Here is a 45,434-nt window from a genome sequence, read left to right on the forward strand (position 1 = left end):
CCCCCCCCAATCAACACACAACACAAACACAAAACCCTAAAAATGGCTTTTTTGAAATTTTCCAGCATGACGCTTCTCCCTTTATTAAAAAACTTAGACTTTATTATAATCAAATTACAATCAGATCTAATGGTTTTTCAAAACCTGCTGGCAATAGCGCTCTAAGATCCTGCAAGCGCTCAAAGAGTCTAACCGGCCGTCTTTAATAGCGAGCCGCTTGTTTTTCCTACCCAAATGCTCTAAATTTTCATAGGCTTCTATGCTGGATCTGTCTTCATTAATAAAAACGATTTCGCCCTTAAAATCCACAAGCTTGATAAAATGCTCAATGCGCACATTCGTGTCCGCATAGCTTTCATTGGGCTTGCCCACCACTAGCACTTGAATGTTTTTTTCCCTCAACAAATCGCTCAAATCCCTAGAGGCCTGATTCCTGTTGCGGCGTAAAATCGCTTCTAAGGGTAAAATAACGCCGTTTAAAAGCATGGCTATGCCAATGCGTTTTAACCCCACATCGCATGCCAAAATCACGCTAACACCACGATATGATTGATACGTTTAATCTTACCCAACAGTTCGTATTCTAAAAGCTTATCCCCAAATTTGAGATACGCTTCTTCATAGCTAGGGTTTTTCGCGCAATATTCTAAAAATTCATCTTTCATTTCAGGCATTTCTTTTAAATGGTAGTCTTTTAAAAGGGTGTTTATAAAATTTTGAATATTAAATATCCCTTGAGCCTGCCCTTTTTCTAAAAGCTCATTAGTGCCATCGCTCTCATTCAAGCGCTGGGGTAAAACAAATAAGGGCTTTTGGTATTTTTGGGCTAATCTCGCGCTGCTCATAGAGCCGCTTTTTAAATCCGCTTGGGGGATAATCACCGCATCGCTTAAAGCGATCACCAGGCGGTTTCTGGCTAAAAAAGAGCCTTTAATAGGCATAAAATCCTTTTCATATTCGCTTAAAATCAAGCCGTTTTGCGCGATTTCTTGGATCACTTTATGGTTGTTCGTGGGATAAATAAAATCCAAACTGCAAGGCGAAAGCATGATCGTTTTTGGTAAGGCGTTTTCTTGAGCGATAATATCCACGCCTAACGCTCCTCCGCTCACAATAACCGCGCCATTTTTAGCAAGCTCTCTGGCTAGAGTGATGGTGTGCTGCTTGCTATAAGGGGTGGGTCTTCTTGTGCCGATAATAGCCACTTTTAAAGGCGCATCTAAAAGCTTTATATCGCCCACACAATAGAGCTTTTTAGGGGGGTCTTTGAGAATGTCAAAGGCTTTAGGGATATTCTCTAGCGCGCTGTATGGGAAATTGCTTTTCATTCGTTGATTAACTATTTAGGCAGTATGATCTCCACTTCAATCGTTTCCACGCTTTGATTGCTGTCAAGAGTTTTGAAATGGATGTCTGAAGATTTAGTGTATTTTTGAATAACGGCAATGATTTCTTTACGCATCTCTTCCATGTAGGGTAAATTTAAAGTGCGCTCTTTGGCTAAAATCAATTTCAATCGATCTGTCGCGGTAGTCGCGCTCCCTTTGTTTTTAAAAAAATCAAACAAACTCATGAAAATATCCCTTTTAACGCGCTAAAAAAGCCTCTTTTAGCCTTAAACTCCATGTATTCCACTTCTTCGCCTAAAATCCTTCTGGTGATGCGTTGGTAAGCCTTCGCACTCTCGCAATCCGTGCGAATCACCGGCTCGCCCTTATTGGTCGCTGAAATAATATGGTGATCTTCTGGAATGATCCCAATTAAAGGCAGGCATAAAATCTTAAGCACTTCTTCTATGGAAATCATCTCGCCATTGGCCACTAATTCAGGTTTTAAGCGATTGATTATCAAATGCTTATGCACTTCTTCGCCCCTTTTGGCCCGATTGGACTTTGCGTCAATAATGCCAACCACTCTGTCGCTATCTCTTAAGGAACTCACTTCAGGCGTTACCACCACTAACGCCATGTCCGCATGCAAAATCGCATGCTCAAAACCGCTTTCAATCCCAGCCGGAGAGTCAATCAAAATATAGTCAAAATCCGCCCTTAAAGCGTTGATTAAAATCGCTACTTTTTCCCTATCTAAAATATTTTTATCCTTGCTTTGTGAAGCCGCTAAAAAAGAAAGGTTTTTAGTCTTTTTATCCGTGATCAAAGCCTGCGAAAGGTTGCAATTTTTTTCCATCACATCCACCACATCATAAACAATGCGATTTTCTAAGCCTAAAATCATATCCAAGTTCCTAAGGCCTATGTCAAAATCAACCGCTACGACTTTTTTACCGCTCTCAGCCAAGCCGATCGCTAAATTAGCCGTGGTGGTGCTTTTGCCCACGCCCCCCTTACCTGAAGTGATAGTAACTACTATTGCCATACGATTCCTTTTAATTTAATGATTTATTTTTTATGATTGAATGGGGCGCGTAAAATTTCCCCAATTTGTTCTATTTTAGTTCCTTTAAGGGCTTTCCTCTCTGTGTTTAATCTGGGGTAATTCAAGCTCTTTTCTAGTAAAAAATCTTTAGCGAATGAGCCGTTTTGAATCTTTTTTAAGATTTTTTGCATGCGTTTTTCTAACAGATTTCCCATAGGCTCTCTATTTTTAATCGCCCCGAATTCAGCGGTGTTAGAAATGTGTTTCCTTAAGCCCTCCACCCCCTTATAATGCAATAAATCCGCCACCAATTTCACTTCATGCACGCATTCAAAATAGGCTAATTCTTCAGGGTATCCTGCCTTAATTAAAGTTTCAAACCCCATTCTCACAATCGCTTCTAACCCCCCGCACAAAACCGCTTGCTCGCCAAATAAATCGCTCTCGCATTCTTCTTTAAAGCTCGTTTCTAAAACCCCCATTCTCCCTCCGCCCATCGCTTTGGCATAGCTTAAAGCCACCGCTTTAGCGTTATTTTTTGAGTTTTCTTGCTCTATGGCGATCAAATGGTATAAGCCCCTATTTTTAAGGTATTCTTCTCTTAAAGCGCTCCCAGGCCCTTTTGGCGCGACTAAAATCGCACCCACGCCTTTTGGAAGAACAACCTGATTGAAATGCACGCTAAAACCATGGGCAAAGCCCACAATTTGCCCCTCTTTTAAAAAAGGGATCACTTCTTTTTCCAACATTTCCTTATGCAATTCGTCCGGAAGTAACGCCATGATCACATCAGAATTTTGGACTAGCTCCTTGACTTCTAGCACCTCAAAGCCCTCTGCCTTTGCTTTTGAAGCGCTCAAACTCCCTTGATACAAGCCAATACGCGCTTTTACTTTAGAGTCCCTCAAATTGAGCGCTTGGGCTTCTCCTTGCGCGCCATAGCCAATAATGCCCACTTGTAAGGATTGGATAACGCCTAAATCAATGTCTTTATCATAATAAATGGGTAATGCCACAATCAAATCTCCTAGCGTGTTTAAGCAAGTATTTATTTTACCATAATGGGAGCGATAATGTTTAAAAACATGCAGAATATTAAGAAATGGTGTGCTCGGAGGGATTCAAACCCCCGACCTACAGGACCGCAACCTGTTGCTCTATTCAGCTGAGCTACGAGCACTTTTAAAGAAGTGAAACGACGATTATAGCAAGAAAAGCTAATTTTTCACTTAAACGATGCGTTTTTTCTATTATAATTTAAGGCATGCAAAAAGATTACCAAAAACTCATCGCTTATTTATGCGATTTTTTAGAAAAAGAAGCGCAAAAACGGGGCTTTAAAAAAGTCGTTTACGGGCTGAGTGGGGGGCTAGATAGCGCGGTCGTTGGGGTGCTGTGTCAAAAAGTTTTTAAAGAAAACGCTCATGCCCTTTTAATGCCCTCTTCAGTTTCTATGCCAGAAAATAAAACAGACGCCCTAAATTTGTGCGAAACATTTTCTATCCCTTATACAGAATATTCTATCGCTCCCTATGACGCTATCTTTGGCTCTCATTTTAAAGACGCAAGCCTTACTAGAAAGGGGAATTTTTGCGCAAGATTGCGCATGGCTTTTTTATACGACTATTCTTTAAAAAGCGATTCTTTAGTCATTGGCACGAGCAATAAAAGCGAAAGAATGCTAGGCTATGGCACTTTATTTGGGGATTTGGCGTGCGCGATTAACCCGATTGGGGAATTATTCAAAACCGAAGTTTATGAACTCGCTCGCCATTTAAATATCCCTAAAAAGATTTTAAATAAGCCCCCTAGCGCGGATTTATTTGTGGGGCAAAGCGATGAAAAAGATTTGGGCTATCCTTATAGCGTGATCGATCCTTTATTGAAGGATATTGAAGCGTTGTTCAAAAACAAGCCCATTGATGCAGAAACGCTCGCTCATCTGGGCTATGATCGCGCTCTAATCAAAAACATCATAAGCCGTATCCAAAAAAACGCTTTTAAATTAGAATTACCCACCATTGCCAAACAATTTAACCCCAAATGAAAAGCGATAAACCCTTTTTAGAACGCTATTTTTATGACCCCACTTTTTTGCAAAAGGGGTTGATTTTCGCGCTTTATCCTTTTTCTTTAATCTATCAAGGCATCGCCACCCTTAAACGAAAAATGGCTAAAAAGCATGATTTTAAAATCCCCCTTATCAGCGTAGGCAATTTGATCGCTGGGGGAAGCGGTAAAACGCCCTTTATTTTAGAAACCGCTCCAAGATACCAAGAAGTGGCGGTTGTCTCTAGGGGGTATAAACGGGATTCTAAAGGCTTAGTGGTGGTGAGCGTTAAAGGAAACATTTTAGTTTCTCAACAAACAGCGGGCGATGAATCCTATCTTTTAGCCTTAAATTTAAAACAAGCGAGCGTGATTGTGAGCGAAAAAAGAGAGCTAGGCGTTTTAAAAGCCCTTGAATTGGGGGCAAAGATCGTGTTTTTAGACGATGGTTTTAGGTTTAATTTCAACCAATTCAATTTGCTTTTAAAGCCTAAAATCCCCCCCTACTACCCTTTTTGTTTGCCCAGCGGGTTGTATAGAGAAAGCATCAAAAGCTATAAAGAAGCCCATTTAGTCATTACAGAAGATAAGGATTATCAAAGAATCACCTCTATTTCTCGCCCCACCAAACGCATGCTTTTAGTAACGGCTATCGCTAATCCTAGCAGGCTTGATGCGTTTTTACCCAAAGAAGTAATTAAAAAATTGTATTTTAGAGACCATGCCCTTTTTGATTTGGAGCTTTTAGAAAAAGAGTTTCATCAAAATAACGCCACTTCCTTATTGGTTACTCCAAAAGATCTCGTCAAATTACAAGATTGCAATTTGCCCTTAAGCGTATTGGATTTAAAACTAGAAATTGATCCTAAAATTTTAGAGCGGATTGATCATTATATCCTTTCTTATCCTTGTAATACAAAAGAACGTCTATAAATTCCTTTTCTTTAGAGATAAAGCCTTTCAAACGCCCCTCTAACTCATAATGGTTTTTTTCATAAAAAGCGATCGCTTTGAAATTGTTTTCCATCACTTCTAAGTGCAAAGAATTTAATTGGAACTCTTCAAAAGCGATGCGTTCTAAGGCTTTTAAAATAATCTCTCCCCCATTTTTCAAAAAAGGGTTTTTATAAATCCCCAAATACCCATGCTTATGAAAAAAATTGATTTTAGTGATAGAGCCAACCCCTAAATAAACGCCCTCTTCTTTAAACAAAAAATAGCGGTGGTTGGGCGAGTTTTTTAAATCTTCTATGAATTGCAAATGCGTTTTTAAAGAAATGAAAGCGCTATACATCCATAAGGCCGTGTTTGGGTGGTTACGAAATTCTAAAACCAACAACTTTTCTTCATCGTTTAAATGGGTGAAATCAATCGCTTGGGTATTTCCATAAGAATAATTTTTTTTCAAATTTCTAAAAACTCCCTTAATGCGCCCTCTAGCTCACTCCCAAAGGCCAGGTTTTTTGCCCAGGCTTGATTTTTTTGAATTTGTAATTTTTCAAAATCTTTAGCTAAAGTTTTTAAACTCGTTTGTTTGAAGATGCCTGAATTTTCAAATTCTTGGCTTTGAATGATTTGATTAGAGGCAATGGGAATGATAAGAGAGGGCGTTTGAGAAAGGGCTAATTCATAGAGGGTTTGGCCTGCAGCGCTAATAGCGCAAGCGCAAAATTTCATCAAAGAACTGAACTCCAAAGGGTTTAAATGGCTGTAATAATGCGTGTTTTTTGGAGGATTTTTAGGAGCATAAGGTGAAATGATATGCAAATGCATGCTTTTATTTTCTAAAATTTTGACTATCTCTTTGAGTATTTTTTGCTCGCTCCCCCCTAGAGTGACTAGCATTTCTTTATTTTCTGTATTGATGGGGCGCTCATAGACAAAGCGAACATCAACAGGGTAAAAACCCACCCCCAAATAATACTGATAATCTTTTGATAAATAATGGTAGTGTTTTAAAGCGTTCAGCGTGAAATTTAGGATCTTGGTGTTTTTAGGGTAAAACCCCTTAGCATGCTCTTTATCTTCTATGGCCATAAGGCTTTTAGCTTTTTCTTTTAAAAGATAAAAATCCTTTGAATTTAAACGATAGCTGTCCGTAATCAAAAAATCATCATTGCCAATGCTATCTAAAAAAGCGCTTATATTATTTTGCTTGTGTGAATAAAGACCCGCTTTAACCCCTAATTTTTCTATAAAAGAAAGGATTTTTTCACAACGCCTCACATGCCCTAAACCGCTTGTTAAAAAACAATCGCACAGAATTTTTACTGGCATGCGTTTTTCAAACGGCTGTATTTGAGCTTGGCTAATTCTAAATCTTCTAAAGTGTCAATATCTTGGACTTCTAAGGGCGATAATTCTAAAGCGATAGAATTTTGACCAAAAATAGGCCGCATTTCTTTGAAGGCTTGAGCTTTCCCCATATACAGCAATCCTGCGTCATGATAGAGCGTTTTTAAATCTTGCGTGCGCGTGTTTAAATGCTCTTTAAAAGCCATTTGAACGCCGTTTTCAAGGCTAAAAGAACGATAGGGCGAAGCGCTAAAGGGAGAGCATGTGAAAACATAATCCGTATTTTCTTTTAAAATCTCAAAAGCATTTTTTAAATGCTTTTCTTGTAAAAGCGCTGAAGTGCCATACAAGCAACACGCAACATCTTCATCTTTTAATTCTAATTCTTTCATGTGATAGGCCATCACCTCTAAAGTCGTGGCTCTATCGTCCGCTAAAACTTTAGGGCGCAAATTCAAAAAACTCGCCCCATAATTTTTAGCTAAATGAACATACTCCATGCTATCGCTAGAGATAAACACCTTTTCAAAAAGCTTGGAATTTAGCGCCGCTTCAATAGGGTAAGCGAGCATGGGTTTATTGAAAAAATCAATAATATTTTTATTCTTAATCCTTTTACTGGAACTTCTGGCTAAAACAATAGCGATCGCTCTCATGCTAGGCTTTGCTCTTTTCAATAAGGCATTTGGGTTTCCATCGCATCAGCAGCGAATTTCTTCTTATTGGAATCGCTCAAATGCCCTAAATTCGTGTATTCAATCTTAGCGTCAGCCAAAAACTTGGATTGGATGGTGTTATTCCTTTCAATATCATAAGGGCGGATCACCCCACTCACCTTAAGGATTTGCTTTTCCCCATCCACTAGTACTTCCTTATTCCCATAGATGAAATAATTCCCGTTTTCTAGCACTTTAATGATTCGAGCGCTCAACACAATCTCTAAATCTTCACTCTTTTTTTGCGAGCCACCGCCTTTAAAATTCGTGTTATTGCTGGATTTGGTGAAATTGTAATTATTTTTATCGTCTAAATACTGCGCTTCCTGTTTCTTTCTTGCATCTAGCCCGTTATAAGTGAGTCTTGGAGGCGTGGAATTACCCCCTGAAGCGCTTTTATAATCTTTAGAGCTGGAATAATTCGCGCTCGCTTTTTCAGAAACAATGATTGTGATCAAATCGTTAGGCTTCATCGCCCTCCTGTCCGCAAATAAGGGGCGCTCGCCCTGCCCAAACAAACTCCCCAACTTGTTCAATTCAGGGATAAATTCTTTAGAGGGGGTTTCTTCTACATAATTGGGAGGGTTAAAATCAATTTTTGGCTCATTGGCTGATGCTATGCTGAATGCAACGCTAAACGCAACAGCCCCTAAATAAAGCGCTTTTTTCATCCACTAGCCTTACTTGAGTTATTTTAAGCTTTGAATTATACTCTCTTATAAGGAATAAATGCTTAATTTTGAGTAAGTTGTTGTAAAATTTAGATCTTTATAATGAAACTTAACTTGCAGGAGATACAATTGAGAACCTTGTTAAAAATGTTAGTTGGCGCAAGCTTGCTAACACACGCCTTAGTAGCTAAAGAAGAAAGCGCAGCGCCTTCTTGGACAAAAAATTTGTATATGGGAGTCAATTACCAAACAGGGTCTATCAATTTAATGACTAATATCCATGAAGTTAGAGAAGTGACTAACTATCAAACCGGTTACACCAATATTATGACTAGCGTTAATAGCGTTAAAAAGCTCACCAACATGGGATCTAATGGGATTGGATTAGTCATGGGCTATAACCACTTTTTTCATCCGGATAAAATCTTGGGCTTGCGCTATTTTGCTTTTTTAGATTGGCAAGGCTATGGCATGAGATACCCTAAAGGCTATTATGGCGGCAATAACATGATCACTTATGGCGTGGGCGTGGATGCGGTGTGGAATTTCTTCCAAGGGAGTTTCTATCAAGATGACATTAGCGTGGATATTGGCGTTTTTGGGGGGATTGCGATTGCGGGGAATAGCTGGTATATTGGCAATAAAGGGCAGGAATTGTTAGGCATCACTAACAGCAGTGCGGTTGATAACACCTCTTTTCAATTCCTCTTTAACTTTGGTCTCAAGGCTTTATTTGTAGATGAACATGAATTTGAAATCGGGTTTAAATTCCCCACCATTAATAACAAATACTACACCACTGACGCGCTCAAGGTTCAAATGCGTAGGGTCTTTGCCTTTTATGTGGGGTATAATTACCACTTCTAAAAGGGCTTTTAAAACCCAACGCAACTTTCTAACATCTTTTGATAGTAACTCTTGGCTTTGAGGATAATCTCTGTGTCATCGGTTTTTAAAAGCACTTCGTAATTGTTTTCAAAAGCGTTTTTGCTCCAATTCGCTGAGCCTAAAAACACGATCTTATCATCAATGATCGCTACTTTTTGGTGCATGATGCCGTAATAATTCCCGTTTTTAGCCTTAAGCCCTTTTAATAAGCACACTTTCGTGTTAGGGTATTTGTCCAAATAGCCAATAGTGGATTGCTTGTTATTGTGATTGCTTTCATAATCATAAATGATTTGCACCTTAATCCCCCTACTCGCTACGCTTTTAATCGCTCTTGCAATATCTCTGTGCGTGAAACTATAGATAGCGATTTTCACGCTCTCTCTGGCGTTACTGATGCCAGAAACTAAAGAATTGAGAGCGTCTCTTTGCTCATAAGGCAAGACAAATAAGCTGTTTTTAGCTTGCAAAACCCCTAAACAGCCCACTAACACACCCACGCCAACGATTTTTTTAAATTTGTTTAACATCAAATGATCCTTATTTTAAATTACACTCATGATAAAAACAACCAACCAAGTGGATTTTTGATTATAATAAAAGATTTAAAAAAAGCGATAAAAATGGATAGGCTTAAAGAAGCGTTTCTTATCAAATAAGGAGTCCCTAAAATGAAAATGATTCTATTCAACCAAAACCCCATGATCACAAAGTTGCTTGAGAGTGTTTCTAAGAAATTAGAATTGTCTGTGGAAAATTTTAACCACTATCAAGAGTTATCCGCACGCCTTAAAGAAGATCTAGAATGGGTTTTGATAGCCGATGATGAATGTTTGGAAAAACTAGACCAAGTGGATTGGCTAGAATTAAAAGAAACCATCTCTCAAAGTAAAAACAGCGTGTGCATGTATAAAAAAGGCAATGAAGCGCAACCTTTCTTGGAAGGCTTTGAGATGAAAATCCAAAAACCTTTTTTACCCACTGAAATGTTGAAAATCCTTCAAAAAAAGCTTGGTTCTAACGCAAGCGAGCTAGAGCCTAGCCAAAATTTAGACCCCACTCAAGAAGTTTTAGAAACCAATTGGGACGAATTAGAAAATTTAGGCGATTTAGAAGCCCTAGCCAAAGAAGAGCCTAACAATGAAGAGCAATTGCTCCCCACTTTAAACGATCAAGAAGAAAAAGAAGAGGTTAAAGAAACTCCAAAAGAAGAAGAAAAACCTAAAGAAGAAACGCAAGAGGGTGAAACCCCAAAAAGTGAAGAAGTTTCTAAAGAGTTGGAAACGCAAGAAGAAGTTAAAGAAGAAACGCAAGAAGAGTCAATCAAAGAACAAGAGCCAATCAAAGAACAAGAGCCAATCAAAGAACAAGAGCCAATCAAAGAACAAGAACCAATCAAAGAACAAGAACCAATCAAAGAACAAGAGCCAATCAAAGAAGAAACGCAAGAAATTAAAGAGGAAAAACAAGAAAAAACACAAGATTCCCCAAGCGTGCAAGAATTAGAGGCCATGCAAGAATTAGTCAAAGAAATCCAAGAAAACTCTAACGGCCAAGAGAATAAAGAAGAAACCCAAGAAAAAACAGAAACACCGCAAGAAACACCGCAAGATGTAGAAATCCCACAAGAAAAAACCCAAGAAAAAACAGAAACACCGCAAGAAACACCGCAAGATGTAGAAACCCCACAAGAAAAAACCCAAGAAAAAACAGAAACACCGCAAGATGTAGAAACACCACAAGCACAAGAAAAAGAAACCCAAGAAGACCATTACGAAAACATTGAAGACATTCCTGAGCCGGTGATGGCTAAGGCGATGGGGGAAGAATTGCCTTTTTTGAATGAAGCCATTGCAAAAACTCCCAATAATGAGAACGACACAGAAACCCCTAAAGAGAGCGTTATAAAAACCTCACAAGAAAAAGAAGAAAGCACAGAAACCCCCAAAGAAAGCGATAAAACTTCTAGCCCCCTAGAATTGCACTTGAATTTGCAAGATTTATTAAAAAGTCTCAATCAAGAGTCCTTAAAAAGCCTTTTAGAAAACAAGATCTTAAGCATTAAAATCACTTTAGAGGATAAAAAACCTAATGCATAATGATTTTAATTTACTCATCCTTTCAGGCCCTAGCGGAGCGGGTAAAAGCACCCTTACCAAGTATTTGCAAGAAAAAATCCCAAAAACCCATTTTTCCCTTTCCACCACCACACGAAAACCCAGAGAGGGCGAAGTTGATGGCTTGCATTACAATTTTGTCAGCGAAGAAGAATTCAAACAAGGCATAGAAAAAGGGCAGTTTTTAGAATGGGCGATCGTGCATAACCACTATTATGGCACTTCTAAAATCCCTGTAGAAAAAGCCTTAAAAGAGGGCAAAATCGTCATTTTTGATATTGATGTGCAAGGGCATGAGATCCTTAAAAAGCATTACCCTAACGCATGCTCTGTGTTTATTAGCACCAAAAACCAAGAGATTTTAAAAGAGCGCTTGCTTTTAAGGGGGACGGATTCTAAAGAAACGATAGAAAAGCGCTTGATCAACGCTTATAAAGAAATGCAGTGCTTGGAAAGCTTTGATTATCTTATCATCAATGAAGATTTAGAAAAATCCAAAGAGATCATCTTAAGCATCGCAAAAACTTTAGTCCATCGCTTAAAAGCGTTTAATTTTGAAAAAATATGCAAGGCCTGGAAAAACGAATCCTTATAAAACCTATCAATTATTTTTTAAAAAAGCTATAATTCAAGAAAAAACCAACCAATAGTTTAAGGAGTAGAATATGGGCGGATTCACAAGTGTATGGCATTGGGTCATTGTTTTATTAGTGATTGTGTTGTTATTTGGGGCTAAAAAGATCCCAGAGTTGGCTAAGGGTTTAGGCAGTGGGATTAAGAATTTCAAAAAAGCCGTGAAAGACGATGAAGAAGAGGCTAAAAACGAGCCAAAAACCCTAGACGCTCAGGCAACGCAAACCAAAGTGCATGAAACTAGCGAGATCAAAAGCAAACAAGAAAGTTGAACATGCACACTCTCATTAAGGGCGTTTTAGAAGAGATTTTAAAAGAAGAAGTCATTATTGAATACCCTAAAGACAGAGAGCATGGGCATTACGCTACACCCATTGCTTTCAATCTCGCCAAAGTTTTTAAAAAATCGCCCTTAGTTATCGCTGAAGAGTTAGCCCTTAAAATCAGCACACATGAAAAAACTCAAGGGCTTTTTGACAGCGTAGTGGCTTGTAAGGGCTATATCAATTTCACGCTCTCTTTAGATCTTTTAGAGCGTTTCACCCAAAAGGCTTTAGAATTAAAAGAACGATTTGGCTCTCAAGTTAAAAACAAACATTCTCAAAAAATCTTTTTAGAATTTGTGAGCGCTAACCCCACAGGGCCTTTACACATAGGGCATGCTAGAGGGGCGGTGTTTGGCGATAGTTTGGCTAAAATCGCTCGCTTTTTAGGGCATGAAGTTTTGTGCGAATATTATGTCAATGACATGGGATCTCAAATCCGCTTGTTAGGGCTTTCGGTATGGCTCGCTTACAGAGAGCATGTTTTAAAAGAAAGCGTAACTTATCCGGAAGTCTTTTACAAAGGCGAATACATCATAGAAATCGCTAAAAAAGCGGACAACGATTTAGAGCCAAGCCTTTTTAAAGAAAACGAAGAAACTATCATTGAAGTTTTAAGCGGCTATGCTAAGGATCTAATGCTTTTAGAAATTAAGGATAATTTAGACGCTTTAGACATTCATTTTGATTCCTATGCGAGCGAAAAAGAAATTTTTAAACATAAAGATGCGGTGTTTGAACGATTAGAAAAAGCGAACGCCCTTTATGAAAAGGATTCTAAAATCTGGCTCAAATCTTCACTCTACCAAGATGAAAGCGATCGAGTGCTCATTAAAGAAGATAAGAGCTACACTTATTTAGCCGGCGATATTGCCTATCATGATGAAAAATTCAAGCAAAATTACACCCAATATATCAACATTTGGGGGGCGGACCACCACGGCTATATCGCTAGAGTGAAAGCCAGCCTTGAGTTTTTGGGCTATGATTCCAATAAGCTTGAAGTCTTGCTCGCTCAAATGGTGCGCTTGCTTAAAGATAACGAGCCTTACAAAATGAGTAAAAGAGCGGGTAATTTCATTTTGATTAAAGATGTGGTTGATGATGTGGGCAGAGACGCTTTAAGGTTTATTTTTTTGAGCAAACGGCTTGACACCCATTTAGAGTTTGATGTCAATACTTTAAAAAAGCAAGACAGCTCAAACCCTATTTACTATATCCATTACGCTAATTCGCGCATCCACACCATGCTAGAAAAATCGCCCTTTTCTAAAGAAGAAATTTTACAAACCCCTTTAACCCATTTGAACGCTGAAGAAAAATACCTGCTTTTTAGCGCTTTAAGCTTGCCTAAAGCAATTGAATCTTCTTTTGAAGAATACGGCTTGCAAAAAATGTGCGAATACGCAAAAACCCTCGCCTCAGAATTCCACCGCTTCTATAACGCTGGCAAGATTTTAGACACCCCTAAAGCTAAAGAGCTTTTAAAAATTTGTTTAATGGTGAGCTTGAGCTTAAGCAACGCTTTCAAACTTTTAGGCATAGAGATAAAAACCAAAATTTCCGCTAAAGATTAAGCTAATATTTAATTTTTTGTTATAACATTCCCCTTATTTTTTGAAACTAAGGAGAATATTATGCTTAATCGTATTATAGAACACATGAACGCTCACCATGTTGAAGACATGAAAGGTTTATTGAAAAAATTTGGGCAAGTCCATCACGCTGAAAATGTCGCCTTTAAAAGCGTGGATCCTCAAGGCATTGTGATTGGTTATAACCACAATCAAACCTTAAGGATTGAATTTAATCACGAAGTTAAAGACCCCAAAGACTACAAAAATGCGATCATTGAATTGTGCCAAAGCGTGGAAAAAACCCATGATTTAAAAGGCGTGGAAGAAGAAGTTAAAGCCTTTAAAGAAGGCTTTGATTCTGTTTGTTTAGCGACCTTACACCCTAGTGGGCATGTGGTATGCTCTTATGCGCCTTTAATGACAGATGGCAAACAATACTACATTTATGTGAGCGAAGTGGCTGAACATTTTGCCGGCCTTAAAAACAACCCCCACAATGTGGAAGTGATGTTTTTAGAAGACGAGAGCAAGGCTAAATCGGCTATTTTGAGAAAACGCTTGCGCTATAAAACCAACGCTCGTTTTATTGAAAGAGGGGCGGAGTTTGACAAAGCGTTTGATTCTTTCATTGAAAAAACCGGTGGTGCTGGGGGCATTAAAACCATTCGCACCATGCAAGATTTCCATTTAATCGCATTGGATTTCAAAGAAGGGCGTTTTGTGAAAGGCTTTGGTCAAGCTTATGACATTTCAGGCGACAAAATCGCTTATGTTGGGGGTAAAGGCAACCCACACAATTTCGCTCACAAGAAATAGACTTCCTCACTCATAAGGGGCAAACGCCCCAAAAGACCGCTTTTTAAAAAGGTTACGGCAAATCAAGCTTCTTTATTGGTTGTAATGCTAAAAGCCTTTTTATGGGCTAACACCACACAAAAAGCATCAAAAGCAAAAAAATGACAAAATTTTTCCAAAATGACAAAAAAACGCTTTCATGCTATTTAGTGATGCTCTTTTTAAGCCTAGCCCATAGTTAAATCTCTGTTTCATCAATTGATCACCACCGCAAAGAAGCCTTATTCTAGTAGAAGCCTTATTCTAGTAGAAGCCTTATTCTAGTAGAAGCCTTATTCTAGTAGAAGCCTTATTCTAGTAGAAGCCTTATTCTAGTAGAAGCCTTGTTTTTATGAAGCGCTTTTGAAACAAGCTCTGTAATGCTAATAACCAACTCTTTTTTGCTCAATCGTGGGAACTCTTTAAGAATACGGGTATTGATAAAGAACGCTCCTTCAATTTATTCTCATCTCGCTTCCATTATGCGCTATCAATTAACAAGTTTCAATATAATATAAGATCTTGTTTTTTATAACTTTGTTAAGGATTAAAATGCGCGTGTTTGTTTGCTTTTTAGGGGTTTTTGTGTCTAACGGCTTGGCTCGTTTTGGCTATGTGGTTTTAATCCCTCTACTCATTTTATCAGGGAGTTTAACCCCACACCAAAGCTTCCAATTGGGTATTGCGGTGTTGATGGGCTATGTTTTTGGGAGTTTTTTAATCCAATTCTTAAGCCCGTTAATGTCATTAGAAAGCATCGCTAAAATCAGTTTTGGTTTGATCGCTTTGAGTTTTTTAATCTGTTATTTTGATAGTATCCCTTTCTTTTGGCTTTGGATCTGGCGTTTTATCGCCGGTGTGGCTAGCAGCGCGTTAATGATTTTAGTCGCTCCTCTCTCTTTACCCTATGTCAAAGAAAATAAAAAAGCCTTAGTGGGGGGGCTTATTTTTAGCGCTGTAGGCATTGGATCTGTCTTTAGCGGGTTTGTTCTGCCTTGGATCAGCTCTTATAATATCAAATGGGCATGGATTTTTTTAGGGGGCAGTTGTTTGATAGCCTTTATTCTTTCCTTGATTGGGTTAAAAAACCGTTCTTTAAGGAAAAAATCCGTTAAAAAAGAAGAAAGTGCGTTTAAAATCCCCTTTCATTTGTGGTTATTGCTTATTTCTTGCGCGCTCAATGCGATTGGTTTTTTACCGCACACGCTTTTTTGGGTGGATTATTTGATCCGCCATTTAAACATCTCCCCCACTATCGCTGGAACTTCATGGGCGTTTTTTGGTTTTGGGGCCACGCTTGGCTCTTTAATCAGCGGCCCCATGGCTCAAAAACTAGGGGCTAAAAACGCTAATATCTCTATCCTTATCTTAAAATCTATCGCATGCTTTTTGCCCATTTTTTTCCACCAAATCTCTTTACTCAATTTAAGCATCTTTATAATGGGAGCGGCCACAACCGCCAATATCAATTTATTCAGCATGATGGCTTTAAAGATTGCAGGCGCCAAGCATTTCGCTAAAGCGTCTTCGTGGGTGGTGTTTTCTTTTGGCATTTTCCAAGCGCTTTTTTCGTATCTTTTTACGATCTTTTTAGGAGATTTAGGCTATCTTTTGATTTTTGTCATTTGTGGGGCGTGTTTGGTTTTAAGCTTCATCGTTCTTTTCCCTATCAAAATGCAAACAGTTATCAATAAATAAAGAATTATTGGGTTTCAAAACCCTTGATGCCGAGAAAATCCTTAAAACCCTTTAATGAATTTAAGATTTTTTCACGCTCTAAATGGCGCATGATAAAAACGAGGTTAGAGCCGTTTTGATCCTTTAAAATGTGCTTGGGCGGGTAAATGATATGCATCACGCCGTTAACACTCACCAAAAAGCCGCTTCCAATGTCAATAATCCCCTTGATGCGTAAAATCTGCGTGCCGTATTTATGCAATAACAAGCTCAGCCAGATCCCAAACGCGCTCCATTCCATTGCCCCTTCAAAATTAATGCTTAAAGTTTCAAAGCCTTGCGAGTGCGAATCTTTTGCTGGCAAGATCACACGATGCGCTCTATTTTTGCGTGAAAAAAAGCTTTCGTAATTGATATTTTTCTTGTCAAAAATTTCTGCGCTGGGGTTAATGGCCCACAAACGCTCTTTTAATTTCATTAAAGCCGCACTGTCGTTTTGCAAATCCGTTTTGGTCAATAAAACGCTGTCAGCAAAAACGATTTGCTCTTTAGCTTCATTGTTGGTTAAATGCATTCTAGCGTTCAAGGCATCCACGCAAACCACCACGCTTTGAATCTCAAAATGCGCCCCTAAAAAAGTGTCGCTCAAAATCGTCCATAAAATCGGCGCCGGGTTGGCTAAGCCGGTGGTTTCAATGATGATGCACTTTAAAATTTCGCCGCGCCATTCATAGTCATTGAGCGTGGCTTTTAGAGACTCCACTAAATCCATGCGTTTGTTGCAACACACGCACCCTGCATTAAGATAGAGCATTTTTTCACCGCAATACTGAACGCTTAAGATGCGTTGATCCAAGGCGGCTTGACCGATTTCATTGATGATAAGAGCAATGCCTTGGTGATCTATTTGGTTTAAATATTCGCTTAAAAAACTCGTTTTACCGCTGCCTAAAAAACCGGTGATGAGCGTGATAGGGATTTTGGACATCAGTGAATGGCGTTTGTGTTTTGATTCAAAAACGCTAACAGATTAGAATCTAGCGCGTCCATCTCTTTTTTGGCTAAGTTTTGCGCCTTATCCCACAAATCGCCTAAATCATTCACCATCACGCTTTGCCCTTTTTTATCGCACAGCACAAACTTTGTGCCTTGCCAATCATTAATTTTTAGCCCATAAAACGCTAGGATTTGATTGAGCAATCTTACCCGTTTGAGCCGCGCTCTTTTGCGTTCTCTGGCGTTTTCATTAGTACTAATAAGCGCATTTTGCCCTTTCAAATTTTCATTCTCATAACTACCGCTCCCATCGGTCCAATGAAAAGAACTGATAAGCTCCCCGCATAAAACACACATCTTCCAACCTTTTAAACCTAAATCATGCTACAATTTTACTGAAAAAACAAGAATAAATCTCGTGCTGTTTAATTGTTTATTGATTAGGAAATTTAATGCAGGATTATAGAACTCTCACGCTAGAAAATATTTATGCACCAGATGAGATAACAGATGCGCTTTCATTGTTACAATCTTGCGGTATTGAATCGATTGTTAATCCTTCAAATATCACGCTTAATTTTGACATTGTGGATTTAAAAATGCTTGAATCTACTACACAAAATACGCTGGTTCAAAAGACATTAGAGGAGTTGTATAAAATTCGCTCATTTTCTAGTCAAAATGGCAAAATCGTGTTTAAGAGCTTCAACAAAGCCAAAAAAGTCGCCAACAAAAAGCAAAACGCAAAGGCAAGATTGGCTTACGAATCTTACAAAAAAGAGTTTAGCAAGGAGACAAATGAGATTCAAAGCTGTCTTAATCAAATTTACTGCGAAGATAGCTTGGAGTTTTTAAAAAAGCTCCCAAATAATTGCATAGATGATATAGTGCTAACTTCGCCACCTTACAACTTTGGCATCAATTACAACGCAACACAGGATACAAATCTTTGGCAAGAGTATTTCAACACGCTTTTTGCCATTTTTAAAGAGTGTATTCGTGTATTAAAAAGCGGAGGGCGAATCATTGTCAATATCCAACCTATGTTTAGCGATTATATCCCTACACACCATTTTATCAGCAAATTTTTCATTGATGAAGGGCTTATTTGGAAAGGCGAGATTTTATGGGAAAAGAATAACTACAACTGCAAATACTGCACTTGGGGAAGCTGGAAAAGCCCTGCTGCACCATATTTAAAATATTCGTGGGAGTTTATTGAAATTTTTTGCAAAAATAACCTTAAAAAAGAGGGCGATAAAGACAGCATTGACATAACCGATGATGAATTTAAAAAGTGGGTTTATGGAAAGTGGAACTTCGCTCCAGAACGCAACATGAAACAATACGGGCATGATGCAATGTTCCCAGAAGAATTAGTAAAGCGGTGTTTAAAACTATTTTCCTATCAAAATGATATTGTATTAGACCCATTTAATGGTGCAGGGACAACGACAAAAGTCGCCAAACAATTAGGACGCCGTTTCATAGGCATAGACATTAGCGAAAAATATTGTGAAGTAGCAAGAGCAAGACTAAAAGAAGTAACAAATTTATTTAATTGAGAGGTATGATTTGAGTTCTATAGAAGATATTATACAAGTTTATAATAGCGTGGTTAAAGATATTGATAAAGATGCTCAAGGGCAAGATAGCAGGGCGTATGGCGGAGTTATAAGAAGTGCTAAAGGCAAATTGCAAGAATACATCAGCGAAGAGATTGTAAAAATAGCGTGGCAAAATATTGGCGCTAAAGCCAATAGGCTTGAAATAAATTCTAATAAAATAAAGATTCCTATCAAAGACAGCTACATAGAAAATATAGCCAACAAGCAAGTAAGGGCATATATATTAGAGCGTAAGAAAGATTATTATTACGGATTGAGCGTTGATAAACATATATTTATTTGTGGATAATCAATTGGTTATGGGGATAGAGTGTAAAGCCTATACGGAAAATGCTATGCTAAAGCGAATATTAGTAGATTTTCATCTCCTTAAAACTTTATATCCAAATATATCCTGTTATTTATTTCAGCTAGAAAGTCAATTAGGAGGGGATTATTCAGCTTTACCAGAAACCCTATTGGGATCAAAACCCACGCATTCTATAATGAGCTACTTTGAAAGCGTGAATCTAAATATAGTAACCTTACTCAAAGGCGAAAGAGACATAAACCAACCCATACACAAAAATTTCAAACCTTTAGATGAACAAATTCTCAATAAAACAATCAAACTAATGGAAAATGAATTGAAAGCTTATTTGTAACAGTTGGTGCGAATCCCACTAAATTCACACCAACTTAGAGGCAATCTCAACCGCTATTTTTTCCTGGGGTTTCGTTTTAAGAAATCATCAGCGATTTCATTGAATGTTACCCAACGCACGCCCTCGTGCTTGTTGATATGCTCAATGATTTTTTCATGCATGAGCAACACTTGCGGGCGTCCGCTCACATCAGGGTGGATTGTCATGCTAAACACCGCATAATCCATCTCACGATAAACCCAATCAAATTGATCGATCCACATTTGCCCTATATCGTGCGGACTCACAAAACCAAAGCTATTGGGGGATTTTTTAATGAACATCATCGGCGGTAAATCGTCCAAATACCAGTTCGCAGGGATTTCCACTAAATTTGTTTCCACCCCACGGATTAAAGGCTTCATCCAATCCTTAGCCTCCAAACTATAATCAATCTTGCTCCAACTATCCCCCACGCGCACATAATAGGGCGTGAAATCATTGTGCATGAGCGAGTGGTCGTATTTGAAGCCGTGTTTTAAAAGCAATTCATTAGTGATATTAGAAAACTCCCACCACGGCGCCACATAGCCTGTGGGGGCTTTGCCGGTGAGTTCTTTAATCAATTCAATGCTTTTTAACAAAACATCTTCTTCTTGCTTAACACTCATAGCGATAGGGTTTTCATGCGAATACCCATGCGCACCCACTTCATGCCCTGCATCCACGATCATTTTCATTTGTTCAGGAAAAGTTTCAATAGAATGCCCCGGCGAAAACCAAGTCGCCGGGAGATGGTATTTTTTAAACAATTTCAAAAGCCGTGGGATCCCCACTTCACCCGCAAAAAGCCCGCGCGAAATATCATCAGGCGAATCCTCCCCACCATAGCTCCCTAACCAACCAGCCACCGCATCAATATCCACGCCATAAGCCACTAAAATTTCTTTTGCCATAATCGCTCCTTTTTAAGTGAGTTTTCCAAACCCCTTTTTGGTGAGTTTGGTGTCAAAATCTTGTAAATAAGGGATTTTTTGGCGTTGCAGTGCCGCTTCGTTCAAATCCATTTCAGCGATAATGACTTCATTGAGTTTAGTGGCTTGCGCGATGATTTTCCCATTGGGTGCGATGATTCTTGAATCGCCGGCAAACTCTAGAGTTTGTTTTAATTGAGCGTTAGTCTCTTCCCCGCTATGATTGCACGCGCACACAAAACAGCCATTTTCTAACGCTCTAGCCTTACTCAACAAATCCCAATTATAAGCCCTAGCTTTGCCAAACGCGCTAGGATAGATTAAAATCTCCGCTCCTTGTAACGCTAAAAGATTCGCGCCCACGCCAAAGCCGATTTCATAGCAAATTTGCAAACCCACTTTCGCGCTAAAATCCCCAAAATCCAGCGTAAAAACCTCGTATTTTTTGCCCCTTTTGAAGCGCGATTTTTCATCGCCCCACAAATAAACCTTGCGGTGTTTTCCAACGATCCCGCCTTTTGGCGGAATGATATAAGCGCTGTCGTAGAGTTTTTTATTCGTTTTTTCAATGCTACACGCCACTAAATGCACTTTATTAGCCTTTGCAAAACCGCTTAACGCTCTCAACGACTCGTTTTTTAGCTTGCCATGCTCTATCGCTTTAAAATCTATCCCAAACTCCGCGTCTTTATCATTCACGCAATAAGCGCTGTCAAACAATTCCGGTAAAACAATGAGATTCGCGCCTTTGTCGTGGGCTTCTTTAGCTAGACTGAGCGCTAATTGCAGGTTTTCATTTAAGGCGTAGGGTTTGGATTGCATTTGAATCACAGCGGTTTTTAGGATTCTTTTAGCAGGATTTTTTGTTTTCAAGATCCACTCCCATTTTTGTTTTTATTGTATAGGATCAGAAATTAAAAGAAAATTAAAGGGGTTAAAATCCATAGGAATTTGTGTCAAAACTTACCATTATGGTTTAAAAATCGTAGCCACGCGCTAGAGAGCGAGCTCACAAACACGCCGATAAGAAAGATTAACCCGTTAAAAAGATGCAAAAATAAAAGCGCTCCTAAAATGCCTAGTAAAACCCCATACCCCCCTAAACGCCACACATTGAAAGACATTTCCAAACCCAGGGCGAATTTTTGGAATTTTTGCTTTTCTTCTTTTTCTCCTGAATTTTGTTTCCTTAAATCCAAACGCTTTTTAACGCCGTAATACGAAGACAACGCCACGATAAAAAACCCCAAAAAACCCCCTTCAAAATTCAAAACCCCTTGAAATGCCTGGAAAAAATAAACGATAATCGCACCCACTATATTAATAGAAAGTAAAATAAGCAAGCATTTGATTTGGCACATGGGCTTTTATTGTATTTATTTTGTTTTGTTTTGTGTGTATTTAGGGTCTTTGGTTAATTCTTCATACTCTTTTTGCATGTTTTTATAAGCTTTATAGACATTGAGAAAGCTCGCTAACACGCCCCAAATAACCCCAAGCCAAAAAAGCCACGAAACATGAGTGAGTTTTTCAAGCCCATAGCCTATAGCCACGCCCATAAGGATCGCTACCACCATAGAAAGCCCCAAGCTCAAATAATTCGCCCCCTCTATGAATTTATAATACTTTGGCTTTTTCAAAAAATTCACACACCTTTTATGATTTCATCAAAACTTTCATCGGCTTTTGCAACCACCAAATCAATCATCTCTTCAGTCATAGGCTCACAAATAAAGCCGGTTTCAAAGCTTGAACATGCCAAATACACGCCCTTAAAGAGCATTTTTTGGTGGAATTTTGCAAACATCTCCGTATCGCTTTTTAAAGCGTCATCAAAATCACGCACCGCATTTTCGTTAAAGAAAAAGCCAAACATGCTCCCCATGTTGAGCGTCTCTAAAGCGATGTTATAGTTTTGAGCGCTCTTTTTTAAACCTTGAGTCAAACGAACGGCTAAAGCGTTTAAGCGGGTATAAAGGGTTTTGTCTCTTTTGATTTTATAAAGTGCACTCAACCCCGCGCACACCGCCAGGGGGTTACCGCTTAATGTGCCTGCTTGATACACGCCCCCAATGGGCGAAAGCAAGTCCATAATTTCCGCACGCCCCCCAAAACACGCCAAAGGAAGCCCCGCGCCTATCACCTTACCAAAGGTTACCAAATCCGGCACAACGCCATAAAATTCTTGCGAACCGCTCAAACTCGCTCTAAACCCGCTCATCACTTCATCTAAAATCAGCACCGCTTGGTATTTTTCACACAAAGCCTTTAATCCCAGTAAAAACTCTTTTTGAGCCGGCACTAACCCCATATTCCCGGCAATGGGTTCAATGATGACGCACCCCACATCACCTTTTTTGAAGCATTCTTCTGTGGAGTTTAAATCGTTATAACGAGCCACTAGAGTGTGTTTGCTAAAATCGTTCGGCACGCCTAAAGAAGAAGGAGAGCCAAAAGTGGCGCACCCGCTACCCGCTTTCACCAATAAGGAGTCGCTATGCCCATGATAACACCCTTCAAACTTGATCAAATCGTCTTTTTGGCTATAAGCTCTAGCGAGTCGTATCGTGCTCATGGTCGCTTCTGTGCCGCTATTCACTAAACGCACCTTATCTAAGCCTTCATAACAAGAAATGATTTCCTTAGCTAAAGTGGTTTCTAACTCTGTGGGAGCGCCAAAAGAAGTGCCTTTTTTTAATACATTAACAATATTTTCTTCAATCTCTCCATCAGCATGCCCAAAAATCAAAGGCCCCCAGCTTTGCACAAAATCTATATAATGGTTGTTATCCACATCATAAAGATACGCCCCCTTACCCTTTAAAATAAAGGGGGGAGTGCCTTTAACGCTCTTAAACGCCCTCACAGGCGAATTGACCCCCCCAGCGATCACCTGTTTAGCTTCATTAAAATCATTAACGCTGTGCAACAACTCCATGATTTTTAATTATCCCTTAATCATGCTTTCAAATTGGATTTCCACTTGCGACCAAGTCAAGCCCTCATGAAAACTCTCGCATCGTTTAGCCAAGCTCGCTAATTCGTTTTTCAAGCCAAAATTCAATAGATCCAAGACCCCTTTAACCACGAGCTTATCACCAGCAGTCGTGTATTGCATAGGCACTTTCACCAACTTTTCATTCATCCTCACATAAGCCGTAAGAGAACCTTCATGATCGCCTTCTATCACATTTCTAAAAGTTACTTTGATGTTAGTGTTTTTAAAAAGAGCGAAAAAAGCTTCTTTCACATTTTTGTTTTTAGTGTCATCGCCTAAATTGACTTTCAAGCTATCCATGCTCGCAGTTGCCCCTTCTAAAAGGGTTTTTAAACTATCTTGAGATTTACCCAATTTATAGGTGATGCTTTCAAAACTCCCATTTACTGGTGTTTTAGCCTTAGATTTAAAGGCTGTCCATGTTAGCTTAGCCGAAGATAAATCCAAATTCACCGCTTGCAAAAACCCTGCTAGTAAAACCGATACCAAAACCATTTTTTTCATTCATTATCCTTTAATGTGGTCTTATCAATAACGCTTATTATTTTAGTGTAAACAAGCACGCTTACAACTAAAACGATTCGTTTTGATAATCATTTGCACTCTAAAGACGACTCAAGAGATACAATTGCATTTATTTTAAACTCTTTTTGTAAATAATGCTGACTGAAACAAACTTTCTAAACCATTCATAAAAAGGTTAAAGCGCATGGCTATCGCTATAACCTTGAATACAGAAAAATTCACAGCGATCGGAGTTTAAGCCTGAAACCATCTTCGTGTAAATCGCCTTGCTTTAAAAGCTCATCCGCGCTAGGGCTAGAATAATGCTTGGCTAAAATAATGAAATAGGCGTTGTTATGCACCCCGATAAGGTTAGGCTGGAAATAAGGGAAAGTTTCAGGGTTTAAAATCCATGTTGCAACTTTGTTATACGCCACAGAGAGCTTTTTTCCGGCCTCACTACCCCACAAATCATACCCGTTCTCAAAAAGCAATTCGCCTGATATGGTTAGCGCAAGAAGCGCAAAATTGGTATAAGCTATCCCCTTAATGCCCTTTGTAGGGCCTCCATGATAATCGCTCGTATCGCTCCTAGTGATCGCGCTAGCAATAACCCCATTCTCATCTATGGCTTTAAACACCCACTCTTGCCACCGATTAGCACTATTATACAAAAGGGCATGATCATCTAACGCTAGCGCAGAGCTCACATCAAAAAGAATGCCCCACGCCCCATGGTTAGTGTTAAGAGCTGATTGAGAATACTGACGCATCCGCTTAATGAAATCTTCATATTCTGGGCTAGGAAACGCCTTTTTGACAAACCAATAAGCCATGTTCATATAAGGCATGTAAAAATTGATATTATCCTCGCTCTGATAAGTGTCTACGCTTTGAAGCTCTTTAGCCCAAGCGTTTAAAATTTCTATAGCTTTTAAGCCGTATTGTTTGTTTTTGCTCACTAAATAGCCTAGTGCTAAGTCATAAGACATGAGAGCGGATTTTTTAAAGCTCTTTGTGCAGACATCAGGCTCTCTAACCCCGGTAGAAGTGTAGTGTTTTGATGCGTTAAGTTGCGTGCATGGCTGTATTGTTTGGGAGAGCTTTTTATCAAGATGGAGTTTTTTGGGCAAGTCTTTAGATTTAAAATCCCTAAAAAAGTAATCTTGCTCGGCATAAGCTTGAACGCAAACGCAAACACACATGAACGATAAAAACAAAACAAACCTTTTCATTTCTCGCCTTTATTTTAATGGATTGGTTTAAAAATAGCGTTTTATGGTAACGATTCCAACAACACAAATTTAAGCGCATGCGCATTAAGGGCACTAACCGCTGAAAGGGGTAAGACAAAGAGCGCTGATTTTTCATTAGGGTGTTTTTCAAAATTGCTGGTTAAATTGGGGTGTAAAAACCCTAAATACGGCTCTAAACCAAACGCCTCTAATTTTTGCGTTTCTAAGTTTAAAAAGGCGCAAAAATCCTTAGTCATCTTATCAATGTTTTCTACAACATCGCATTTATTGAGCAACACCCCAAAAGGCTTATTGGCTAAAGCGGGTGAAAATTTTTCCAGCTCCAACCTCAAGCGTTGGTATTGCTCTTTAATGCCTAAATCCAGCCTAGAAGCGTCTAAAACAAAGGCTAAAACTTTGGTGCGCTCAATATGCTTTAAAAAGCTAATCCCTAAGCCTTTTCCCTGACTAGCCCCTTCAATAATGCCAGGAATATCAGCCATTAGAAATCCGCTTTTCTCATCTACGCTCACCACCCCTAAATTAGGCACTAGAGTCGTAAATTCATAATTAGCGATTTTAGGCTTAGCGTTAGAGATGGTGGAAATGAGCGTGGATTTACCCGCATTAGGGAAGCCCACTAACCCTATATCAGCGATGAGCTTTAATTCCAAACGCACGCATTTTTCAACCCCCTCCAAGCCTTTTTGCGCGTAAGTGGGTTGTTGTTTAGTTGCGCTTTTAAAATGCGCATTCCCTAACCCCCCCTTGCCTCCTTTTAAGGCTAACACCCTTTCTTTAGGTTCCACTAAATCAAGCCACAACTTATCATCTACAAAAACTTGCGTTCCTGGCGGCACGACAATAATCTTGTCTTCGCCCTTTTTGCCCGTGCAATTTCGTGTGCCTCCTGGAGCCCCGTTTTTAGCCTTATGGTGTTTGGTGCCTCTAAAACTCGCTAGAGTGTCGGTATTGTTATCCACTTCAAAATACACATCGCCTCCATCGCCTCCATCGCCCCCATCAGGACCTCCCTTGATGACAAACTTTTCCCGCCTAAAACTCACCATTCCAGGCCCCCCCTTACCCGAAGCGATGATGATTTCCACGCTATCTACAAACACAGCTTAAAGATCCTTTCTTTTATTCAGCAAACCTTTGCATGGATTTTTCCAAATGCGGCACCGCATTGAGTAATTTCTGCGTATAAGGGTGCTTTGGAGCGCTTATCACGCTATCCACATCTCCCGTTTCTACGATTTGCCCTTGATTCATTACGATGATTTTATCGCTTATATGCTCCACTACCCCTAAATCATGGCTGATAAAAATATAAGTCAGCCCCATTTCTTTTTGCAAATCCAAGAGCAAATTCAACACTTGCGCTTGAATGGACACGTCTAACGCAGACACAGGCTCATCGCAAATCACCACGCTAGGATGCAAAATGAGCGCCCTAGCAATGCCGATTCGTTGCCTTTGCCCGCCTGAAAATTGGTGGGGGTAACGATCGATCCATTCTAATTTCAAGCCCACTTTTTGCATGATCTCTAGCACTTTTGTTTTGATTTCTTTTTTTGAAAAATGAGAATTTAAAAGCAAGGGTTCAGCGATGATCTCGCCCACTTTCCACCGAGGGTTCAGGCTAGAATAAGGGTCTTGAAAAATCATTTGCACCTTTTTACGGTAATCAAACCAATCCTGTTTGCTGAAATGCAAATGGCGCTTACCATTGAAATAAATCGCCCCGCTGTCTTGCCTTTCAATCCCGGCTAAAATTTTGGCTGTCGTGCTTTTCCCGCAACCACTCTCCCCCACAATGCTTAAAACTTCATTTTGTTCCACTTCAAAACTGATCCCATTGAGCGCATGTATCACTCTTTTAGGCTTGAATAACCCCCTGTCTATCGCATAGGATTTTTTCAATTCTTTAATTTCTAAGAGCTTCATCGTAACTCCTTTTGGAAACTCAAATAATCTGTATTTTCATCTACGGTTTCTAAGCGTTTTTTGCGGTATTCTTTGCCTGGTTTAGGGATCGCGCTTAAAAGAGCTTTCGTATAAGGGTGTCTTGGATCAGCAAAAAGCTCTTTGGCGCTCGCTTGCTCCACCACATGCCCTTTATACATCACCACCACTTCATCAGCGATTTGCGCCACCACGCCTAAATCATGGGTGATAAACAAAATAGAGGTGCATTTTTTTTGTTGCAACTCTTTCATCAATTCTAAAATCTGCGCTTGAATGGTTACATCTAACGCTGTCGTAGGCTCATCAGCGATCAAGATTTCAGGCTCACACACCATAGCCATAGCGATCATCACCCTTTGGCGCTGCCCTCCACTGAGATTGAAAGGGTATTCATGGTATTTGTCCCCTGCATGGGGAATGCCTACGCGCTCTAACTCATAGACCACCCTTTCTAAGCGTTCTTTTTTGTTAAGGTTAGGGTGGTGGATTTTCAACACTTCATTGATCTGAAACCCCACCGTGTAGGAAGGGTTCAAGCTTGTCATAGGCTCTTGAAAGATCATGCCAATTTTTTTACCTCTGATTTCTTTTTGCATCTGCTTTTCTTTGAGCCGCAACAAATCCTGCCCTAAAAATTGAATGCTCCCCCCTACAATTTGACCCGGTTTTTCAATAAGCCCTAAAATAGAGAGCGAAGTGATGCTTTTCCCGCTCCCGCTCTCCCCCACAATGCAAAGCGTTTGAGACTTTTTCAAGCCAAAACTCACGCCATCTACTGCTTTATTCACGCCCCTATCGGTGAAAAAATAAGTTTTTAAATCTTTAACTTCTAAAATCATGCAAGCTCCTTTTAAGAGGCCCGTTTAGGATCTAAAGCGTCCATGATGCCATCGCCTACCAGATTAAAACTCATGACCGTTAAAAAAATCATCACCCCAGGGAAAACAAGCATCCAAGGAGCGGTAGCGATGTATTGCATGGAGTTTATCAGCATCGCTCCCCATTCAGGTTTGGGAGGTTGGGCCCCAAGACCTAAGAAGCTCAGCGCGGCCGCTTCTAAAACCGTGGAAGCAAAACCCATTGTCGTTTGCACGATTAAAGGGATGATGCAATTAGGGAAGATCACCTTACACATCAAACGAAGATGCGAAGAGCCATTGATTTTAGAAGCGATCACATATTCTTTTTCTTTTTCGCCCAACACGGAACTGCGCACCAATCTTGCAAATCCAGGAATCCCCACAAACCCAATAGCGAGCATGGCATTAGTGAGTGAAGGCCCTAACACAGCGACCACAATCACGATCAATAAAATAGAGGGTAAAGCGAACATAATATCCATGATGCGCATGATAATTGCATCTGTTTTCCCCCCAAAATACCCCGCTATTAGCCCTAGTATCGTGCCAAAAAAGACCGCAATCCCCATAGAAACAATCCCTATGGTTAAAGAAATCCTAGCCCCATAGATCAAGCGACTCAAAATATCGCGCCCCAAATCATCGGTGCCTAAAAGGTATTTAGCATTCCCCCCATGCTCCCATATAGGCTTTAAAAGGCGATCTTGCGCGTTTTGGACATAAGGATCATGCGGGGCTAAAAGGGGCGCAAAAATCGCGCAAACCACCAATAAAAGCACAATCCATGCGCCAACTACTGCCGCCTTATTTTTTTTGAATTGTTGGATAAATTCTCTAAAAGACTCCATTATGACAACCTTATTCTAGGATCAATAAAAGCGTATAAAATATCCACCAAAAGATTAGCCCCAATATACATCATGGCAATAATCAAAGACATGGACTGGATAATCGGGAAATCGCGCTGGTTGAGCGCATTAACGATCCACTTACCAATCCCAGGCCATGAGAAAACCGTTTCAGTTATCATGCTCCCCCCTAAAAGCCCGGCCAGCATCAAGCCTGCGATAGTCGTTACAGGGATTAAGGCGTTACGCAAAGTGTGCACAAAAATCACCCTAAAGGAGCTACACCCCTTAGCTTTAGCGGTGCGCACATAATCTTCTTTAGACACTTCTGCCATGCTCGCGCGAGTCATTCTGGCAATAACAGCGGTAGAAACCGTGGCTAACACAATGCTAGGCAAAATCAAGTGTTTGATCGTATCCACAAACGCCCCATAATCCCTTGCGATCAAGCTGTCTATCAAATAAAAACCTGTAGGGCCATCTAAATAATACACATCGCTCAAACGCCCAAAAACAGGCAACCACCCCAATTGCACGCTAAAAATATAAATCAGCATGAGCCCTAGCCAAAACACCGGCATAGAAATCCCGGCTAAAGCGAAAGTCATGCTGGAATAATCAAACATGCTATAGCGTTTGATTGCGGCTAACACGCCAACACTAATACCCAAAACAAGAGCCATAAACAGAGCGATCAAAGCCAATTCCACCGTAGCCGGGAAGCGTTGCAAAAATTCATGCATCACAGGCTCACCGGTCATGATAGAAGCGCCAAAATTGCCATGCAACACATTATTGATAAAGAAAAAATACTGCTCTATCAAAGGCTTATTCAAGCCAAACTGCTCCCTTAAAGCGTCAATAGCGGCTTGATTGGCCTTTTCGCCTAAAATCACTAACGCCGGATCTCCTGGCACTAAATGCACCATCATAAACACAATGACGCTCACTCCAAACAGCGTGGGGATCGCCCACAAAATACGCTTAATGATAAAACTCAGCATACAACCCCTTTACTTTTCTAAATACACTTTAAAGAAGCGATTCACGCTCACTCCGGTCGTTTTATAACCTTTCACTTTAGACAAATGCGGCACCACTGAATAAGGGTAGGCTAAAGGGACATAGGGCACATCTTTATGGATAATTTCTTGAGCCTTTAAATAAAGGGCTTCCCTCTCCTTTTGATCAGAAACCCGCTTAGCCTTTACAAGAAGATCTGAAAAGGCGTCGCTCTTATAAAAGGAACCATTTTGAGTGGGTATAGCTGAGGCTGCTTGCTTGCTCCATAAGGTGTATAAGAAATTATCCGGATCCGCAATGTCTGCCATCCAGCCTGCAAACGCCATTTCATGCTCGCCTAAGCCCGTTCTTTTCAAATAAGCCCCCCATTCATACACTTCAATTTTCACGTCAATGCCAATTTTAGCCAGGCTCGCTTGTATGAACACCGCTCCCTTTGGGTTACGAGTGGAAGTGGTAAAAATGGTGGTTTTAAAGCCGTTAGGATACCCCGCTTGTTTCAATAACTCTTTAGCTTTTTTCAAATCGTATTCATAGGGTTTGATGCTGTAGTTATAACCCCATATGGTGGGCGGGAAAGGATTGACCATTTTTTGGGCAAAGCCTTCATAAATCACCTTAATGTAATCATCAACATTGATCGCATGGTTGATAGCTAAACGCACCAAAGGATTGTTAAAATACTTTTTTTGCGTGTTCAATGAAAGCCAGTTAGCGATTAGTCCAGGGCTTTTATCCACCACGACATTAGGAAGTTTTTCTAACTGCTCCACTTCATTGAGATTAGGCCCGGTCATGAGCATGATTTCACCGGTGCGCAACGCTAAAGCGCGAGTGGAAGAATTAGGAATGGTGCGCACCACCACCTTATCCAAATAAGCTTTAGGCCCCCAATAATCCTGATTTTTTAAAAGAATGATTTTTTCATCTTTATTCCACAAAAAGAATTTGAAAGGCCCTGTCCCAACAGGCTTTTTAGCCAACTCGTCTTTTTTATTATTTTGTTCTAAATAATCAGCATAATCCTTACTCAAAATGCTCAAAAAGTCCATGCCTAAATTGGCTAAAAACGGGGCTTCTGGCCCATTAAGCGTGAATTTGATCGTGTAATCATCTAAAACTTCAATGCTCTTAATAATATGAGACATGCCCATGCCTTCCCAATATTTATAGCTTTTAGCCCCTGGGCTGTAGTATCGTTTAGCCTTATGCATTTGGCGTTCAAACGAAAACAGCACATCTTTAGCGCTAAACTCTACTTTTTTATCCCAATACTTCGTCTGGTGGAAATAAACCCCTTTGCGTAAATGAAAGGTGTATACAAGACCATCTGGGGATATTTCCCAGCTTGTCGCTAAGGCTGGTTCAATTTCTGTGGTGCCGTATTTGAATTGCACGAGCGTGTCATAAATATTGCCCGTTGCCACATAGCTTTCGCCATCAGTTACTAAAGCCGGATCCATGCTCGAGCCATCAGCGCCTCTAGCAAAAACCAAAACGCCTCCAAAACGCTTTTGCTCTTCAACAGAAACATTTTCTTTAGATGGATTAAGAGTAGCATTTGGGTCTTCTGAAGCTTTCAAAAAGAACCCAAACAACAAAAGAAAAAAAAACAAACCCTTAACAAAAACATTATTCATAAGCCAATCTCCACAACAAATTCTATAAAGGATAGAGATCTAAATTATAAATATTTTATTGCGTTTATAGGCGTTTAACAAACACCAAAAGTTTAATTAACCTTTAAAGGTTACCCTACTCCCCAAAATTTTGACTAACCACAGAAACTTTTTTGCGGTTTCTGTCTTTATGCTCAAACTTCACAACGCCATCGATGAGCGCGTATAAGGTATGGTCTTTCCCCATGCCCACATTATTACCAGGATGCATTTTAGTGCCTCTTTGGCGCACGATAATATTCCCTGCTCTCACAAATTCTGAGCCAAATTTTTTCACGCCTAAGCGTCTTCCTGCAGAATCTCTGTTATTCTGCGTGCTCCCTTGACCTTTCTTGTGTGCCATTGTTTAATACTCCTTTATGCTACAATTTTAGTGATTCTAACACGAGTGAAATCTCTTCTAAAACCACGCTTGGTTTTGCTGTCTTTTCGGCGGCGTTTTTTGAAAGTGATGACTTTTTTGCCGCGCCCTTCATTGATCACTTCCGCTTCAATTTTAGCCCCATTCACAAAGGGTTTCCCGCAAGAGAGCTTGCCCTCTTTGGATACGGCTAGCACTTCCACTAATTCCACTAAAGCCTTAGGCTCTTTATCCATTTTATCCAGTAAAACAATATCGCCTTCAACGACTTTATATTGCTTACCGCCATGTTTGAATATTGCGTATGACATTTCTATTCCTTAAAAACTGAACGCTCTTTTTAAAATAAACGCTTATTATAGTGAGTATTTGCTAAAATTTAACTTTAAATTTAGATTAAATTCACATTAAAAGAATTTTTTTACTCAAAAACACCCCATTTAACCCGCCATCATTACCCCGCATTATTGCCCCACTCAAACCACTCACAATTGTTATTAACTTGTTTTGGAATACTTTTAGCTTGTTTGTTAAAAAACCCATAAGGATTTGATCATGCGCGTTACCTTTGGCTCAAAATACAACCAAATGAATAACTATCAAAACGCTTTACAAAATAAAATCAACGACGCTAACACGCAGATCGCTTCAGGGCTAAAAATCCGTTATGGCTATCAAAACAGCAACATTAACAACCAGAATTTAAAATTCCAATACGAAGAAAACACCTTAGATCAAGGCATTGATGTGGCTCAAAACGCTTACACTTCAACGCTCAATACCGACAAAGCCTTGCAAGAATTTTCCAAAACAATGGAGGCATTTAAAACCAAGCTCATCCAATCCGCTAACGATGTGCATTCAGAGACTTCTCGCGCCGCTATCGCTAACGATTTAGAACGCTTGAGGGAGCATATGATGAATGTCGCTAACACCTCTATAGGGGGGGAATTTTTATTCGGGGGCAGTAAGGTGGATAGGCCTCCCATTGATAGCGAGGGGAAATACCATGGCAATGGCGAAGATTTAAACGCGCTCATCAGCTCTGATAACCTTGTGCCTTATAATATCAGCGGGCAAGATTTGTTTTTAGGTGCGGATAAAGACAAACACAAACTCATCACCACCAACATTAAATTATTCAATCAAAACAAGCTCCACCCTGATGTGATGGACGCTTTAGAGCATTCTTCATTGCCTGAAGAAGTTTTTATTAAACCCAGCGATACCTTGCGAGAACTCATCGGCGATAACGATAAAGACCCCACCAATGACCCTAAAGAGTTTTTTTATTTGCAAGGCATCAGGCCTGATGGCTCTAGTTTTAAAGAAAAATTCGCGCTAGATAAAGCCTATCAAAATCAAAAAAGCGCGACTAAAGTGAGCGATTTGTTGGATAAAATCGGTCATGCTTACGGGAACACTTCGCAAAATAAAGTCGTGGATGTGAGTTTGAATAATTGGGGGCAAATTGAGATCAAAAACCTAACGCCTGGCAGTGAAAATTTGGATTTCCATTTGATTTCTAGCGATGGGGATTTTGATGATTTAGACGCCTTGCGTTCGAGCGGTAAAAGGGTTACTGAATATGTCAAAAGCGCGTTTGTAACGGATAGGAGTTTGAGCCAAGTTCAAGCAGTGCCTAACATGTATAATCCTAAAGTGCTTGAAATCCCTAGCGTGTTTGTAACTAAAGACAATGTTTTAGCCAACAAAAACACTAAATTGAGCGAGATTTTTGGCGATAGCGTGGAAACTTTAAAGATCAACGCCAGCCGTTTGGGCGAAACAAGCGCTATTAAAATCCCAAACCTCCCTATTAACTTGGATATTCCCATTCTTTTAGACGTGAAAAATTCTACGATTAAAGATTTGAAAGATGCGATTAAAGAACGCTTTAATAATGAAGTGGATGTGGAAATTGGAACAAACGGGCGTTTGAGGATCATTGACAATTCTTCTAAAGAATCGCCTATTTCTTTGGCTTTAAGCACCCTAGATCAAAAAGGGCTAGAAGTGGCCGGCATTCCCACTAATAATGCGAGCGAATACCAAAAAACCTATTTCAATAAAGAAGGGGCGAAATTAGAAAGCAATGCCGCTCAAATCGCTCAAAATGGCGCGGCTAATGGCTCTACTAAACTGAGTGAAGCCGCTAAGGGGAGTTTAGAAAATAGCGTTTTTAACATGAAATTAAACGATGTGAATGGCTCGTTTTTAAAAGTGCAAATGATCTTGGATAGTAATGGGGCTTTTTTGAGTTTGCCTAATGGCATTAAAATCCCGCTTTATGACCCCACAAGCGCTGACATTCAAGCTTCCAAACCCAATGAAGTAACTTACAGGCAACTTATGGATGCGATGAGTATCGCGCTCAATTACAGCAACACTGACCCCGCCATCTACCAACAAATCAGCGATAACCCTACCTCAAAAGAAAGCAAGGAGCGCTTTATTGAATTGTTAAAACAGGCTAAAGACAACCTTTCTGTCAATTTGAATGAAGAGGGAAAAGTCGTTATCCAAGACAACATGCACTCAAACACCAAAATGCAGTTCATGCTTTTTGATAAAGACGCGAATGATTTTTCTCAAAACGCCTTGCACAGCGACAAACCAAGCCTTAAATTAAACGCTAATAACGCTCTCATTATTGACAAACCCAGCGTGAATTTTTTTGATCAATTAGAAAATATTATCACTTCGGTAAGAAAAGGGATTTATCGCCCGGACGCTTTAGGGGATACTTATTCTAGCGACATGCGTAATTTAGGCATTCAAAACGGCATCACCCTCATCGATCACTTGAGCGATCATATAGAAAAAATGATCGCTAAAAACGGCGCTCATGGCAAGGCGTTTGAAAACATTATCAGGCGTAATGAAGTTTTAAAAACGCAAGTTCAAAGCATTCGTGGGGAAACGACCGGCACGGATATGGCAGAAACTTACAATAAATTTTCCAATCTCACTAACAACTATAACGCCGTTCTGGCTTCCACGAACAAAATCAATAATTTGTCTTTAACGAAATATTTGTAATCTTTTAGTGGTTTTTAAGCGTTCTAAAAAAAGGTATTAACATTGCTTTTAAGCTTCTGTGAAACCCCTCCTTTTGCCCCTTATTTCGTGGGCAAATCGCCTACAGGACAAGCGGCCACACCCACGCTCGGGCGAGTGAATTTTTCTACATTTTCTTGAGCTTTTTTGGGGTCATTAACCCAAGTTTTATAGAACTCAAAAGGGCATTCCGCCACACCCTTATCCCCATCGCCACTAGCAAAAACCCCACTATAACCTCTGTGTAAGAGTTTGAAGAGTTGGTTTTGGCTTTGGTCGTATTTTCTCGCGTCACGGATTTGTTGCACGGAAAGTTGAGCGTATTGAAGACCATTTTCTTCTTCCCCGCATTCGCCCAAAGTATGCCCGTCAAAACCGATAATGCTAGAATGCCCAAAATAGGAATACACCCCATCAAAGCCGGTCGCATTCGCTACCGCTACATAGCATTGATTAGCCCACGCCATAGCTTTTACGATTGCAATTTGTTGCTCCTTAGCCGGATACATGTAACCTTGACAGCGCACAATGAGTTCTGCCCCACGCATCGCGCAATCGCGCCAAATTTCAGGGTAGTTCCCATCATCGCAAATAATCAAAGAAACTTTCAAGCCCTTAGGCCCATCAACCACATAAGTTTTATCCCCAGGATACCAACATTCAATAGGGCACCAAGGCAAGATTTTGCGGTATTTTTGCACGATCTCACCCTTATCATTGACAAGAATCAAAGTATTATAGGGATTCTTTTTAGCTTGCTCGTGTTTTTCCCCCGTCAAAGAGAACACTCCCCAAACCTTGTTTTTCTTACAAGCCTCAGCAAAGATTGCGGTTTCTTCTCCAGGAACGCTTGCGGCTGTGTCAAACATTTCTTGTCTGTCATACATAATCCCATGCGTGCTGTATTCAGGGAAAATAATCAGATCCAACCCGGGCAAACCCTGTTTGACCCCACCAATCACCTTAGCAATATTGCGACAATTTTCCAACACTTGCTCTTTAGTGTGGAGTCTAGGCATCTTATAATTAACTACCGCTACACCCACAGTATCGGGGCTGCTACTAATATCTCCATGTCTCATGTTATGTTCCTTGTTTTTTGATGAGGGTTCTTACAAGCCCTCTATTTGGATTTATAAAATAATTGTGTAAATGGATCTATAATGAATATAAAAACTTTAATCATTATGATTATTTTAACGAGTTTTAACTTTTTTGCTCTATTGGGTAGCCTATTTCTAAAAAATGAGGTTTTAGCCGCTCTATTTTTATGGTTATTTGATTTTCACTTCCACTAAGCCGTATAGCGCGTTAATACAATAGATTTTAGCCGCTCTTTGCAAGTCTTGTAATGTTAAAGGGGCATGCCCAACAAGACCCTTTTTTAACAACCCCATCACACCCGTCCCGTTTAACGCGCCCGCGCTAAAATAAGGGGTTAAAAGCCTGTTATGGATTTCTAAAACAAGATTGCTCCTAGCACCCTCAGTGAGTTCTAAATCCTGGTTATAAAAGATTTCATCAAAAATAACGCCTTTTTTAATGAGCGTTCGAGCGTTTTGATAAAAAGGGGCATAAGTGGTCTTATGGTATAAAAAATCATTGTGTTTATCAATGGGGGCTTCACTCAAACGGATTTCTAGGCTTTTTAAAGGCTCTAAGGTCTTGTATTCTTTAATGAGCTTGCCCTTTTTATTGAGCAACACCCTTAAAACCCCTTCTTTTTCTAATTCAAAGTCTAAAAGATTTTCATCGTATTTAAAGTTAAAATATTGGGCGCTATTCATTAAGCGTTCTTTATGGGCGTTTTTATTGTTAATCTCTAGTTTTTGATCCTTTTTGATAATTTTCATCGTCTCTACAATCTCAAATTCTATTTTGGGCACCACAAAAAAGGATTTCAAAAAGCTCTCTTCATATTCTTTTGGCGCTTTACTTTTATAAGTTACCCCACTCCCTACCCCTAAATGCAAAAAATTTTCGCGTGCTCTTTTTTCTAAAGTGCGGATAGGCACGCTAAAAAGGGCTTTTTTTTCTTCAACCATGCCTATCGCCCCACAATACACCCCCCTAGGGCGTTTTTCTAAACTTTCAATGATTTGCATGGTTTTTATTTTAGGGCATCCGGTCACAGAGCCGCAAGGGAACAACGCCTTAAAAATCTCAAACAAGCTGGTTTTTAGGGGCAATTTCGCTTCAATCTCGCTTATCATTTGATACACGCTAGGCAAGCTGATGATTTCAAACAATTGATTGACTTTCACGCTGTTTTTTAAGGCTAAACGGCTCAAATCGTTACGCAGTAAATCCACAATCATCACATTTTCACTTCTGTTTTTGTCATCATTTTGCAAAAACAATCGGTTTTTTTCGTCTGTTAAGGGGTTATTTGAGCGAGCGATCGTGCCTTTCATGGGTTTTGTAATAATCTTAAGCGCTGTGTCTAAAAACTCTAATTCAAAAAACAATTCTGGCGAAAAGCTTAAAACGCTCCTAAACTCATTTTCTATAAAAGCCTTAAAAGACGTGTTTTGGTTGTGTGCCACTTCCTTAAAAACGCGCTCTAGTTTGGCTTTAGTGTCTAAAAACAAATCCATCGTGAGATTCACTTGATAGGTATCGCCGTTTTTGAGATATTCTTTAACGGCTTTAAACTGCTTGAAATAAGTTTTTTGATCTAAAGAGCTGTGGATTTTAGGGTAAAACGCATGCTCTTTTAAAGGTTCTAAAGAGTATTTTTTTCTTTCTAAAAATTGTTCAAAATACAAAAAAGGGGTTTGACTTTGAAAATTTTCATCTAAAAACGCTAAGCGCGCTTCGTATAAAAGATACCCTACAAAATACCCATTCCCCCTATTTTGAGAGATGAAATCCAGGGCGTTTTTAAGCTCATTAAGATTGGTGGCGGTGAGCTTTTTAATCCTTTTTTGATATTTAAAATCCCCAAAAATCATTTAATTTTTAGCAACGGCTTCGTATTTGTCTATCAAAAACACCGGGTTATAGCTCATTTTAGACCTTCTCAAACCCTCTAATCCTAAATCTTCTTCTCTGTTAGCGTAAGTTAAATGGCTAAATTCATTCAAAAGCAATTGCTGGTTGATGATCTGATACGCACCCGCAATATCTGTGCGGGCTTTTTCAATGTGGATGAGCGCGGTCTCTTCGTTTAAAACTTCTCCAAAACTAAACGAAACTACTTCTCCATTAACCCTAATAAGCCCCCCTTTCACATCCAAGCTTTCATAATTTTCTAAAACACTTTGAATGCCCTTATTTTCATTGATTAGCCCTATATCATCGGTTTGGCTTTCTAAAAACCACTCTTTGGAGGCTTCTAAAACTTCCTTTCTGTTTTGAGCAGAAATTTTCTCATAAGCAAAATTCGCGCAATTGGTTAAAAACTGGTTTAAGTGGTTTTTTTTCTTATGGTATTTTTTCCCTTTTAAAGCGATCAATTCTTCAATAGAATAAACATAATCGCTCCTGTCTCTGTTGTAAGTGAAATCAAACACCCCTACAAAATTGTCTTTCAAATCGTCTTTTTGCTCTAAAGTCAGGGAGTGGAATCTTAAATTTCTTTCTAATTTCAAAAGCTCTTTTATGCATTCATGCGTATTCTTACCGATAGGATAGAAATAAAAGGGTTTTTGATTTTCATAAGTGGTTTGAATCACCAAACAATCCCTAATCACCGCCACTTGAATGAGCCTTGCGTGCTGCCATAAGAAACAATTGGTAAAACTCACATCCGATAAAACGATTTTTTGAGTGCTTAAAAACCTTGAAAACAAGTCCTTATGCGCTAGGGTAATTTTTTCAAACATGACCAACTCTCTTTTATTTTTTCAACTCTTTTAGGGCGTTTTCTTGAAAATTTCTAGAAATCTTAAAAACCTCTGCATAAAAACCCTTAAGAATTTCTCCATTCAAATGCCTAAAATCCCTTTGGCTGAGTCGTTTTAAAATTTCTTGCTCTCTTTTAGGGCAATAAATGGGGCTTTCTTGTTTGATGAGAGCGATTTTTAAAGCGATCTCTAAGCGTTTGTCTAAAAGATCGCTTAATTCATTATCCAACGCATCAATTTCAGCCCTTAAATTTTCTAAAAGACTATCCAAATTCTTTTGCATCTAGTCAAACCCCTTTTAAGCCTTCTTCTTCTAACCGCCACAAATCTTCTAAAGCCTCTCTTTTTCTTATCACTCTGATTTTGTGATCTTCTAGGGCTAATTCTAAGAGTTTGGGGCGCGAATTGTATTGACTGGCCATGCTAGAGCCATAAGCCCCAACCTTTTCTATGGCTAATTTATCGCCTGGCTCTAATTCTGGCAAATGGACATCTTTTAAAAAAGTGTCGCTGCTCTCACACACAGGCCCTACCACATCGCAAGGCGAGATCTTACGCCCCTTAGAGGGCGTTATGACCCTTATGGCATGCCTAGCATGATACAAACTGGGGCGCAAGAAATCATTCATGCCCGCATCCACAATCACAAAGCGCTTGTTTTGAGCCTTTTTTTCATACAGAACCTGCGTGATCAATTCCCCACTCTCAGCCACGATGGATCGGCCCGGCTCACAAATAATAGTCAAATCCAAGCCTTGAAGCGCGTTTAAAATCCCTTGCGCGTAATCATAAAGCTTGATAGTTTCTTCGTTTTCATAGCTCACGCCAATCCCTCCGCCCGCATCAAAAAAACGCAAATCTATCCCTAACGCTATCAAAGATTTAGCGATTTTGGCCACCTTTTGGCTCGCTTCTATGATCGGCTCTAAATCTAAGAGCTGTGAGCCGATATGAAAATGCACGCTAACAGGCTCTAAAAACGCGCTTTTTTTAGCCCAAAGAAACATTTCTAAAGCTTCTTTTTCTCCCACGCCAAACTTATTTTCTTTCAAACCGGTAGAAATATAGGGGTGCGTTTTAGCGTCAATGTTGGGGTTGATTCTAATGGAAATCCTAGCCTTTATCCCTAAAGATTGGGCGATTGTTTCAATCGTTGTTAATTCCATAAAACTTTCTACATTCAAAAATAAAATGTTGAGTTTTAGGGCTTGTTCTATTTCAAATCCGCTCTTACCCACCCCGCTAAACACGATCCTATAAGGCTTGATCCCGGCTTTTAAAGCCCTGTGTATCTCGCCTATGGAAACGCAATCCGCCCCGCTCTCTAAATGGGCTAATAAAGAGAGAATACTCAAATTGGAATTCGCCTTTAAAGCGTAGCAAATCAAAGACTTACGCCCCTTAAACGCTTCCTTATAATTCAAAAAAGCCTGTTTGATTTTGTCAAAATCATAGAGGTAAAAAGGGGTTTTGTGAGTTTGAAACAGCTCTTCATAATTAAACATAAAAAAACCTAACCATAAAATTTGAACGAAGCATTATAGCAAAAAAGCTAAAACGCCACTCGCATGCCCACATTCCCGGTTATATTAATGTCCTGGTATTGCAAGCCCATCTTAAGCCCCACCCCAGCATTCACATACATCAAACGCCACAAATGCATTTCGCCCCCTGTAATCACGCTCATAAAAGTGTTGAAAACTTCCCCCTTGCGGTACAATAAAGTGTTTTCGCCCATAAAACGCACCATATTGCCATCTTTAGATTTGATCAAAAGATCCCTACCCAATCTCGCCGTTACAAAATAATAGGAATTTTGACCAAAATATTTACGGCTCTCCAACCCCATGTTGAGCGTTAAAACCGATTCGTTAGAGGGGTTTGAATGCATGAGAAATTGTTTGTAAGCGGCATCATTCATTTTGCCCTTCATCCCACTCAAGCCTATAAAATGATAGCTCAAGCCCACTTGAGGTTTTAGCACCACGCTTTTTTGTTTGAACATGAAATCATAGCCGTAATTCCCATTCACGCTCGTTGTCCAGGTGTTGTAGTTGTAGCGTTGGTTCAACACAGAAAGCAAGGGATTAGAAGAATTGATACTAGTTGCATTGCCTCCATAAGTTTCATTCGCGCTCAAAGTGAATTCGTTCCTTTTTAAAAAAGCCCTCGCATACACCCCCACATCCACATTATTACCCAAAGAATGCATGATGTTCCCATTAAAGTCACTATAGCCATAAGCCACATAACCCCCAAGGATCACATTTTTAACCAACCGATCATAGCCCACATTCAAGCCATAAAGCGTGCCATTGCCCCCAGAAATAAAGCTCGCTCCTCCCACCCCTTGAACCCAAAGGTTATTGGGGTGTTTGCTAAGTTGTGAATATTTGACAAAAACCTCTCCAGGGTTAGGATCGCTAAAACGCTTGTTTTTAAGCTCCAATAAGCGCTCAGAAAAATCAGACTCTCCCTCTCTAGCCCTAAAATCAGAGAGTTTCGTTAAACGGCTGGTTTGTTGGGTGTAGCTCGCCAATTCTAAAAGGTTAGTAGCGTTATCCCTGAAATTAGGGTTAGAAATCAAGCTTGCGGTGTTTTGAAGATCTTTTGTTACGCCTAAGATTTCATTCAAAGAGTGGTTTTCTAAATAAATCGGCGCAAAAAGCGGGTTTTCTTTAGTTTCCATCATCAATGTTGAAAGCCACTTGATAGCGTTATTCCCCCCTATAGCTTCAATTTGATTGAGTGCGCTTTGCCCTTGAATGCCCACAATGTAATCTTGTAGGGTAGGGGGGGTAAAATCCATCACTTTATCGCCGTAAGACATTTTAATCTGGTCATGAAGGACAGAAAGGCTTAAAATGTTGTTTTGATGGGCGTTGTTTGAGTTAGGCAACGCCACGCTTAACAATAACCCCTTATCTTGCAACAAAACCCGTTGGCCCAAATAAGTCAATGCGCCGTTTTCTTCCTTTATGTGGTTTCCGTTGATATTGATTAAAGTATAGAGATTCAGATACGATTGCAAGCTGTTGGGGTTGATATTGTAATCAATGTAACGGCTGCTTTTCAATAAAGTGTAAGTCGTGTTATCCGCCATGCTGTTATTGACATTCATAAAAGGCGTTTGGGTGGTGTTGAGATTGATGATCCCCTCTGCTTGAATGAGCGGCGTTGGCGTTTGAATATTTTCTAAATTAAAATGGATCGCTCCAAAATGATTCAAAGCCCCCCCTACTTCTAACCCATAAACCCCAGTGCTTAAAGAAGCGTTTGAAGCGATCGTTAAATTTTGAAGCACCTCTATTTTGCGCGTGGCGTTGTTGTTAAACGCTCCTTGAATGTTTAAATTATTCGTTACAAAGCTGGCGTTTTTTTCTAACACCGCTTGATTGGAAATAGTGAGGTTGTTGGCTTGGAATTGAGCGTTATTGTAAAGATACAGGTTTTTAATGGTTGCAGAGCCTTTAATCTTTGAAAAATCAACCACCCCGTTAGCGTAAATATTGCCTGAAAAATTGAAACCATTCGCCGTAACCATCAAGCTTTCATCGTTATTGTTCAAGGCGATTGGCGCGTCATTTGACGCCTTACTAGAAGAAGCGCCATTCGCGCTTTGGGCGCTAAGCGCGCAAGGGTTTGCAATGTTAGCTGTAGTTGGATCGCTTTGTTCCACACAACTAGCGTTGACAAACAGATTGCCTTGAGACACCAAAACATTGTTATTAGCGGCGTTAATCTTAAGGCCGTTGCTAGCGTTAAGCGTGGTAATATCAATGTTAGAAACTTGATCGGACAATAATTGAAGCGTTCCAACGTGGTTAGTGAACGAAATATGATTGTTGCCGGCAAAAATGAGCGAATTTCCTGCGTTAAAACTAAGCATGCCTCCATTAGCGTTAGAGAAAGTGGAATTTTGCACAAAAACATTGCCTTGCGAATTGAAACTAAAATCCCCTCTTTGCCACACTTGACTCAAGCCATAAGGCGCAAAAAGCCCTTTTTTACCAAGATTAGGCATCAAATCCCCCAAACCTTGTTCATAAATAGGCCCCAAACCTTTAGCCGCTAGGATTTTGTCTAAAACGCTTTTAATCTCTTGGTTTTGCAGCAAGCTTTCTAAAGAATTGAGCGCATCTTGGCCTAAAAATTCGCCAATCATTTGTTTGCCTAAAGCCACTACATCGCTTTGTAAAGCCTTGCTCGGTTTGACAATGTCTTGCAACACCACGCTTACCACTTGCCCTATATCGTTAGCGGAAATAAAGCCGGTGATCTGATTGAACAACCCTTTTTTACTCAATAAATCATTGATTGACATGCTCCCTATAAGCTTTTCAGGGTTTTGCAAATCAATGCCCCCCAATCCGGCTAATCCCCCCACTAGCCCAGTCCAAAAGCCTAATTTTTGTCTGATCAAATCCTTAATCGCTGTATTCAAACCGCTATCGTTCATGAGATTATCAAAATTATTCTGCCCTAAAAGCTGGCTTAGGGTTTGATTTTTTTGTTCAGGCGTTAAATACCCCCCAATCACACTACCACTCCCTAGCGTATTTACTATCAAATTCCCTAATCCCCCGGCTTTATTAATGGATTGCATTGCCACTTCGCCCAAAATATTAGCGAGCCCGGCCTGGTTGAAAACCTTATTAATACCCTCTTGACCCAGCATGCTAAAAATCCCATCGGTTTGCGAGCTTACGATATTAGCCTGGTTGAGAATGAGCGAAGTTTGGCTGTTAAAAGTTACGCTAGCGCTCCCCCCAGTCCCCCATGCGTTCCCACTCCCTAAAGTGCCGGTAAGATAAATTTCTTTAGCGTTAAAAGTCGTGTCAATATAGCCCAAATCAGCCGAGTTAGACTCCAAAAGCTGCCCCAAATAAGTGCCTCTAAATTTTTGGCACACAATATCAGTATAATCGCAAGGTGTTTGATAGCCCAAGCCCCCAAAAACCACCGCACTATTAGTGTCTGTTTGCCCTATTTTAGTCGCTCCTACAATCAAAGCGCCGTTATTGAAATTTTGCACGACCGAATTGTTTGCGTTATCAATCAACTCGTTAATGTTTTTCCAATCGCTAGGCGTGATGAGTTTGGTAAGCTCATTTAGTGCATTAGAGTTTAAAACGTTCAAACTTGAAAGCGAAAAATCATTCCCCAATATCTTTTTGATTTCAGGGTAGAGTTTGAGCACCATTTGCCCTAACGCTTTGATATTATTGAAATTATAGCCTTTGTTATAGATGTGTAACGCGCTAATAGGGTTGCCTTGCGCGTTATAGGTTTGCGAGATGATAGAAGACTCAGAGGTTAGATTGTTATTTTTCGTGGTGTTGTTACTGCCGCTGGCTTGATAGGATTGATTAGGGTTGTAATAGCCTTTCACGCTGCTTGTGAGGTAAAACACGCCTTCTGCGTCATCGCTATAAGAATACACGCCATTAGCGTTGTTATAAACTTTTTGGTAGTTAAAAATTTCAGAGCCAATGTTATAGAGCGTGTTTTTAATACCCGGGATTTGAGAGAGCGTAACGCTTAGTTGGTTGTCTTTAAAGCTCTCGGTGATTTTTAGGGCGTTATTAAGGGGGTTAGTGAAACTATAAGTTTGGTTTTTAGCATCATAAATCCCGTCATTGATGTGCATGCCAAAGAAGCTGATACGCTCATACCAATTACTATTCATGTCCGCTTGAATGATGTTATACACACGATTTTTATTATCGTTTAGATCGCTTAGTAAATCAATGTTAGCGATATTCAAACTCCCTTGATCGCTAAAAACAAGCTGGCTGTTTTTTAAATTCAGCACGCTGCTGTTGTTAGGGTTTAAGAGGTTGCCTCCCAAACTTAAGGGTGCTTTAATGTCAAGGGTTTGATGGAAAGTGATGGGGCTTTGAGAAAAAGCGTTATCATAGAAGTTAAACGCCGTGTTAGAAGTAATAGCGCTAGAGCCTTGAAAATCCAAAGAAGAGTTATTGCTTAAATTAAACTGCCCTCCTAAAGAGATCGCTCCCTTAAACACGATAGAAGAATGATTCAAACTCGTAGTAATATTCGCTGAATTGAAATTGACCGCTCCGTTAAAATTAAGGCGAGAGCCATCATTCACAACCAAGCTCGCATAATCGTTGATCGCGGCGTTATTGGAAACATTGATGGTGCTTTGGTTGAGGTTGAGCGAGCTGGTGTCGTTCAAATTCAAATCGCCCTGAAGTTCTAAAGTTGAATGGTTGCTCGCATTGATAGAGGCGTTTTGAGAAAGATTGATCGCATTGGCTTTAATGCTGCTTGTCCCCACTGAAACGCTTAAATTGGAATTGTCAAACAACACGCTTTTAGCTTGCATTTGATACAAACCAGAGCTTAAATTCGTGCTGTTGGTGAAACTAATCGCATTCTTGGCATTGAATTTGAAAACAGATTGCGTTTTCCCCACATAGCCCCTAAAAGAGCTGTTAGAAAAATCCAGATTCAAAGCGTTGAAACTGAAATTAGGATTGCCGCCATTTTGCGCGCTATCGTCTATAAAATAGGAGTTTTGGGCCTGAATGTTCGCGCTGTTAGAGATAAAATTCATAGACGAGCTTTGCGTGCCAGCGGCACGGTTATACAAAGTCGCGTTCGTTAAAAGAATGCCTTGAAGCCCGTTAAAATTAAGGCTCGC

43 protein-coding genes, 1 tRNA gene and 2 pseudogenes are annotated in these 45,434 nt (G+C 39.8%); 12 read left to right on the forward strand and 34 right to left on the reverse strand.

The window, feature by feature from the left end:
- Positions 1-126: 126 nt before the first annotated feature.
- The 6 genes from ruvX to DV63_RS17480 form a co-directional block, all read right to left on the reverse strand.
- The gene (gene ruvX / locus DV63_RS17460) at positions 127-531 is read right to left on the reverse strand and encodes a Holliday junction resolvase RuvX (RefSeq protein WP_000599221.1); all 405 of its coding nucleotides are present in this window, start codon (positions 529-531) and stop codon (positions 127-129) included.
- Positions 528-1,328 carry a DNA-processing protein DprA gene (gene dprA / locus DV63_RS17465; RefSeq protein WP_000840074.1) on the reverse strand — a complete coding sequence of 267 codons (801 nt, stop codon included), beginning with the start codon at positions 1,326-1,328 and terminating at the stop codon, positions 528-530. Before dprA ends, ruvX begins: the two co-directional genes overlap by 4 nt.
- 11 nt (positions 1,329-1,339) lie before the next feature.
- On the reverse strand, positions 1,340-1,573 hold the full coding sequence (gene minE, locus DV63_RS17470) for a cell division topological specificity factor MinE (RefSeq protein WP_000051425.1): 234 nt from the start codon (positions 1,571-1,573) through the stop codon (positions 1,340-1,342).
- Positions 1,570-2,376, reverse strand: a complete 807-nt coding sequence (gene minD / locus DV63_RS17475) for a septum site-determining protein MinD (protein WP_001019092.1) — start codon at positions 2,374-2,376, stop codon at positions 1,570-1,572. Before minD ends, minE begins: the two co-directional genes overlap by 4 nt.
- A 23-nt stretch (positions 2,377-2,399) precedes the next feature.
- On the reverse strand, positions 2,400-3,392 hold the full coding sequence (gene ilvC / locus DV63_RS0209620; protein ID WP_001207543.1) for a ketol-acid reductoisomerase: 993 nt from the start codon (positions 3,390-3,392) through the stop codon (positions 2,400-2,402).
- An 87-nt stretch (positions 3,393-3,479) separates the two neighbouring features.
- Positions 3,480-3,556 (reverse strand) — tRNA-Arg (locus DV63_RS17480).
- Between the two features lie 84 nt (positions 3,557-3,640).
- Here DV63_RS17480 and DV63_RS17485 point away from each other — a divergent pair.
- Both DV63_RS17485 and DV63_RS17490 read left to right on the forward strand, forming a co-directional pair.
- Positions 3,641-4,423 carry an NAD+ synthase gene (locus DV63_RS17485; protein WP_001168219.1) on the forward strand — a complete coding sequence of 261 codons (783 nt, stop codon included), beginning with the start codon at positions 3,641-3,643 and terminating at the stop codon, positions 4,421-4,423.
- Positions 4,420-5,358 (forward strand): tetraacyldisaccharide 4'-kinase, encoded by a 939-nt coding sequence (locus tag DV63_RS17490; protein ID WP_000833866.1) that lies wholly within the window; start codon positions 4,420-4,422, stop codon positions 5,356-5,358. The genes DV63_RS17485 and DV63_RS17490 overlap by 4 nt, the downstream gene beginning before the upstream one ends.
- On the opposite strand, the gene pseH is transcribed toward DV63_RS17490, so the two are convergent.
- From pseH to flgH, 4 genes are read right to left on the reverse strand one after another with little or no spacing between them, the layout of a single operon-like run.
- Positions 5,291-5,833: a UDP-4-amino-4,6-dideoxy-N-acetyl-beta-L-altrosamine N-acetyltransferase gene (gene pseH / locus DV63_RS17495; RefSeq protein ID WP_000742667.1), complete on the reverse strand. Its 543-nt coding sequence runs from the start codon at positions 5,831-5,833 to the stop codon at positions 5,291-5,293. The two genes, DV63_RS17490 and pseH, sit on opposite strands and share 68 nt — an antisense overlap.
- Positions 5,830-6,702, reverse strand: a complete 873-nt coding sequence (locus tag DV63_RS17500; RefSeq protein ID WP_001144439.1) for a hypothetical protein — start codon at positions 6,700-6,702, stop codon at positions 5,830-5,832. The genes pseH and DV63_RS17500 overlap by 4 nt, the downstream gene beginning before the upstream one ends.
- A complete protein-coding gene (gene pseF, locus DV63_RS17505; protein WP_001201342.1) occupies positions 6,693-7,376 on the reverse strand; it encodes a pseudaminic acid cytidylyltransferase in 684 nt (227 codons plus the stop codon). Before pseF ends, DV63_RS17500 begins: the two co-directional genes overlap by 10 nt.
- A gap of 17 nt (positions 7,377-7,393) precedes the next feature.
- A complete protein-coding gene (gene flgH, locus DV63_RS17510; RefSeq protein WP_000709982.1) occupies positions 7,394-8,107 on the reverse strand; it encodes a flagellar basal body L-ring protein FlgH in 714 nt (237 codons plus the stop codon).
- Between the two features lie 129 nt (positions 8,108-8,236).
- Between flgH and DV63_RS17515 the strand changes: the two genes are divergently transcribed.
- Positions 8,237-8,974 carry an outer membrane protein gene (locus DV63_RS17515; protein ID WP_017179713.1) on the forward strand — a complete coding sequence of 246 codons (738 nt, stop codon included), beginning with the start codon at positions 8,237-8,239 and terminating at the stop codon, positions 8,972-8,974.
- Positions 8,975-8,982: 8 nt separating this feature from the next.
- Here the strand turns inward: DV63_RS17515 and DV63_RS17520 are convergent, their stop codons facing one another.
- A complete protein-coding gene (locus tag DV63_RS17520) occupies positions 8,983-9,525 on the reverse strand; it encodes a phospholipase D-like domain-containing protein (protein ID WP_000932494.1) in 543 nt (180 codons plus the stop codon).
- A gap of 141 nt (positions 9,526-9,666) precedes the next feature.
- Here DV63_RS17520 and DV63_RS17525 point away from each other — a divergent pair, with 141 nt between their 5' ends.
- The 6 genes from DV63_RS17525 to DV63_RS17550 all read left to right on the forward strand — a co-directional run bounded on the left by DV63_RS17525 (position 9,667) and on the right by DV63_RS17550 (position 16,177).
- The gene (locus DV63_RS17525) at positions 9,667-11,094 is read left to right on the forward strand and encodes a hypothetical protein (protein WP_020982510.1); all 1,428 of its coding nucleotides are present in this window, start codon (positions 9,667-9,669) and stop codon (positions 11,092-11,094) included.
- Positions 11,087-11,707 carry a guanylate kinase gene (gmk, locus tag DV63_RS17530; RefSeq protein WP_000551229.1) on the forward strand — a complete coding sequence of 207 codons (621 nt, stop codon included), beginning with the start codon at positions 11,087-11,089 and terminating at the stop codon, positions 11,705-11,707. The genes DV63_RS17525 and gmk overlap by 8 nt, the downstream gene beginning before the upstream one ends.
- 70 nt (positions 11,708-11,777) lie before the next feature.
- Positions 11,778-12,017 (forward strand): twin-arginine translocase TatA/TatE family subunit, encoded by a 240-nt coding sequence (gene tatA / locus DV63_RS17535; protein ID WP_000508606.1) that lies wholly within the window; start codon positions 11,778-11,780, stop codon positions 12,015-12,017.
- Positions 12,018-12,019: 2 nt separating this feature from the next.
- Positions 12,020-13,645: an arginine--tRNA ligase gene (gene argS, locus DV63_RS17540; protein WP_031203116.1), complete on the forward strand. Its 1,626-nt coding sequence runs from the start codon at positions 12,020-12,022 to the stop codon at positions 13,643-13,645.
- Positions 13,646-13,705: 60 nt separating this feature from the next.
- Entirely contained in the window at positions 13,706-14,461 is a 756-nt protein-coding gene (locus tag DV63_RS17545) for a HugZ family heme oxygenase (RefSeq protein ID WP_000934547.1), read from the forward strand.
- Between the two features lie 570 nt (positions 14,462-15,031).
- The gene (locus DV63_RS17550; protein WP_001263577.1) at positions 15,032-16,177 is read left to right on the forward strand and encodes a YbfB/YjiJ family MFS transporter; all 1,146 of its coding nucleotides are present in this window, start codon (positions 15,032-15,034) and stop codon (positions 16,175-16,177) included.
- 4 nt (positions 16,178-16,181) lie between these two features.
- Here the strand turns inward: DV63_RS17550 and DV63_RS17555 are convergent, their stop codons facing one another.
- Together DV63_RS17555 and DV63_RS17560 are read right to left on the reverse strand one after the other, a co-directional pair.
- Positions 16,182-17,144: a CobW family GTP-binding protein gene (locus tag DV63_RS17555; protein ID WP_000036201.1), complete on the reverse strand. Its 963-nt coding sequence runs from the start codon at positions 17,142-17,144 to the stop codon at positions 16,182-16,184.
- Entirely contained in the window at positions 17,144-17,509 is a 366-nt protein-coding gene (locus DV63_RS17560; RefSeq protein WP_000337948.1) for a hypothetical protein, read from the reverse strand. The genes DV63_RS17555 and DV63_RS17560 overlap by 1 nt, the downstream gene beginning before the upstream one ends.
- Before the next feature lie 95 nt (positions 17,510-17,604).
- On the opposite strand from DV63_RS17560, the gene DV63_RS17565 reads away from it, so the two are divergent.
- A complete protein-coding gene (locus DV63_RS17565) occupies positions 17,605-18,717 on the forward strand; it encodes a DNA-methyltransferase (RefSeq protein WP_001154462.1) in 1,113 nt (370 codons plus the stop codon).
- Between the two features lie 10 nt (positions 18,718-18,727).
- Positions 18,728-19,424: pseudogene (locus DV63_RS17570) on the forward strand (restriction endonuclease).
- A 53-nt stretch (positions 19,425-19,477) separates the two neighbouring features.
- On the opposite strand, the gene DV63_RS17575 reads toward DV63_RS17570, so the two are convergent.
- The 15 genes from DV63_RS17575 to rplU all read right to left on the reverse strand — a co-directional run bounded on the left by DV63_RS17575 (position 19,478) and on the right by rplU (position 32,167).
- A complete protein-coding gene (locus DV63_RS17575; protein ID WP_001040416.1) occupies positions 19,478-20,359 on the reverse strand; it encodes a polysaccharide deacetylase family protein in 882 nt (293 codons plus the stop codon).
- A gap of 12 nt (positions 20,360-20,371) precedes the next feature.
- On the reverse strand, positions 20,372-21,250 hold the full coding sequence (locus DV63_RS17580; protein ID WP_000850753.1) for a carbon-nitrogen hydrolase family protein: 879 nt from the start codon (positions 21,248-21,250) through the stop codon (positions 20,372-20,374).
- 83 nt (positions 21,251-21,333) lie between these two features.
- Positions 21,334-21,738 carry a hypothetical protein gene (locus DV63_RS17585; protein WP_000336424.1) on the reverse strand — a complete coding sequence of 135 codons (405 nt, stop codon included), beginning with the start codon at positions 21,736-21,738 and terminating at the stop codon, positions 21,334-21,336.
- Positions 21,739-21,753: 15 nt separating this feature from the next.
- On the reverse strand, positions 21,754-22,017 hold the full coding sequence (locus DV63_RS17590; RefSeq protein WP_031203131.1) for an AtpZ/AtpI family protein: 264 nt from the start codon (positions 22,015-22,017) through the stop codon (positions 21,754-21,756).
- A gap of 5 nt (positions 22,018-22,022) precedes the next feature.
- Positions 22,023-23,315: a glutamate-1-semialdehyde 2,1-aminomutase gene (gene hemL, locus DV63_RS17595; RefSeq protein WP_000421568.1), complete on the reverse strand. Its 1,293-nt coding sequence runs from the start codon at positions 23,313-23,315 to the stop codon at positions 22,023-22,025.
- Positions 23,316-23,324: 9 nt separating this feature from the next.
- On the reverse strand, positions 23,325-23,879 hold the full coding sequence (locus tag DV63_RS17600; protein ID WP_000738938.1) for a YceI family protein: 555 nt from the start codon (positions 23,877-23,879) through the stop codon (positions 23,325-23,327).
- Positions 23,880-24,118: 239 nt separating this feature from the next.
- Positions 24,119-25,114 carry an alginate lyase family protein gene (locus DV63_RS17605; protein ID WP_000819968.1) on the reverse strand — a complete coding sequence of 332 codons (996 nt, stop codon included), beginning with the start codon at positions 25,112-25,114 and terminating at the stop codon, positions 24,119-24,121.
- A gap of 41 nt (positions 25,115-25,155) precedes the next feature.
- Entirely contained in the window at positions 25,156-26,238 is a 1,083-nt protein-coding gene (gene obgE, locus DV63_RS17610) for a GTPase ObgE (RefSeq protein ID WP_000497257.1), read from the reverse strand.
- Positions 26,239-26,257: 19 nt separating this feature from the next.
- Positions 26,258-27,064 (reverse strand): ABC transporter ATP-binding protein, encoded by an 807-nt coding sequence (locus DV63_RS17615; RefSeq protein ID WP_000770471.1) that lies wholly within the window; start codon positions 27,062-27,064, stop codon positions 26,258-26,260.
- Positions 27,061-27,924: an ABC transporter ATP-binding protein gene (locus tag DV63_RS17620; protein WP_000599911.1), complete on the reverse strand. Its 864-nt coding sequence runs from the start codon at positions 27,922-27,924 to the stop codon at positions 27,061-27,063. Before DV63_RS17620 ends, DV63_RS17615 begins: the two co-directional genes overlap by 4 nt.
- A gap of 11 nt (positions 27,925-27,935) precedes the next feature.
- Positions 27,936-28,793, reverse strand: coding sequence for an ABC transporter permease (locus DV63_RS17625; protein WP_000443369.1), 858 nt, complete (start codon positions 28,791-28,793; stop codon positions 27,936-27,938).
- Positions 28,793-29,797, reverse strand: coding sequence for an ABC transporter permease (locus DV63_RS17630; RefSeq protein ID WP_000948013.1), 1,005 nt, complete (start codon positions 29,795-29,797; stop codon positions 28,793-28,795). Before DV63_RS17630 ends, DV63_RS17625 begins: the two co-directional genes overlap by 1 nt.
- Before the next feature lie 9 nt (positions 29,798-29,806).
- The gene (locus DV63_RS17635) at positions 29,807-31,456 is read right to left on the reverse strand and encodes an ABC transporter substrate-binding protein (RefSeq protein ID WP_001066753.1); all 1,650 of its coding nucleotides are present in this window, start codon (positions 31,454-31,456) and stop codon (positions 29,807-29,809) included.
- Positions 31,457-31,571: 115 nt separating this feature from the next.
- Positions 31,572-31,838: a 50S ribosomal protein L27 gene (rpmA, locus tag DV63_RS17640; RefSeq protein ID WP_000940618.1), complete on the reverse strand. Its 267-nt coding sequence runs from the start codon at positions 31,836-31,838 to the stop codon at positions 31,572-31,574.
- Positions 31,839-31,852: 14 nt separating this feature from the next.
- Entirely contained in the window at positions 31,853-32,167 is a 315-nt protein-coding gene (gene rplU / locus DV63_RS17645) for a 50S ribosomal protein L21 (protein ID WP_000119318.1), read from the reverse strand.
- A gap of 244 nt (positions 32,168-32,411) precedes the next feature.
- Here rplU and flgL point away from each other — a divergent pair, with 244 nt between their 5' ends.
- Positions 32,412-34,898 (forward strand): flagellar hook-associated protein FlgL, encoded by a 2,487-nt coding sequence (gene flgL, locus DV63_RS17650; protein ID WP_001266698.1) that lies wholly within the window; start codon positions 32,412-32,414, stop codon positions 34,896-34,898.
- Positions 34,899-34,978: 80 nt separating this feature from the next.
- Here the strand turns inward: flgL and DV63_RS17655 are convergent, their stop codons facing one another.
- The 6 genes and pseudogenes from DV63_RS17655 to imaA all read right to left on the reverse strand — a co-directional run.
- Entirely contained in the window at positions 34,979-35,998 is a 1,020-nt protein-coding gene (locus tag DV63_RS17655; RefSeq protein ID WP_001215709.1) for an aliphatic amidase, read from the reverse strand.
- A gap of 192 nt (positions 35,999-36,190) precedes the next feature.
- Positions 36,191-37,870, reverse strand: coding sequence for a bifunctional chorismate-binding protein/class IV aminotransferase (locus tag DV63_RS17660; RefSeq protein WP_017179778.1), 1,680 nt, complete (start codon positions 37,868-37,870; stop codon positions 36,191-36,193).
- On the reverse strand, positions 37,871-38,743 hold the full coding sequence (locus DV63_RS17665; protein WP_000461918.1) for a DUF2156 domain-containing protein: 873 nt from the start codon (positions 38,741-38,743) through the stop codon (positions 37,871-37,873).
- A gap of 13 nt (positions 38,744-38,756) precedes the next feature.
- Positions 38,757-39,047 carry a chorismate mutase gene (locus DV63_RS17670; protein ID WP_001171378.1) on the reverse strand — a complete coding sequence of 97 codons (291 nt, stop codon included), beginning with the start codon at positions 39,045-39,047 and terminating at the stop codon, positions 38,757-38,759.
- 4 nt (positions 39,048-39,051) lie between these two features.
- Positions 39,052-40,269: a diaminopimelate decarboxylase gene (gene lysA / locus DV63_RS17675; protein WP_000483582.1), complete on the reverse strand. Its 1,218-nt coding sequence runs from the start codon at positions 40,267-40,269 to the stop codon at positions 39,052-39,054.
- 47 nt (positions 40,270-40,316) lie between these two features.
- Positions 40,317-45,434, reverse strand: a pseudogene (imaA, locus tag DV63_RS17680) (immunomodulatory autotransporter protein ImaA); the annotation flags it as partial.

It is taken from the genome of Helicobacter pylori FD535 (assembly GCF_000296015.2).
GTDB lineage: Bacteria > Campylobacterota > Campylobacteria > Campylobacterales > Helicobacteraceae > Helicobacter > Helicobacter pylori_CT.

Bases quoted from the DNA above. Each gene is read 5' to 3' on its own strand.
- dprA (WP_000840074.1), bottom strand. From the start codon at position 1,328: ATGAAAAGCAATTTCCCATACAGCGCGCTAGAGAATATCCCTAAAGCC.
- minE (WP_000051425.1), bottom strand. From the start codon at position 1,573: ATGAGTTTGTTTGATTTTTTTAAAAACAAAGGGAGCGCGACTACCGCG.
- minD (WP_001019092.1), bottom strand. From the start codon at position 2,376: ATGGCAATAGTAGTTACTATCACTTCAGGTAAGGGGGGCGTGGGCAAA.
- DV63_RS17485 (WP_001168219.1), top strand. From the start codon at position 3,641: ATGCAAAAAGATTACCAAAAACTCATCGCTTATTTATGCGATTTTTTA.
- DV63_RS17490 (WP_000833866.1), top strand. From the start codon at position 4,420: ATGAAAAGCGATAAACCCTTTTTAGAACGCTATTTTTATGACCCCACT.
- DV63_RS17500 (WP_001144439.1), bottom strand. From the start codon at position 6,702: ATGCCAGTAAAAATTCTGTGCGATTGTTTTTTAACAAGCGGTTTAGGG.
- pseF (WP_001201342.1), bottom strand. From the start codon at position 7,376: ATGAGAGCGATCGCTATTGTTTTAGCCAGAAGTTCCAGTAAAAGGATT.
- flgH (WP_000709982.1), bottom strand. From the start codon at position 8,107: ATGAAAAAAGCGCTTTATTTAGGGGCTGTTGCGTTTAGCGTTGCATTC.
- DV63_RS17520 (WP_000932494.1), bottom strand. From the start codon at position 9,525: ATGTTAAACAAATTTAAAAAAATCGTTGGCGTGGGTGTGTTAGTGGGC.
- DV63_RS17525 (WP_020982510.1), top strand. From the start codon at position 9,667: ATGAAAATGATTCTATTCAACCAAAACCCCATGATCACAAAGTTGCTT.
- gmk (WP_000551229.1), top strand. From the start codon at position 11,087: ATGCATAATGATTTTAATTTACTCATCCTTTCAGGCCCTAGCGGAGCG.
- tatA (WP_000508606.1), top strand. From the start codon at position 11,778: ATGGGCGGATTCACAAGTGTATGGCATTGGGTCATTGTTTTATTAGTG.
- argS (WP_031203116.1), top strand. From the start codon at position 12,020: ATGCACACTCTCATTAAGGGCGTTTTAGAAGAGATTTTAAAAGAAGAA.
- DV63_RS17545 (WP_000934547.1), top strand. From the start codon at position 13,706: ATGCTTAATCGTATTATAGAACACATGAACGCTCACCATGTTGAAGAC.
- DV63_RS17550 (WP_001263577.1), top strand. From the start codon at position 15,032: ATGCGCGTGTTTGTTTGCTTTTTAGGGGTTTTTGTGTCTAACGGCTTG.
- DV63_RS17555 (WP_000036201.1), bottom strand. From the start codon at position 17,144: ATGTCCAAAATCCCTATCACGCTCATCACCGGTTTTTTAGGCAGCGGT.
- DV63_RS17560 (WP_000337948.1), bottom strand. From the start codon at position 17,509: ATGTGTGTTTTATGCGGGGAGCTTATCAGTTCTTTTCATTGGACCGAT.
- DV63_RS17565 (WP_001154462.1), top strand. From the start codon at position 17,605: ATGCAGGATTATAGAACTCTCACGCTAGAAAATATTTATGCACCAGAT.
- DV63_RS17575 (WP_001040416.1), bottom strand. From the start codon at position 20,359: ATGGCAAAAGAAATTTTAGTGGCTTATGGCGTGGATATTGATGCGGTG.
- DV63_RS17585 (WP_000336424.1), bottom strand. From the start codon at position 21,738: ATGTGCCAAATCAAATGCTTGCTTATTTTACTTTCTATTAATATAGTG.
- hemL (WP_000421568.1), bottom strand. From the start codon at position 23,315: ATGGAGTTGTTGCACAGCGTTAATGATTTTAATGAAGCTAAACAGGTG.
- DV63_RS17600 (WP_000738938.1), bottom strand. From the start codon at position 23,879: ATGAAAAAAATGGTTTTGGTATCGGTTTTACTAGCAGGGTTTTTGCAA.
- DV63_RS17605 (WP_000819968.1), bottom strand. From the start codon at position 25,114: ATGAAAAGGTTTGTTTTGTTTTTATCGTTCATGTGTGTTTGCGTTTGC.
- DV63_RS17615 (WP_000770471.1), bottom strand. From the start codon at position 27,064: ATGAAGCTCTTAGAAATTAAAGAATTGAAAAAATCCTATGCGATAGAC.
- DV63_RS17620 (WP_000599911.1), bottom strand. From the start codon at position 27,924: ATGATTTTAGAAGTTAAAGATTTAAAAACTTATTTTTTCACCGATAGG.
- DV63_RS17625 (WP_000443369.1), bottom strand. From the start codon at position 28,793: ATGGAGTCTTTTAGAGAATTTATCCAACAATTCAAAAAAAATAAGGCG.
- DV63_RS17630 (WP_000948013.1), bottom strand. From the start codon at position 29,797: ATGCTGAGTTTTATCATTAAGCGTATTTTGTGGGCGATCCCCACGCTG.
- DV63_RS17635 (WP_001066753.1), bottom strand. From the start codon at position 31,456: ATGAATAATGTTTTTGTTAAGGGTTTGTTTTTTTTTCTTTTGTTGTTT.
- rpmA (WP_000940618.1), bottom strand. From the start codon at position 31,838: ATGGCACACAAGAAAGGTCAAGGGAGCACGCAGAATAACAGAGATTCT.
- rplU (WP_000119318.1), bottom strand. From the start codon at position 32,167: ATGTCATACGCAATATTCAAACATGGCGGTAAGCAATATAAAGTCGTT.
- flgL (WP_001266698.1), top strand. From the start codon at position 32,412: ATGCGCGTTACCTTTGGCTCAAAATACAACCAAATGAATAACTATCAA.
- DV63_RS17655 (WP_001215709.1), bottom strand. From the start codon at position 35,998: ATGAGACATGGAGATATTAGTAGCAGCCCCGATACTGTGGGTGTAGCG.
- DV63_RS17660 (WP_017179778.1), bottom strand. From the start codon at position 37,870: ATGATTTTTGGGGATTTTAAATATCAAAAAAGGATTAAAAAGCTCACC.
- DV63_RS17665 (WP_000461918.1), bottom strand. From the start codon at position 38,743: ATGTTTGAAAAAATTACCCTAGCGCATAAGGACTTGTTTTCAAGGTTT.
- DV63_RS17670 (WP_001171378.1), bottom strand. From the start codon at position 39,047: ATGCAAAAGAATTTGGATAGTCTTTTAGAAAATTTAAGGGCTGAAATT.
- lysA (WP_000483582.1), bottom strand. From the start codon at position 40,269: ATGTTTAATTATGAAGAGCTGTTTCAAACTCACAAAACCCCTTTTTAC.